The sequence below is a fragment of the Candidatus Neomarinimicrobiota bacterium genome (assembly GCA_017656425.1).
Taxonomy (GTDB): Bacteria; Fidelibacterota; UBA2242; order UBA2242; family B5-G15; genus JACDNV01.
This window is the reverse complement of sequence record JACDNV010000007.1, coordinates 57,672-115,342: the sequence shown is the minus strand read 5'-3', so window position 1 is coordinate 115,342 and position 57,671 is coordinate 57,672. Positions and strand designations below refer to the sequence as shown.

Here is a 57,671-nt window from a genome sequence, read left to right as displayed (position 1 = left end):
AAAACTTCAAAAAACAATCTCTTCCGATCACTGGAGATTTTATTTACAATATTTCCTATATTATCTACTGAATATACTGCTATCCTTGGAACAATGAATTTATTAACTCCGTTGAAATAGTATTTAAAAGGGAAAAATCCGCAAATTTTCTCATAACCAAACTCCAGAGCAAGTTCTATAACCCTCTGGTTTAATCTACCAAAAGGTACAGATAAAGACCTTACTTTAACACCAAATCGATTCTCCAATTCCTCCTTAGACAATTTTATTTCTTTAATCAGTTCATCTCGTGCGAGTAATGTCAAACAACGATGGCTTCTTGTATGTGAACCTAATTCCCATCCGTATCTTATTAATTCCTTTATTTGCAAATCGTCTAAATGTTTTGCTCTGTCTTTTGATAATTTTACATCCCACATATTTTTTCTACCTATATAATCAGTAATAACAAAAAAAGTAGCTGGGATATTCATTTCCTGTAATATAGGGAAAGCATTTCTATAAATACACTGGTATGAATCGTCAAAGTTAATAGATATTTCACCGTCATCATTCAGTTGAGAGATATTTTTAAATATATATCCCCTCTCTTTTAACATTTTTATCTGGAAACGAAATTGCTCTGGCTTTATGTTGTTAAAACCGATTTCTCTTATATAATCTATTTTATGATAAACTAATACTCGATTTACTATTGTTATCCTCCAAAATTGCTTTCTCGGGTTCAATATAATCAAGATAAAAAGATTTTGCAACATTAGGATGGGTTATTTTACTTCTATAAATATTTAAAGCCGTACGTAGCTCACGCGATTCTTTAAGAGCATTGATAATGCCTTTATTTGCCAGCAATTTAATGTAGGGAAATGTTGCATTAGTTAAAGCAATCGTCGAAGTATAGGGAACAGCACCTGGCATATTAGCAACACAATAGTGTAGTATACCGTCAACAACATATACTGGATCATCATGAGTAGTTGGTCTGGTTGTTTCTATGCATCCTCCCTGGTCTACTGCAACGTCTACAATTACAGACCCCTTTCTCATTAATTTTAACATATCCCTAGTTACAAGTTTCGGTGCTTTACCCCCAACTATTAAAACAGCACCTATTAAAAGATCTGTATCCGACAAAAGGCTCCTTATATTATATGGATTAGAATAAAGTGTGGTTACATTTTTGGGCATGACATCATCAAGATATCTTAACCTATCAAGATTAATGTCGAGTATAAAAACATTTGCTCCAAGCCCCGCAGCCATCTTTGCTGCATTTGTACCAACTACACCTCCCCCAATAATAGTAACGACCGCTGGCTTCACACCAGGTACACCGCCAAGAAGAATACCTTTACCACCCTGAGCCTTTTCAAGATATTTCGCACCCTCCTGTACCGCCATCCTTCCTGCCACCTCGCTCATCGGAACTAAAAGAGGCAGAGTACCATCTTCTAGCTCCAGTGTCTCATAAGCTACTGCAATTGAGCCCGTTTTTAAAAAACCCACAGTCAACTCTTCAGAGGCTGCAAAATGAAAATATGTAAAGACAATCTGCCCTGGTTTTATCATCTCTAGTTCTTCTTTCTGCGGTTCTTTTACCTTTACTATCATCTCCGCTTTTTCAAATATTTCTCTTGCAGTCTCTACAATTATGGCACCGTTTTTCTCATATTCTCTATCCGCAAACCCACTTCCTAATCCAGCATTTTTTTCAACCAATACCTTATGACCTTCCTGGACTAAAACCTCCACACCCATTGGTGTTAAAGAAACACGATTTTCACTCTTTTTAATCTCCTTTGGTACACCTATTAACATTTCTTCACCCTCACACTATCATAATTACAATTTATAATATTTTTATATTTCACCAATACAAAAATTAATTTAATTAAGTTTGAGAGAAATGAATTAGAAATGGATGGTTAAATAGAGAGAAATTTAGTATTATTTCACCTTTTTAAAATTACTTCAATCATTTCGTTTTTATTATACAGGAATCGGGAAAGTTCTACTATATCATCGATATCTATTATCTCTACTTTAGAAATTATATCATCAATAGAGTATATTTTATTCTCGTATATTAACATTTTTGCCAAACGATTCATCCTCGATGACATACTCTCAAAGGAGAAAATTATCGAACTCTTTAATTGCTCCTTTGCTTTCTTTATTTCATCGTGTTTCAAATCACCCTTTATGAATTTCTCCATCTCATTATACATAAGGTCTATAACTCTCTCTATTTTTTTACTATTAACTCCAGCATAAAGGCCAAAAACACCCTGATTATCAAAAAAATCAATAAAAGAGTTGATTGAATAGACATAACCGTATTTTTCTCTTATATTTTGAAATAATCTTGAACTCATCCCACCACTTAACATGATATTAAATAGGTTCAACACGTACCTTCGATCATCCCAGATCGGAAATGTCCTGCGTCCTAGGATTACGTGTGCCTGCTTTATGTCTTTGTTAAAAATATAAGTCTTTTCCTTTGGATAAGTTAATGATGGTATTTTAAACTCATCTTTTATATTTTTAGTAGTAAATATTAATTTTTCAGACAATTTTAATACTTCATCATGATCCAAGTTTCCAGCTGCAGAAACAACTATGTTTTCGGGTCTATAAAATCTACTTATGAAATCCTGCACATCTTCCAGACTGATTCTTTTAACACTTTCAATTGTACCCTGTATTGGGAAACCGTAAGGATGATCAGGATACAAACAAAGTCCAAAACAATCATTAAGATACTCAAATGGATCATCCTCTGATTCTTTTATCTCCTCATATACAACTTTTTTCTCAAAATTAAGCTTTCCATCATTTAAGTCATAATTTCTAACAATGTCAGTTATAACATCAAATATGTTTGATAAATGTTCATCAATTGTTCTTACATAATAACAGGTTATATCCTTTGTTGTAAATGCATTAATAGCACCACCAAGTGATTCTACATCGTAGGCAATTTGAAATGAAGAACGCTTTTTTGTACCTTTAAATAATAAATGTTCTATAAGGTGGGAAATTCCATTATTTTCCTTATTCTCATATATCGATCCAGCTTTTACCCATATTCCAAGGGATACTGACTTTACATAATCTACTTTTTCTGTTACAATCCTTAGACCATTATCAAGGGTCGTTAGCTTAATATTTTCCGGGAAAACCATCTATTTTACTATTCTCTATGAAATCTTTTTTTGTCGGAATTAAATTTTCTTCTATTCTCTGAATGAGGAAATCTCTTTCCCATAGGATGGTGGTTATCCGGCGCTGGTATAAGTTCCTTCCTTGTCAATTCATATCTACCCAGACCATTTATCTTCTTTAACTTAACCTCAATTACGTCACCTACTTTTAAAATTTTACTTATATCAGGTATCCTCTTATGGTCAATTTCAGAAATGTGTAATAACCCTTCTTTGCCTGGCAAAAACTCTACAAAAGCGCCATATTTTTCTATTCTTTTCACCACTCCCTTATATTTTTCTCCTTCTACAGGTTTTACTACAGATTCGGATAACATTTTCTTTGCTTGTTCAATAGCTTCCATTGTCGGTCCACTTATAAACGCAGTCCCATCATCGGCAATTTCAATTGTTGCTCCCGTAGTCGAAAAAATATGTTTAACGTTTTTACCACCAGGTCCAATTGCCTCTCCAATTAATGTTGTATCTATTTTTAGAGTAGTAATTTTCGGTGCATAAGGAGAAATTGAACTTCTTGGAGCACTTATTGTCTGCTCCATTATATCAATTATACTCAATCTTCCTATCTTGGCCTGATGAAGAATTTTTTTCATAATATCATGAGATATTCCTTCAATTTTTAAGTCCATCTGTATAGCAGTAATTCCTTCCCTTGTGCCAGCAACCTTAAAATCCATATCACCATAATGATCCTCAGCACCTATTATATCAGAAAGAATGAAATATTCATCATTTTCTTTCACAAGCCCCATTGCGATACCAGCCACTGTCTTCTTAATGGGTACACCCGCATCCATTAATGCCATAGAACCAGCACACACCGTAGCCATAGATGAGCTTCCATTGGATTCCAGTATGTCAGATACAACTCTGATTGTGTATGGAAACTCTTCCTCAGAAGGTATCTGGAATTTCAATGCCCTTTCAGCAAGATTCCCATGTCCTATTTCCCTTCTTGCAGGACCTCTTAAGGGTCTGACTTCACCAACACAGAAAGGAGGAAAATTGTAATGTAGCATATACCTTTTTGTAGCAATTTCTTTATCTATATCATCAATTATTTGCTCATCAAATTTCGTCCCAAGAGTCACACTACATAGACTTTGAGTCTCTCCTCTGGTAAAAAGGCTTGATCCGTGAGCTCTTGGTAAAACACCTACCTCACATGTAATCGGTCGAATGTCACTTAGTCCCCTTCCGTCAAGTCTAATCGTCTTCTCAGAAATCAGTTTTCGCATATCTTTTTTCACAATATCTTCAACAATAGTTTGAACAAATACTACATCCTCAGGGAACTGATCAGCGAGTTCATCTGTAAGTTTAGCTATAAATTGATTTATACTATCCGATCTTAATTTTTTAGATATTTTTGCTTTCTCTCTCCATTCATTTAAATGAGGTAACACCTTCTCAGTTACCAGATTTACAAACTCTTCTGATGGTACTCTGGGTTCAAAAGAATATTTATCAACGTTAAAGGAATTACTAAATTCATTTTGAAATCTAATTAATTCCCTTATTCCTTCTTGGGCAAATTCAATAGCAGATATGAATATATCCTCAGGAATTTCCTTTGCTTCGCCTTCTACCATTATGACTGAATTTTCACTCCCTGCTACAACAATATCCATCTGACTCTGCTCCAGCTCCTGAAGTGTAGGATTCAAAACAAATCGATTGTCTATGCGTCCAACTCTTACACCGGCTATTGGACCATTAAAAGGAATGTTAGATATTGATAATGCAGCAGAGGCTCCAAGAATCCCAAGTATATCTCCAGGGTTTTTTTGATCACTTGATATTACATTAACAATTATTTGAGTTTCAGATAAAAAACCATCGGGGAATAACGGTCTAATTGATCTATCTATCAACCTGGCACTTAATATCTCCTTTTCTGAAGGTTTACCTTCCCTTTTAAAAAAACCACCGGGTATGCGACCAGCAGCATAGGCTTTATCAATATAATCAACTTGTAATGGGAAAAAATCCTGATTCGGACTGCTAAAAAAATTTGATGTGGCGGTAATAAGAACCATCGTGTCTCCATATCTTACAACAACAGACCCGTTTGCCTGTTTTGCCATTCTGCCAGACTCTAAAATCAACTCCCTCCCAGAAAATATTGTTTTCTTTTGAATCAACAAGATTCCTCCTTATTTCCTAAGATTTAATTCATTTACTATATTTTCATATCTTTTAATATCCTTCCTCTTAAGATATTCCAATAGCCTTTTTCTTCTACCAACCAGCTTATACAACCCCCTAATAGAACCAAAATCTTTCTTATTCTTTTTAAAATGCTCCGTTAGTCTCTGTATTCGCTTCGTTAGAATTGCAATCTGTACTTCCGTTCTTCCTGTATCCGAGGGATTACTACCAAATTTCTCAACTAATTCTCTTTTCACTTCCTTAGTTAATGACATCTAACTCCACCTCCCTTTCTTCCTTTATGGATTCAATTAATTTTAGACCCTCCATCCTATCTTTTTCTATTTGTTTTTTCAATTCCTCAACAGAGCTGAATTTTTTCTCATCCCTCATTCTTTCAATGAAAAATACCTCCATCTCTGTTCCGTACAATTCACCTTCTATGGGCTCGAAAATATACACCTCTATAGAAAGCTCTGTCCCTTCAAAAGTAGGTCTATAACCTATATTGCATAAACCATACCTATAAAATCCCTTAAAGTGAGATAAAGTCAGGTACGTACCTGATTTAGGAACAAGTTTATGTTTATATGTTAGCCGCAGATTGGCAGTTGGATATCCTAACTCTCTTCCCCTACCTTCACCTCTTACCACAAAACCAGTTATCCCGTAATACCTTCCGAGTAATCTGTTCGCCTCTTTTATATTTCCTTTAAGTAAATGTTCTCTTATTCTGGAAGACTTAATCATAAAATTGCTATCCTTTATAGGATTAATTATATTAACATTAAACCCAAATTTTTTCCCGAATTTCTTTAAATCATAGATATCGCCGCTTCTATCTTTCCCAAACCTGTAATCAAAACCAACTATTAATTCCTTAACTCTTATGTGCCCCACTAGTATGGTTTTTACAAAGTCCTCAGGGGCAATGTCGAGTAATTCTCTGTCGGTATTTAAAAACAGTATAGCCTCCAATCCAGAATTTTTCAGAATTTTCATTTTTTCCTTAGGTGAAGTCAATATTCCGCCTATAGATTCCATTTCCCCTTTTATAACTTTGGGATGAGGCTCAAAGTTAATCAATATCGGATGAGTATTTAACTCTTTCGCTCTTTGAACTACATTTCTTATAATTTCCATATGTGCTCTATGCAGACCATCAAACACACCAATTGTAGCAACAGAGCTTGCATAATGTTTTGGAAATGTGTTCAGTCCAAAGAATACCTGCATTTTAAACTCTCTTTTTAGTATCAACCTCTATTAATTTTAAAAATCTATCTATTTTTATTGAATCTTCTATTTTATAAGGTCCCACTCGTAACCTTTTTAGATTGACGAGATAACCACATGTACCAAGCTCCCTAGCAATATCCTCACCAAGTTTTCTTATATAGGTTCCAGATCCACATTCAACGTATATACTAATTTTATCATGACTAATCTTCCGTAGGGATAAATCTAAAATGTTTACTTCCTTAGTTTCGAGCTTTATCTTTTCTCCCCTTCTAGCATATTTATAGGCTGGAATACCATTAATTTTTTTTGCAGAATAAATTGGGGGTTCTTGCAAAATCTTACCAGTAAATTTTTTCTGTACTTCCTCCAACAAATTAACCTCAATTTCTGGAATATCACATCTACCAATTATTCTTCCCGTTGGATCACCTGTTTCGGTGGATTGACCTAATTTTAAAATAGCTTCATAAACTTTATTATACATTAGAATTTCCTGCATTTTCTTTGTCTTATTTCCGGTCATTATCAAGAGAACACCCTCGGCAAAGGGATCCAGCGTACCACCATGTCCTACCTTCTTTATGCCAGTAGCTCTGCGTATAATTCTAACAACATCGAAAGATGTGATACCAACTGGTTTATATATATTCAATATTGTGTTATTCATTTCCATCTTCATTGTCCGAATATTTTAGCTCCTTAATTATATTCTCAATCCGCTCAACATATTGCAATGTTTCATCTTCATAAAATATTAACCTAGGTATATATTTTAATCTCACTTTTCTACCGAGTTCATACCTTATCTTACCTGCTTTTTCACGTAACTTGTTAATAACTTCGTCCCTTTTAGCAGAATTCTCGTCATATATGCTGATATACACCTTTGCCTGTTTAAAATCTTTGGATAGTTCAACCTTTGATATTGTTACCATCGTACCCAAATCAAATGGATCATCAACAACAATAATCTCACTTAATATCTTCTGTAATTCGTCAGAAACTCTTTTTACCCTCGAAAATGACATATTATAAAAACTCTATGTTTCTGTTAATAATAGAAACTTCAAAATTTGCTTCTATATAACGTTCAACATCATTTAATATATTATTGACAATATTATAACTATCACTTAGCGTGGTGATTCCAAGGCTTACTCTACTCCAGTGACTGTTTGCATTCATTTCTGCTATGGCAATATTATATTTGTTCCTCAACCTATTTTTTATACTACTCACTACAGATCTCTTATGCTTTATAGAATTTACTCCCGGTAAATATAGATCAAGCTGCAAATATCCAATCGTCATATCCTATTCTAAAGTTCTTTTCACCGATTTAACATCATAAACTTCAATTTCATCACCTTCTTTATAGTCGTCAAATCCAGCGAGAGATATACCGCATTCAAACCCTTCATGAACTTCTCTTACATCATCTTTGAATCGTTTCAAAGATTCAATAAAACCGTCAAATATTACTTCCCCGTTTCTCTTAATTCTGGCATGAGCATTTCTAACGACTTTCCCACTGGTTACATAGCATCCAGCCACCAAACCTACTTTTGGTACTTTAAATATCTGTCTCACTTCCACTACGCCAAGGGACTCTTCCACTTTCTCTGGCTTCAGCATTCCTCCAAGGGCAGCTTTTACATCATCTATCATTTCATATATAACATTATAAGAGCGGATTTCAACATTTTCACGTTTCGCGAGGTCCCTTATTCTTGCTGTTGGACTTAAATTAAATGTGATTATAATAGCCTGGGATGCCTTTGCCAGAAGGATATCATTATCTGAAACTTGACCTACAGCTCTATGAATAATATTCACACTAACCTCCTCATTGCCAAGATCCTGTAGAGACTGACATACAGCTTCAAGAGATCCATCCACATCTGCCTTTACTATAACTGGCAATTGCTTTACTTCTCCTTCAGCTATCTTCTGCGAAAGTTTATCAAGGGTTAATTCAGTTGCCTTACGCAGCTGCTGCTCTCTGAGAACTCTCTGTCTTTCAAAAGCTATTCTTCTTGCTTCTTTTTCATCATTTACAACAGCGAAAATGTCCGCAGCCTGAGGCAGGCTATCAAATCCGACTACCTGAACGGGATCTGATGGTTTTGCATCTGTTTTTCTATTTCCCCTCTCATCGAGTAAGAGTCTCACCTTACCTGAAGTTGCACCACATACAAAAGGCTCACCTATTCGCAAAGTACCTTTACGAATAAGTATAGTTGCTACTGGACCATGTCTTCTATCAAGTTTTGCTTCAATTACTGTCCCTCTTGCTAAAGTATTCGCATTTGCTTTCAAATCCAATAATTCAGCTTCAAGTAGTATTTTTTCAAGTAGTTCATCTATTCCCTTACCCGTTTTTGCCGAAATTTCAGCACACTGCACATTACCACCCCAATCCTCAACAAGTACCCCGTGCTCTGACAATTCCCTCTTTACTCTCTCTGGATCGGCATTAGGCTTATCAATCTTATTTATAGCAACAACTATCGGTACATTTGCTGCCTTAGCATGGTTTATAGCTTCAATTGTCTGAGGCATTACTCCATCATCGGCGGCAACCACAAGGACAACTATATCAGTTACCTGGGCCCCTCTTGCCCTCATTTCTGTAAATGCCTCATGACCCGGCGTATCTATGAAAGTTATTTTTTTGTTATTATCAATTTCTACCTCGTATGCACCTATGTGTTGTGTAATACCACCCGCTTCTCCAGCTACAACATTTGAACGCCTAATGTAATCAAGTAATGAGGTTTTACCATGATCAACATGACCCATTACAACAACTACAGGTGGTCTTGGAGTTGCTTTCTTCTTATCTTCTTCAGTATCCTCAATTTTAAAAATTTCCTCGTCGTATTCTGTAGCCTGTTCAACTTCATATCCAAATTCATCCGCTATTAGGGATATAGTTTCAAAATCAAGTCGTTGATTAATAGTTACAAATAATCCCATTTCTATACATTTCTGAATGACATCACTGGGCTCAACATCCATAAGATTCGCAAGATTCTCCACAGTAGTAAACTCCATTACTTTAATTTTCTCTTTCTCTTCTACTATTTCACCCTCTTCTGTCTGCTTCCTGTATTTCTTCTTTGTACTCTTTGAAACCATTTTAGCTTTTGTACGTCGGATCAGATCCTCAACCTTCTTTTCATCTATCTCTTCACGTTTTCTTTTTCGACCACCCTTTATTCGTGTTTCCTCTTCAAAATCCTTCCCGTGAAGCCCCAGCTTTTCTTCTAACTCTTCGCGCGTAATTATCCTTCTGATTGTCTTTTTTTCTTTCTTCTTTTGTTTTTCTTTCCTTAATCTGATCTTTTCTTTATCTAAATCTATATTTATAATTTCACTTCCTTCTTGTTCAAGTTCCTCTCTTTCTTTCACCCTCTTAAATTTTGATTTCAAAATCTCCTTAAATTCTTCCTCAATTTCTCCCTTCTCTTTCTCTGGGATAACTTCAAAACGTTCCTGTTCCTCTATTACCTCGGATACAAGAGCTTTTGTTACGTTTTCTCCTACTGCATAAACATCAATTATAGCATTGTTAAATATTGGTAATGCCATCTCAAAAACTTCTTTTTCAATCTGTTCTCTCTCCCTCTCAGCCTGTTTCCTGAGCTCCTCCTCAATTTTTCGTTTTATTTCTGCCTCTTTACGTTCCCGTTCTTTTTCTAACTCCTCAACCAGTGACTTCTCCTTAGCAAACCTCTTCAAAATTTTAAAATACGTATCATCATCTATGGGAGACATATGAGACTGGCATTCTACCCCTATAGACTCAAGATAATCCATTATCTCTTTATGAGATATGTTTAATTCCTTTGCTACCTCGTATACTCTTCTCTTTTTTGCCATTATCCTTAACTTTCCTTATTTAATCACTTATTATCACTATCTTTCTGATAGTCATCAAGATATTTCTTAATCTCTTCTTCACTGAATTCGAATTCTTTTTCTTTTTCTGCCTCTTCCTCCATGGCGGTGGCTTCTTCTGATGAAACAACACCCTCTTCAGCTTTCTTTCTTGCTTCCTCTAATTCTTTCTTTCTTTTCTCAACTGCTTCCTGAATAATAGCAGTTATTTTTTCAAGCGTTTTTTCGCCTATACCATTTATTTTCAATAATTCTTCCCGTGGTGTATCTAAAAACTCATCCGCAGTTTCAATACCCACACTATAAAGAAGCTTCCATGCATGTTCACTCAGATTTTCAATATCTTCAAGATATATTATCTCACTTGTTGTTAGCTCATATTCACTCCTTTTAATCGCATCAATATTATATCCAGTAACTTCCGATGCCAGTTTTATATTCTGACCATTCTTACCGATTGCAACAGGTATCTCTTCGTCCTCAAAAACTGCCAGGGCTGTTTTCTTTTCCTCATCAATCTCCAATACATAAGGTCTCGCAGGGGATAAAGCTCTTGTTATCAGAACCTCCGGCTCGGTACTATAATTTATTATATCAATTTTTTCGTTGTTTAATTCTCGCACTATAGCCTGAATTCGACTACCCTTTATACCTACGCAGGCTCCGACAGCATCAACTCTTTTATTATTTGACTTTACTACAACTTTACTTCTATCACCTGGATGCCTTGCTACAGCAACAATCTCCACTGTCCCATCGGCTATTTCAGGAACTTCATTTTCAAACAATTTTATTAAAAACTGTGGATCGGATCTTGACGCTATTATTTCTGGTCCTGCTTTCCCCATTACTGCGTCTTTAATTAAAACCCTTATCTCACGACCTCGTCTATACCTCTCACCAGGTATTTGCTCCTCTCGTGGTAGCTTTAGCTCCGCTTTCCCAATATAGATATATACCGCATCTCTCTTTATCTGCCTTATATCACCGGAAACGATTTGACCTATCTTTTTCTTATACTCTTCAAAAATAGTATGTTTTTCTACTTTGACTATTTCCTGTATTAATCTCTGCTTTGCTAAATTTATAAGCCTCCTGCCAAAGCTTTCTGGATTAACTATTTCAATATATGTATCTCCTATATCCAGATCCGGCTCAACTTTTTTGGCCTCCTTTATATCAATCTCATTTACCTCATCAGTAACCTTATCCACAATAGATTTTTGATGATATATTTCAATCTCGCCTTTATCCATGTTAACAATAACATCAAAGTTTGAAGCATCACCATATTTCCGTTCTATCAAATTTATAAAAATCTTCTGGATTATCTCAGATAGTAAATTCTTATCTATATTTTTTTCCCTAATTAACTGTTCAATAACTTCTTTATCTATCAATTTTATCCCCCTTTTTTACCACCTTAATTTAACTCTACCATGATCTATTTCACTATATAAATATTTTTTGTTTTCACCACCCTTTGTCTCAACAATAATACCATCGATATCCACATCAACTAACTTACCCAATTCTGGAGATTTACAATCAGGCAAATTATGAAAAATTTCAATTTCCCTGCCAATATGCTTGTAAAAATCACGATACTCTCTTAATGGCCAATCCACACCCGGTGAGGTAACCTCAAGTTCATAATCCAGATGAACTACTTCATTAAATTCATGACTATCTCTCAATTCATTCGTTATTGAAGTTAATGTATTTAAATCAATACCTTTCATATTGTCTGCTACTACCTTAATAAATAATTTACTACCTCTCTGATTTATAATAACATCGAGTAAATAACAATTATTTTTCTCGACCACATTATTTACAATTCTCTTTACTTCCAATTCATCATATATCATCTAAAATCCACCTTGCTCAAACTAAAAAAGTGGGATTTACCCACTTCGGTCCGTAATTTATTTATATTATGTTTAATAATCAATCTCAATTTAAAGTTAGACGGCAGATTTGATTTTACCAAGTAAGACTTCTGCCCTATCTTTGTTATTCTTTTCAAGATTTTCTTCAAGTAATTTCGATAATATTTTTTCAGCTTCATCATATTGTTTCAATTTAATCAGAATATCTGCATAGTTTAGTAAATATTCGTGTCTCTGAAATTCATAAGGTGATATATCAGTTGCCTTCTTATAATAACTGGCTGCTAATTCATAGTTTCCTCTGCTCTCCTCGACAATTCCCATTCCATTGTACGCACAGGCAGTTAAAAATTTATCAAATTTATATTTATCTATAAATTTTTTGTAAAATAAATACGCATTATCAAAATCAGATTTATAAAAATAACATTGAGCAAGCAATAAAGTAGCAATCCCACCAGCTTTAGTACCATCGTAATTGTCAATTAACTTATTTAATTTCACAATAGCATCATCGTAATCCTCACGTACTATTGATAACTCTGCAAGCCCTAGCTCACCCTTTGCTTCGTAATTTGCCTGATGCTTTGATCTTATCACAAGGAATATAACCATAATCACAATGAAAATTCCAACCAAAGCATATGTAACACATTTACCCTTAGATCTGAGAAACACCTCAGCCTTTGCGATAACTTCAAGCACAGGGTCCTTCTTAATCTCTTTCTTTGTTAGCTTCTTTTTTGGTCTTAACATAGAGTCTCCACATAGAAAATTAACAATCTCGTACCCTCGCCGGGACTCGAACCCAGATCAGAGGATTAGGAATCCTCCGTTCTATCCTGTTGAACTACGAGGGCATTTTTAAAAAGCTAAGAATTTTATCCCAAAAATTACCACAAAATCAAGTTTTTTATGCACCGAATAATGATAAAAATTTTTAAGAAAATTTACTTTACAATAAAATTTTTTATGTTCAATTTTCTGCTGTTTATGTTAAAACAGAAAAAGCAAATCGACAAAATTAATCAGGGGTTAAAAAATGAAATCCAAAATTGTTTTGATAGTTATATACCTAATACTACTTTTTGATATTCTCTTTCCTCAAAATATTGACAGATTATTTAGATTTCCCGCAATTCACGAGGACAAGGTAGTATTTTCTTATGGGGGTGATTTGTATCTTGTATCATCCGAGGGCGGCATCGCTAGAAAATTAACCTCCCATGAAGGATACGAAATGTTCCCAAGATTTTCGCCGGATGGCAAATGGGTAGCATTTACAGCACAATACGATGGCAATACCGAAGTTTATTTAATGCCCTCCGAAGGGGGTTATCCTATAAGACTCACCTATACTGCTACCCTTTCCAGAGATGATGTCTCCGATAGAATGGGACCAAATAATATCGTGATGGGATGGACAAACACAGATAATAAAATTGTATTTAGATCAAGGATGCATTCATGGAATCCATTTCTCGGAAAACTATATCTTGTGAATATTAACGGTGACATGCCAGAGGAATTACCTCTACCACGTGGAGGGTTCTGTTCTTTTTCGCCTGATGACAAAAAACTAGCCTATAATAGGGTATTCAGAGAATTCAGAACATGGAAAAGATATCGTGGAGGTATGGCTGATGATATATGGGTTTATGATTTTGAAACCAAAAAAACAATCAATATAACAAATAACGAAGCACAGGACATCATCCCTATGTGGTATGAATCTAAAATATTCTTTTTATCCGATAGGGATGAAAATAAAAGGATGAATCTTTATGTATATGATTTAAATACTAAAGAGACAAAACAACTAACCTTTTTTAAAGATTACGATATCAAATTTCCATCGATAGGTAAAAAAGCAATAGTCTTTGAATATGGTGGATATATATATAAATATGACATAAACAATAATACTTATAAAAAAATAAACATAGTGGTAAAAGACGATATGTTTATCGGTCGTGATAAAATAATTAACGTAAAAGACTATATTACAGGTGGTGATATTTCGCCTGATGGGAAAAGGGCTGTGCTGTGTGCAAGGGGTGATATATTTACCCTACCGGCAAATGAGGGGATTATAAGAAATGTTACAAGAACACCTGGAGTTCACGATAGAAACCCTGTTTGGTCCCCAGATGGGAAATGGATAGCATTTATTTCAGATAGAACTGGTGAAGATGAAATATATATAATAGCTCAAGACGGCAGCTTACCACCAAAACAGATTACAAAAAAAGCAGAAACATACAGATATAAAATTCTATGGTCACCTGATTCAAAAAAACTCCTCTGGAGTGATAGAATGCAAAGACTCAGATATGTAAATATAACAACAGGAAAAATTATCGATGTGGATCAATCGGAATATTGGGAAATAAGGGATTACTCATGGTCACCGGATAGTAAATGGATTGTTTATTCAAAATTAGAAGAAAATGATATGAATAAAATATATCTATTCTCCATTGAAAATGGTAAAAAATATGAATTGACTGACAACTGGTATAATTCTTATTCCCCGGTTTTCAGTGATGATGGAAAATACATAGCTTTTATTTCTGATAGAGATTTCCATCCCGTATATAGTTGGACAGAATGGAATCATGCTTATTTCGATATGGCCAAAATATACCTCGTGCTTTTAGCCAATGATACTGAAAATCCATTCAAGCCTGAAAATGATGAAGTTACTATTGATGAAAGCGGTAAGAAAAAGGAAAAGAAAGAAAAAAGAAAAAAAGACGAAATATCTGTAACAATAGATACAGATGGGATAAAGGACCGAATTGTTTCCCTTCCCATAAAAGCATCACGCTATAGAAATCTATCTTTTGCCAACAATAAAATCTACTATATCCGCAAAGGAACAACTGACGATAAAAACAAACTATTTATGTTTGACCTTGAGAAAAAAGAAGAAAAGGAGCTTGGTGAAATAAATAATTACATAATTTCTTTTGACAATAAAAAAATGCTAATAAGAAAAAATAATACTTATGCTATTATCGACTTACCTAAATCCTCTATATCCATAGATAAACCATTAAATCTTAACGATATGACAGTAAAACTCGAGCGGAGAAAAGAATGGTTACAGATATACAATGAATGTTGGCGCCAGATGAGAGAATTTTTCTACGCCCCAAATATGCACGGTGTAGATTGGAATTCAATAAGAAAAAGATACTTACCCCTTGTTGACTATGTCATTCATAGAGCCGAACTCACATACATCATTGGAGAGATGATAGGCGAATTAAACGTAGGCCATACTTATGTTGGTGGAGGCGATTATCCAAAACCAGAAAGAATCAAAACGGGACTCCTTGGAGCAAAAATAGTAAAGGATAAAAAAAGTGGATATTTCAGGATAGTAAAAATACTCAAAGGAGCCAACTGGAATAAGGAGTTAAAATCTCCGCTTATGGAACCAGGTGTCAAGGCAAAAGAAGGCGACTTTATAATCCAAATCGATGGGATACGAACAGATACTGTAAACAATATTTATAAATTGCTTGTAGGTAAAGCTGGCAAACAGATAAAAATTAAACTCAATGATATACCTTCGACTTCAAATGCACGAGAGACAATAGTAATACCGATACATGACGAATCTAAATTATACTACTACAATTGGGTTCAAAATAATATAGAAAAAGTCAATAAAGCAACCGGTGGTAAAGTGGGATACATACATATCCCTGACATGGGATCAGAAGGACTTAATGAGTTTGTAAAATACTATTATCCGCAAATAACTAAAAAAGGATTGATTATTGATGTAAGAGGGAATGGAGGTGGTAATGTATCTCCAATGATAATTGAAAGACTAAGAAGGGAAGTGGCAATGATTACTATCGCACGAAATACAAAACCCTCTGTCAATCCCGACGGTACTGTTTGGGGACCCATGGTATGTCTTTGCGACGAATTCTCCGCATCAGATGGAGATATATTTACATACAGGTTTAAAAAATATAAACTTGGGAAAGTTGTGGGTAAAAGAACCTGGGGAGGCGTTGTAGGTATAAGATCGAGCTTGCCTCTACTCGATGGTGGTTACCTCTACAAACCAGAATTTTCAAGGTATGATATAGAGGGTAAAAGATGGATTATCGAAGGTTATGGTGTAGAACCAGATATATACGTTGACAATGATCCAGCCCTCGAATACGAAGGAATAGACCAACAGTTGAATAAAGCTATTGAAGTAATTATGGAAGAATTAAAGACAAAAGAGAAAACCATACCACCTCCGCCACCTTATCCAGAAAGATAAAATCAACTCCCTCTGGTTCTTTCGGGGACTATTTATCTAAAAAATTTTCCTTCTTATATGGCAGTAAGGTTTTTCATTTCTTATGTCATAATAATCCTGATGATAATCTTCTGCTTTCCAGAATCTTGTCGCTTTTTCAAGTCTTGTAGCCACTTTATATCCCATTTCCCTGAGAATTTTTATATAAAGTTCCGCTGTTTTCCTTTGTATTTGATCAATGTAAAAAATATATGATAGATATTGACTGCCTATATCGGTTCCCTGCCCATCCATTTGGGTAAAATCGTGGATTTCAAAAAAGACCTTTATAAGTTCTTCATAGGTAATAATCTCTGGATCAAACAAGATATGAACAGCTTCCTTATGACCTGTATTCCCCTTTTTTACTTCTTCATAGGTGGGATATGACTTTTCACCCCCGGTATATCCTACGGTAGTATAAATCACTCCTTTTAATCTTTTATAATGATATTCCACACCCCAGAAGCATCCAGCAGCGAAAATCGCCTCCTGAAAATATTCACTGAATATTTTATTATCTACTTCTGTAATTTTGTTAACATACAGCTCAATACCACCAGATTTTACTCCTACTTCTGTACCACATTTATCACATTGTATCAAATCTCCATCTGAAAAAATATTAATTTCCCTATCATAAAATTCTAATTTGCTCGATTTTATCTCTTCCAGATCTTGAAACCTGAATAAAAAACTTTGACAATTTTTACAAATATACACTGGATCGTAATCTGAATTGCAAACTAAATTACTATTCATTTTTATTACCTTTCAAAACTTCGATTTCAATCTCCGACAAAAATTTCCATAAATTTTTTCAAACAGAATTTAAATAATTACCATAAAAGATGCGAAATTGTTGACCAAAAACATTATATTTTAATGATATTATAGGGTTTTAAAATGACTAAACTAAAATTTGCAATAATTTTTATTCTTTCAGTTTCCTCTATTATTAAATCCTGCTCTGAGGAAAACCCACTGTATGAACTAAGAGGGATATGGGTAAGCCGGTTTGAATATACAGCTTCAGGGAAAGTACATGATCCAGACAGTATAAAAAGATTTATCTCCAGCATATTCCAAAATGCTAAAATTTCGAATTTCAACACTATATTTTTTCAGGTCAGAGGTAATGCCGATGCTTTTTATAAGTCAAAATATGAACCATGGAGTGAACTTTTAACAGGCAAACTTGGGAAGGAACCCGGGTGGGACCCCCTTCAATACGCAATAGATGAAACTAAAAAGCTTGGGTTAGAGTTGCATGCATGGATTAATGTATTTCCTGCATGGAGAGGACGAGGAAAAATTCAGAAAACCAATCCACCTCATCCATTGCAGAAACATCCTCAATGGTTAGTTTGCGATAGATCAGGTAAGCCAATGAGAAAAAATAATGGGTATATTTCTTTCAGCCCAGGTATTCCGTATGTCCATGATCATATATTAAAAGTTATTGACGACATTATAACAAATTATGATGTAGATGGAATTCATTTTGATTATATCAGGTATCCAGACGGAGCAGATAAAACTGGGTATTCACATGATCCTATTAGCGTAAAAAGGTATCAATCGGAACAGAACAATCCTCTGGGGCTTAAATGGGATGACTGGCAACGAGAACAGATTACAATTTTTATTTCTCGCGCCTATAATCTGATAAAAAGCAAAAAACCATGGATAAAAGTTTCGGCTGCTGTAATTGGAAATTATAAGAATACAAACTGGAATGCATATCATAGTGTTTACCAGGATCCTGCTAGATGGGCAAGAATTGGTAAAATAGACTTCATCATTCCTATGATGTATTTTAATACTTCTAGATTTAAAGAAGCTATTATGGAATATAAAGAAATTGTACCTGTAACCACTCCAATAATTGCAGGTATTGGACTGTATAGAATAAACCCTATAGATGGGATAAAACAAATCAAGATAGCTAGAAAAAATAGACTACATGGTATTTCAATCTTTGCCTCTTCCTATATGAAGGGATTATGGCAGATATATAAAAAGAATTGTTTCCAATATCCGGCGCTAACACCTAAAATTCCAAACGAAGATACTTTTTCACAGCCACCGGAAAACTTTCAAATAATTCAAAAAGGGGATACAATTCTTTTTACCTGGAATCATACAAAGAGTAACAAAAACCATATGATTAAAAATTATATTATTATATACTCTAAAAAGAAAAAAATAGAAAAAATAAAACCTGAACTTATCTTTGCCATAGTTTCAGGAAAAACAGACTCATTTTTAACAAATTACAAAAGCACATATAATCGAAAATTTTTCTCAATAGCTACGATTGACAGATTTGGTAATATCTCACAAATGTCTGATCCAATTAAATTCAAGTATGAAAATAAATAACGCAATTATACTAATTCTATCAATAATCAATTTTTTAACAGCACAGCCAATAAAAATTGTTGGCGTCCCAATAATAGTCTCGCCAAAAGATAAATATTTTATATCACCGAAATGGTCACCAAATTTAAAATATATAAGCGTAACCGAACCAAAATACAATGGTATTTATGTTATATCTTTGAAAGATAAAAAAATCCATCAAATTACTGATGAGCTAAGCGCTGGATACAAATACCAATGGAGCCCCGATGGTAAATTCATAGCGGCTAAAGTAAATAAAAAACAATTTGATAAGATTTATTCTGCAATAAAAATTTTTGAAATACCTTCCGGGAAATTTATAATAATAAAGGAATACAATAAAGACGACAGCGGATTCCCATTATGGACGAAAGATGGGAAAAGCATATATTTAAATTTTTATGATCAACTCAAGATGTTCCCTGTTTTTAATAAGCAAGAACAAAATGGATATGAGAATCTTATCTATGTAAAAGACAATAAGTTATACCTCTATAATCCACAAAAAGACACTGAAATCAACATCTTAGATCAATTAAAAATTGAGCTTTCAAATTTTAGAATAATCGACACAGCAATATCTCCAGATCATAATAAAATCGCTATTGAAACAACTGCATCACTGGTTTATATACTATCACTTCGGGAGAACATTACATATAAACTTCCTGATGCTAACAGCGTATCCTGGTCGCCAGACAGCAAACATCTGGTTTTTTGTAAGTCAACCGATGACGGACATAACTTTATATCATCGGATATATATATTTCTACATGGGATGGTAAAAACCTCTTTCAGATTACAAATACTCCTGACAAAATTGAGCTATCTCCCTCATGGTCTCCTGATGGTAAATGGATTGTATATAGTTTATTTAATTCAGGGAAAATATTAATACAAAAGATAACGTATCTGGAAAATTAATCTTCTTTTTTTTGATCATGAAATTAATAAATCCCTGGAACATCATAAATGGGTGAAACTAGTCTATAATCGCCAAACCCAGTCTCATCAACAAATACGAATGTTCTGTTTATCTCATAATAGTACCAGATCTCATATGGCCTTGTATTCATTTCAAAAGGATGTCTTTCAACTTCACTTGGCGGACCAAAAAGTATAAAAATCATACCTCTATCTGTTTTCCAGCCGGGAAGAAAGTTAGAAAAATGTTCATTAGCATAGGCTACTCTTCTATAATACTCTTCCATTAATTCATTTTTCTCTGTACCAGGACTTGGATCAAGGTCAGCCCAAAACTTTTTAAACTTCTCCTTTTTCTCCTCTTCTGAACTTTTGAGCATATCCCTTATCGTCTTGGCTGAGGCAATATACCTCAATTGTTGAATAGCTTCATCAAGATTATTTATATAATTCGACATTCCATACCATCTTACATTGAAGACAAGGTTCTGTTCTACCGTTTCATTATTGATATTTATTCTAAGATGGAATTTGTACCTATTATAGCCTAATTTTTGCCTTTTTATTTTAACAAGTTCCTGTGTTCGCCCTTTTTTCAAATACTTATTGTATTCACCTTGAAGAATTATATTATTATCCATATCCGAAATGGTATAATTAAAATTTGCATACCCACTATCTGATAACAATACAAATCCTATATAAAAGTAATCATTTTCATTTTTTACACTATTATTAATAGACGGTATTAACTCTATAGTACCGTCCTCATGAGTTATGACCTGGTCTACAATAAAGATTTTACTGATTGTAAGGGTTCTACTATAAAAATCTTTTAAATTTAATTTCTTCTTTCTAAAGCTACTTTTTTTTGTTTCCAAATCCATAATGCCAATCGTCAGAAAATAATTTGATGGTCCTTCACGGAAAACAATTTTACTAACATCATAATGCTCGGTTGAATTTGTCTCATCATAATTCTTCGTCCTTATTTCCTGTGTCCATATTTTTGAAGCCACTTGAGCTTCCTGCTCATCCAAAAGTAGTATATTTATCTCATACTTTCCCACAAAATAATCTCCATCTTTAACAAATACCACAGCATCGAAAGGCACCTTAATTATAATCTCAATATCTACAGAATCACGCGTCACAAGTGGATAATATATAACATCATAATAGAAAAATGGAGATTCAGTCTCCTGACTATATTGAAAATTTTCCCTCAATCCACTCTGTCCATTACAAAGAACAAAAATAAAAATTATAGTAATGACAATCTTTATTGTTTTTTTAATCATAATATTTCCTCCAATTAAATTTAGTCAAACCATTATTAGTCGCAAGCCACAAATAATCATTATAAAAACATACCTCATAAACCAGCTCTCCGCCGATTCCGTCATCAATTGTTAGATGCTCATAATAATTATCTTCAAGATTAATCATAAATATTCCATCATTAGTTGCAACACATAAATAGTTATCATACACCTTCATATCCAAGATTATAAGATTTTTATTACTTGAAATAGTCGGCAAATCAACAACCTTATTATTTTCGATATTATACAGATATAAATCCTGTCTTCGATTATAAAATACTCTTCCATTGGAATATTCAATAGCATCAACACTAAAAGCCACTATGTCATCATTATCAATTCTTTTAAAATACATATCATAATGAGACATCTCACCCGTCGAGGTGTTAATCAAATATATTCCATTGGATGTTGCAATCCATAAATCATTTTGATTAATAACCATATCTAAGACATTCGTATATACAGGAATTGTCGATATTCTTTCTTCCAGCTTCAAGTATGGTAAACTAAAAGCTAATAACCCATACTCAGTCCCGGCAAATACCAAAGAATCATTAAAAGCAAGCGATATCACCTTTTGATCGGGCAAATACTTATCTAAAAATTCAATATCCCACAATCCCCTGGAAATTTCATACACAACTACTCCCTGCGAAGTACCTATTACAAGACTTTCACCATTAAAACAAATCTTATTAACAATTTTATCTGCTAATTCAAATATATAACCACTCTCAAAATATTCCCATACATATCCATTTAAATCAAAAGAAGAAACTCCAGTTCTCTGAGAAAAAAGATATCCCGTTGACTCACTGCTACCAAGAAATATTCTGTCTCTACCTACAGCGACGGTCGTTACATTATTGTTTAATGGACCAAGCTGTTTAATCGATAAAAACTTCGTATTTTCATCACCAATTATGATTCCACCTCCAGTGAGTCCTCCATATATTTTCCCATCACTTGCTACATAAAAAACTGATATTGAATATTTCCTGAATAATGGATCTACAACCATACCATCTGAATAACATTGATAATTACCATCAACGGTATATGCACTATAATCACGGAAATAATCAGCTGATGATATACTCCAGTGGACAGAATCATGTGGAATTTCTTTACCCAACCTGTAACCCACAAATTTGTCAAGTTTTATGTATTCATTACCATTTATCTGGACCCATATATAGGCACCATCAGAACCAATCCTTAGAAGATTACTCGGTTGAGTTATACCAATTGATGTAAATGGAAGATTATTCCACCTCCTATCTGATGGATTCCTGTAACTTATCCCATTTTCGTGTACAACCCATAAATATCCTGTAGTCCAATCATAGCAAATACTCTTAATGATATCACCGCTTAGACCATTGCTCCTCGTAATAGGGTCTTCAAAGCATCTTTTAAATTTATGATAAGGGATTATACCTCCACTCGTACCAAAATAGACATATTCTGGAGTTTCACATAAACTTGTTACATAATTACAGTTTTTATATGTAATCCAATCATCAATATCATATATTCTATTAGGATTTTGTCCTAATACTAAAATATTCATAAAAATTAACGACAAACTTATTGTTAAAAATTTTCTTTTTGTCATTTTATTAACTTATCTTTACAAAATATTTACCGGGCAATTGCTTAACCAAACCTTTCAGCTCAAGCGATAAAAGTGTTGGTAATATCTCATACGGCTGCATTTCAACCAATTCAGCTAGATTCTCTATATGCACAGGTTCATGGTTAATTATATCATAAATCTTTCTTTCTTCTCCTTCCAGTTTAAAAGTTAATTCCATCTGATGGGATCTCCGTGGATATTTTCTAATCCTATCTATTTCTTCAAGTACATCTTCTGCACTTGAAATTAACTTCGCTCCCTGCTTTATTAAATTATTTGTTCCCACGCTTTTCTTATCAGTAATACGTCCAGGCAATGCAAATACTTCTCTATTCTGGTCAGTAGCATAGTAAGCAGTAATCAATGCTCCGCTCTTTTCACCAGCCTCGATAACCAAAACTCCTAGACTCAACCCGGAAATAATTCTATTTCTCCTTGGAAAATTCACCGCATCTGGCTTTGTCCCCGGTAAAAACTCTGAACAATAAACACCACACTCAATAATCATATTCATTAATTTTTTATTTTCAGGTGGATATATTATATCCAGTCCATTACCCAGCACTGCTATAGTCCTTCCTCCTGCCCTAAGAGTGGTTTTATGGACTATCGTGTCCACTCCACGAGCAAAACCACTCACAGTGGTAATCCCGGCTTTTACCAATTCTCTGGCTACTACCTCAGTTACATTTTTGCCATATTGCGAGGGAGATCTTGTACCAACAACTGCTATTGAATCATAGTCACTATCTCTAAACTCACCCCAATAAAATACTATCGGAGGAGGGTCATAAATTGTTTTTAAATTTTCGGGATAATTGTTATCGAATATCGTTACAAATTTTATCTTCTTTTTTTCAATCATCTCAATAGTTCGACTAATCTCATCTGACTCACCTAAACTTTCTATCTTTTTTATCTTTATAGCTACTTTTTGGTTTATTCCATCAATTGAACACAATTCTTTCATGCTGGCATTTAACACATCGCTGGCTCTTTTAAATCGGTTTTTTAGTGCAAGAATCTTTCTGGGTCCCAATCCCGGGATTGAAATTAATTTTAATATAGCGTAAAGCTCATCCATAACTATTAAGTAATATAACTAATTTTTCTATTAATTTGGACAAATGCATTCCAGTCACAGCAGATATATAGATAACTTCCAATTCTCCTATTTCTTTTACTTTCCCAATATTTTTAGAATCCAATAAATCAGATTTTGTAAGGGCTACAATTGCTGGCTTGTTTTTAAAAACATCTGAGTAACTTAATAATTCATCCTGCAAAATTTTAAAGGTTCGTTCCTGCTCAGGATCAATAGCCTCTATCATATATAGTAAAACTTTTGTTCTTTCGAGGTGTTTTAAAAATCTTATTCCCAAACCTTTTCCCTCATGGGCTCCCTCTATTATGCCAGGTATATCAGCAAGAACAAAACTTCTAAAATTACCATACTTCACAATGCCCAGATTTGGTATCAGTGTAGTAAATGGATAATCAGCAATTTTAGGCATTGCGGTAGTAAGCTTTGCCAGAAGTGTGGATTTTCCACTATTTGGTAATCCAACCATCCCAACATCCGAAACAACCTTTAGTTCAAAAACAAGATTTTTTTCCTCTCCCCTCTGACCAGGCTCTGCAATCCTAGGTGCCCTTAGAACTGGATTAGCAAAGGATGCATTTCCCCTGCCACCAGCACCTCCCTTAGCTACAACTACCCTTTCACCTGGCTGTGTCAAATCAGCTATAATTTTTCCTGTACTATCATCTTTGATTAGGGTGCCAGGAGGAACATGAATAATAACATCTTTTCCATCAGCACCTTTTTTCAATGCTCCTTCGCCTGGTTTACCGTTACCAGCTTTGTAACTCTTTCTATATTTTAAATCGTGCAATGAGTAAAGATTTGGATCAACCTCTACTATAACATCTCCACCCTTACCCCCATCCCCACCACTCGGGCCACCCTTAGGAACGTACTTCTCCCTTCGAAAAGCAATACAGCCTTTTCCTCCATCACCCGCCTTTACATAAACTTTTGTTAAATCCACAAACATGATGTTCTAAATTAAAAATAAAATCAATTATTTCTAATGTTTATCCAGGTTATTTTATTTTCATCTGATAACAGAATACTTCAACGATGGTTCAGTAACCTTTTCTTTTTGTTTCCTCAATTACTCTATCGATTTCTAGTTTCAATACACTGGGAAAATTTTCAAGACCCTCGTATAAAAATCCTCTTATAATAAGACCAACTGCATCGTCTTCTTCAATTCCTCTCGCCATTAGATACTCCACTTCTTCACGTGCTATCTTGCCTACAGCTGCTTCATGGGAGAGCATTATATCTGGGGATAATCCATTTAGCTGTGGAATCGTGTAAATTTCTCCCCCTTCATTTAAAATTAGTCCCTGGCATTCGAGATGACCCCTGACACCTGGCACATTACCGGAAATTAATCCCCTAGCTATTACTTTTCCTCCCCTATTGACAACACGGGATATAATCTCTGTAGATGTTTCTGGTGCATCAAGTACAACTCTTGCACCTATATCGAGATATGAGTCCTCATAGGATACTATTATACTGTTAAATCTTACTTTGGCACCCCTCCCGGCGAGATAAGCTATCGGATTCATCTGTACATCTTTCACCTTTTTTAAGAGTACATAATTTGAAACGAAAGTTCCGCCTTCCTCAACGTATATAGAGGTCCTGGGTCTAACTCGTACAATCTCATGCCAGTTATGAATCATCGAATAAGTAAGCTGTGCTCCCTTACCAACATATATCTCTGTAATACCAAGGTGAGCTCCACCTTCTGAAAGTAAATCTTTCGACGTGCATCCAGTTATAATTTCCAGAGATGAGTTTTCCTCAAGTACAATCAGGTTGTGAACATTTTGCACAATCCCTGGATGTTCAAGAAATAAACATGACTGTATGGGGAAAAATCCTTTTACACCTTTTTTTATATAAATAAAATATCCTGACTCAATATTATCATGAACAAATTTAGTATACTTATCAGTATCAGGAGCTATTAATTTCCAATAATATTTCTGGAAAAATTCCGGATACTTTTCTTTTGCATCATGAATAGATAGTAATTCAATACCAGGTTGTTTAACCCTCGTATGTATCACAGACTGATCTTTCATTAAAAAAGTACCACCCTTTTCATCACCGGTGTCTATACCAGCATGAATCATTATTTCCTTGTCCTGTTCTGAGATCTGTTCCAGATTGTCTATTGCAGGGTGTTCATTTAAATTTTCTATCTTATATTCTTTAAGGTTAACCTCATGTGGAAACTTTATATCTAATCCTTTATCGCGCACCTTAGACATTCATCAAACCCTTTATTTTTTATAAGATCAAATATTTCATAAGGGTTCCCCTTACATACAATTCTTCCATTGACCAATACCAGTCCCTCATCAGCTGGAACATAATCCAGAATAATTCCAGTATGAGTAATTATTAAACCAGAACTCTTTCTACCCTTTTTGTGATTTTTCATGGTTTCACTGTCTTTCAAATCCAAAAATTCTTTATCCAATAATTTTTTTATTGCCTTACCTACAATTTCGATATTTTCAACATCAACCCCAGACTCTGGCTCATCAATCAGAGATAGTCCAGGTTTCTGAATTAAAAGTTGTAATAATTCCGATCTTTTTATTTCACCCCCTGAAAATCCATCATTTATTGAACGATCAATTAAATGCTCTGCCTTCAATTCTTTAATATATTTTTCAAATTCTTCTTCAGTAAAATTTTTAAAAAGTTTAATAATATCCCTGATCGTAATGCCTCTGACAGTTGGAGGTCTTTGAAACATTACACCTATTCCCATTCTTACTCTTTCATAAGGTGGCAGATTTGTAATATCTACACCTTTAAAATAAATTTTCCCTGATTCTATTTTGTAATCGCCGATTCCTATTATAGTCATCAATAGGGTGGTCTTCCCGGAACCATTAGGACCAAAAAGGACAACTGCTCTTCCATCTTCTATCTGAAGGTTAATATTACTTAAAATTTTCTTTCCATCAATAGAAACGGTTAGATTCTCAATAGATAACATTTTTAACCCAATTTTCTAAAATTCCTTTTCCCATTACCACATAAGGGGCAAGTCCAGAAATCTGGCAAATTTTCGAAAAGAGTCCCTGGCTCAACATTATTATCAGGATCACCTTTTTCAGAATTATATATGTATCGGCACTTTGCACATTCATAAAGAATGGACGTCTTTTTGCTCAATTCTTTCTCACTGAATCTATACGTTGGAGCATTCTTCGGCGCTTTCCCTCCTTTTATTTTTTTGAAATAGTCATATGTAAGAGGAACTCCTTCATCCAATTTTTCACCATAAATCACCTCACCCAAAAATAATGTATGACTATTAACATCCATCTCCCCAATAACATTTGCTTCAATCACTCCTATACAATATTCAGTAAGAATAGGGTTACCATTCGGACTTAACTTGTATTTTAACTTGCTGAACTTATCTGAATCTCGACCAGACCGATATCCAAGTATCCCTATATATTTCATTGGAGCATCTTCAGATAGTATATTTATTGTGAATGTACCGGACTCTTTTATATATTCCCAGGTTAACTCAACCTTATTAATACAAACTACTACTCTGGGAGGTAATGCAGTGACCTGCATTACAGCATTTGATATTTGCCCATTCAATTTTCCATTTTTATTGGAACAAACTGCGTATAATCCATAACTAAAGTAGTCCAAAATTTTTTGAAATTCTATATAATCCACAATTTTCTCCACATTCCTAATATGAAGCGATCAGGTCAGATAAAATTATGATATGTTTCATTTCCTCTTTTATAATTCTATCAACCTTATCTTTATTATCTTCCCCAACAACAAACTCCTTTACAGCAAGATAATATGATATGGAATCTTTCTCCTTACCTATTGCATATTTTAGAATATCATCAGGGCTTCCAGCCTCAACTATTTTATCATCTGAAGTGAAAATATAACCACCGGCAAAGGCTTTTATATAGGCATTCAATAATCCCTCTGTATCTGCTTCAATTCTATCATAATCTGTAACAAGTCTATTTTTCATCTCAATAAAAGCTCTTTCATGATCACTTTCCATATCAGCAAGATTATTAAAAACTTCTTTTATTTTTTCATCATCATTTTTTTCCGCATAATTACGATAAAATCTCTGACCATTTCTTTCTATTTCAATCGCAATTTTAAATACCTCTTCAAGACTTATTCTTTCCATTTTTTATTCCTTTCTATAACTTCAATCAATCTTCTCTTTTTACAAGTTGAGTATCCAGCATAATCGATATTTGCTGTGAACCCCCTATTCTTCCTAATAACCCAACAATCTTTGAAGTCTGATCTTCTTCTTCAACTTGCTCAGTTACAAACCAGTATAGTAATACCCTGGCAGGATAATCCTCAACTTGTATTGCAAGCTTCATCAGGTCATTTATCGTCTTGTATTCACGAAGTCGCCGAAGGCGATTTCCCGAAGGGCAAGATAGCCTTACGGCAATTGCAAAATGAAGATTGCAATATGCAAATTGCAAAGTCATTCTCCCCTTCCTTTCGCAGTGATTACCGATTTTGCAACAATTTTGATCAATTCGTTTGATTCAGCCAATAATGGTTGTAGCTCATTGCCAGAAATTAAGTCGCTTCTCTCCACCAGTTTCAGCCAATATAAAGACTCTCGTAATTCCTTCAAGACGAGTTGCATCTTATCTATAAAATCGGCTCTACTTTCTGCTCCACATGCCTCTTCATAATTTGCCCCAGAAGACGAAGCAGCTCGCATTAGCTGATTTGCTATGTACTGTACTACAGCAGTTCTTTTAAGTCTAACTGTCAATTTAGTGCTACTTGCTGCGAACTCTAATAGCCTTTCTGATAAATCGCTTCTATTTTGACATTTTTCAATTTGCATTCTGCATTCTGCATTTGGACATTGCGATTAACTTCCCTGTAACAAACCTCTCATGTTCATAGGCATCCTTAAATGCTTCAAGAGGGCTTGCCCAGTTTACTTTTTCGATATTTACCCGCATTAAATCTACTTTTTCATCCCTATCAATTAAATGATCAAAAAATTTCATGGCATGCTCTACTTCTTCCTTAGCCTGCATACGCAGCCATTTTGCCATACCATCCAATCCAACATTATGGAAATATGTCGCCATCGACAAATAAATATACGCAGATTCAAATTCAAGCTTTATCTGCTCATTAAATACTTTCTTTAAATTTTGATCAATGGCTTTTTCTCTCTTTCTTTTAAGATTTTGATCCAAATTCAAACTATAATTAATTTAAAAATATAAAGGAATTTTTTTAATCAAAATATCATTCACTTTGATTAAAAAATAATGATATAGTTACATTTAAAAACTTATAAAAATACATCAAATTGTGTTTGAAATCACAAATTATTTAAATATATTAACTTATAATATAAATGAGTTTTATATGGAGGGAAAAATGGAAGGAAAAGAAGCATTCTCAAAAACGTTCAAAATGCTTTCTGTAGCATTTCTTCTTGTAGCCTTACTGTTCTCCTTGCCAGATGTTTTTGCAAAAGATACTGACAATCAGGAACTAATCAATCAATTAAAGGCTGCCAGACAGAAGCTACAGGTAAGAAATCAAATGTTGAAAGTAAATCAGTTTCAGTTAAAGGAAAAATCTCAGCAGAATCTCAGCCAGTTAAAACATCAATCACAATTTCATGTTAAAATGAATTCCGCTATTCAAAGTATCTCAGAAGAAGGACACTTCATGAATGTCCAGAAATCCAGAAGGGAAAGATCTAAACTCTCCCCGTTATTTAAAGTCACACAAGAGACACTAAATTTACTTGCTGATGGAGTGACTGCAGATACTGTTGAGGTAGGAGCCGCGCCAATTTTAACATGGACATTCCCCACAGGAGAGACACAGGCAACTTTGGAAGTAATAGTTGATTTTAACAAAAATGGAATTTTCGATAGTGGTATTGATACTACTATTTTTTCTGTGGACCTAGAAGATAACGATATTTATGACTCCGATCCAACTGCTGGTTTCTATCAACTGGATATGAGTGCTATTGGTGAGAAAGATGCATCATTTATTAATATTATATGGGATTTCATTGTAGCCGTTTCATCAGGTACTGAGGAAGAAATGGTATCCATCTCATTCCAGAATCTTTCAACAATCTACTCAGTTTCGGGCACAGTCACCGATGAGTCCAGTAATCCCTTACCCTATATCGTCATAATAGTAGAAGATGCGGAAGCAACTGGTGGAACTGAAGGTCCTCCAGCCCCTGGTGTCTCTTGGATTACTTTAACAGAAAGTGATGGAACATATCGTGTAAACGTTCCAGATGAAGGGTATTACAATATAATGGCTTTTGATCATCTCGGGATATATCCAGGGTTATATCCCGATCCGTTTCTATATGAAAATCAGTCAGTCATGGGGGACGAGGTAGGTTTTGACTTCACAATGGTCCAAGGAAATTGTACTCTCTCCGGAGTAGTACAAGATGACAATGGGAATCCAATACCAGGTGCGGAAATATATGTATCCAGCAAAGACGGACCAATACACATCGACCTAATTACCGATGATCAGGGTAACTTTTCAATAAATCTTATGGAAGGTGCATACTGGATAGGAGTTGATCCATTATCACTTGAAGGGTATCTAGTCCCACCGGGTCAAGAGATCTACATTAGTGAAGGTGAAACTGTAGACTTAGAATTAATTTTATATCCGACGGATGAAACAATTTCTGGAACAGTATATTTAGATGATAATCCTATAGAGGGTGCGAGAGTCTTCTGCTGGCATGATACCTATGGAATAACTGCAGATGAAACAGATGAAAACGGAAATTATACCTTAAATGTTAAATCAGGACCTGAAGGATATCATTTACATCTTGAACTTGATTTTGAAAACTTCTATGTAGAAGAACAATATGATAATATTCCAGCTGGTTCTGAAGGTATTGATTTCCATGCCTACACTGTAAATGGAGGATTATTTGGATATGTAATTGACTCTGAAACCTCTGATACACTAATGGATGTATGGATATCAGCTGAGAGAATGGATGATGGAAAATGGTTTTATTCAGGTATAGATTGGGAAACAAGACAATATATGATGTATTTACCTGATGGTAACTATATCCTCCATGCTGGAGCTCCCGGCTATGATGATTATACAGATTCATCGATTACGATATCAGGGGAAATGATACAACACGACATTTTTCTCGAGCCAAAAACACTGCCATTAGTCCAGGGCGTAATTACCGATACAGCAGGTAATCCCATACCAGATGCACTGGTAGTTTTCGACGGTCCATGGCATCAAGAAACAATGACAGATGAAAATGGTGAATATAACCTGTGGACTGAACCTGGCAGTTACGTTTTCAAAGTTTTTGCCGAAAAACACTATCCATATATTGAATATGACGTCTGGGTTCCTGAAATGGGTCTCATAAAAGATGCTTCTCTAACACCTTTAACACAATTCAGTATTATAGCGGGACAGGTAAAAGATGAATCAGATAATCCAGTATCCAGTATTATGGTTAATATATTTAGAACATCTCCTGCTGAATTCTATTACCATAAGGAAACAGATGATAATGGAGAATTTAACTTTCATGTACCAAACGGCACATATGTTTTAGATATATGGTCTGACTTTCAATATCTACCAGTACATATAGATACGATCGATGTTCAAGGTGATTCAATCTGGCTTGATATATTATTAAGAGAACCCGCCGGAGCTGTGCAGGGAATAGTTTTTGACAGCTACACAAACAGACCTATAAAATGGGCATGGGTTGATGTCTATAATGTAGATACTGATGAATGGTTTTATGGAGGAACCGATGACTCAGGTAGATACTATATACCCTTACCGAATGGTAACTTTGAAATCACAGCTGGTGCTTATGGATTTATACCAAGTGAGCCTATCGATTTTACAATATCGGATAACACTGTAGAAATTAATATCGGATTGGAAGCAGCGTTAAGACTACCTAAAATTTTAGCCGTTCGTGACATACCACACGATCAGGGCAGATGGGTAAGAATAGTATTTTGGGGTGGTTTGGATTGGGATGAAATGCCATTTGAAGGATGGAGCGTATGGAGAATTCAAACCTTTAAACCCATTGATCAACTTGGTGATCCATATGCCTATAAATGGGATTTTGTTACCTATATACCATTCCATGGTGATACTGTATATCGTCTTGATGCACATACATTAATAGATTCAAATGCTTACACCGATGACACTGGCGAATACTGGTCAACTTTTGTTGTATCAGGTCATACACAATATGGAATGTGGGATTTCTATGATTCACGACCGGAAGCTGGTTATTCTGTTGATAATATTGTTCCTTCTGTTCCTGGGAATGTTACTGCTTCAACTTCCGTTGAAGGTATTTCAGTAAGCTGGGAAGCTATTCCAGATGAAGATTTTGGATATTATGAAGTTTATAAGAGTACAACCCAGGGTAGCTATACATCAGAACCGGCTTTTAAAACTATTGAGACGAATGTGATTGATAGTGACATTGAGGTTGGAAATACCTATTATTATACTGTAGTTGCCGTAGACGCCAATGGTAATAAGAGTGCTCCAAGCGCCGAAGTAAGCCTAACATACACAGCAATTGCTGAAGAAGGGAAAATACCAGAGAAATTCGCACTCTATCAGAACTTTCCGAATCCATTCAACCCAACGACTAATATTAAATTTGACCTTCCTGAGGCAGGATTTGTACAACTGTCCATATACGATATCAACGGTAGACTAATCAAGAATATCGCATCATCCAATTATAATCCAGGAACCTATAAAGTTATCTGGGATGCTACCGATTCGAATGGACTAAAAGTACCATCTGGTATTTATATTTACAGAACAAATGTACGCGGTAAGTTTACCAGCAGCGGAAAAATGCTGTTGATGAAATAATATTACTATCCTGCGAAATTTCCATGAAAAGCTCCACCTAACGGTGGGGCTTTTCATTTTATATTGCGATTTATTAAATTTCACGACTAAAAATTGAGGGAGGTTGATATGGAGTGTAAGGTCAACAGAAATATGAATTTCTGCAATTGTTCTTATGAACCGTGTTCAAGAAAAGGTACCTGTTGTGATTGTCTTCAATATCATTTGAAAATGAGACAACTACCAGCTTGTTGCTTTCCCGATGATGTTGAAAAAACCTATAATAGATCATTTGAAAAATTCGCAGAACTTGTTATGTTAGGTAGAATATAGTTATCTATTTTTATAAAAACCCATTAAAACAGTATCCATAACTGCACATAGTTTATCAGGAAGATAATATCCGATTATATGCCTTATTTTATTTTTATCCGGATCAAGAAATAAGATATTGGGGATTCCCACACCACCGTATTTTCTTGCATTAGCATTCATTTGATTTGCAACTTCAGGTTTCTTATCCACATCAATTCTTACGTTTACAAATTTTTTAAAATATTCCTTTACCATATTATCAGTAAAAGTAGAATCCTCAAGTGCCTTACAATATGGACACCATGTGGCATAAAATTCAACAAGGATAGGTTTGCCCGTGGCTTTCGCAATTGCAACTACTGAGTCAATGTCTGAATACCACCGCACTTCTTGTTTCCTATCCACACAACTAAATGCAATTAGTGCAATGATTGATAATAATATTAAAGTTCTAACCTTAACTTTCATAATTTTTCTCCTGTAACTCATTATTAACAATTACAACCATTAATTAAATATAGCAAAAATTGGTAAAAAATATGCTTAATAGTAAATTATGAATGACGAAGTATTAGTTTTTATTAGGAGGTATATTTCTATGAACATATTGGTCACTGGATCCGCAGGATTTATTGGTTTTCATGTTTCGAAATCACTCCTAGAAAGGGGACACAATGTAATCGGCATTGACAACCTGAATAATTATTATGATCCGACCCTTAAAGAAGCAAGAAATAATATATTAAAAAATCACAATAATTATACATTCTATAAAATTGATTTGTGTGAATACGAAGAGATGGATAAAGTTTTCCGAAACCACAAAATAGAGTGCATATGCCACTTGGCTGCTCAAGCAGGTGTAAGATATTCTCTTACAAATCCCTTCAGTTATCAGAAATCCAATTTGGAAGGTTTTTTAAACATCATCGAACTGGCTAAAAACAATAGGGTAAAAAATTTTGTATATGCCTCAAGTTCCAGTGTATATGGGAACAATAAAAAATTACCCTTTTCTGAAAAAGATCGTGTAGATAATCCCATCTCTCTGTATGCTGCTACGAAAAAATCAAATGAGCTCATTGCCTACACATATTCACATCTATTTAATTTACCATGTACAGGAATAAGATTCTTCACAGTATACGGTCCTTATGGAAGACCCGATATGGCATTATTTAAATTCACAAAGAACATTATTGAAGATAAACCAATAGACGTATACAATTTCGGTAAGATGAAAAGGGATTTCACATACATTGATGACATAGTTTCAGGGGTAATTTCATGTTTATTCAAACCATTTAAATATGAAATTTTTAATCTCGGTAGGAGTAAAAGTGAAAAACTAATGGACTTTATATATTTCATAGAGAAATATCTCGGCAAGAAGGCAGAAATTAACTTCTTACCAATCCAGCCGGGCGATGTTCCAGAGACCTATGCAGATATTCAGCATGCCAGAGATCTTCTCGGATACGAACCAGAAGTGGATATAGCCATAGGTGTTAAAAAATTCATTGATTGGTATATAGATTATTATAAAATAAATTTATAGTAATCTAAAGCTATCACTTATTAGAAGTTTCTTTACTCGCGTACCTGATGGGGTATCCTCAAGAATTATACCATTTTCCATTAAAAAATCTCTTATTCTATCCGCTTCCTGCCAGTTTTTCTTTGATCTCGCCAGTGACCTTTTTTCCACTAAATTTTTAATCTCATCAGTTACATTAACACTACCCAGACTAAATATATTTAATATATTGTCAAATCTATCCAGCAAATTTCTTATATTTTCAGCATCTTTTCTGGTTAATAAATTCCTCATTCTGAATTTATTGACCTCCTTTATTAATTCAAATACACTAGCAAGAGCTTCAGATATATTCAAATCATCATCAAAAGCTTCTTCAAAAGATTTATCTGTGTCTCTGACCAGACTATCAAGATTACTGATTTGAGAATCAGAAAATTCCGATAATGAATTATAAAAATCGAGTAATCTATCAACTGCTGAAGCGGACGAATAAATCTTTTCCACATTAAAATTTAACTTTTGCCTATAGTGAGTCGATATCAGAGCATATCTAATGACGACTGGGTCAACACCTTTTTTTATTAAATCCCTCGGAAAAATGACATTCCCAAGAGATTTGCTCATTTTTTCGTCATTTATCAATAGATGCTCACAGTGCAACCAGTAGTTTACAAATTTTTCTCCTGTTGCACATTCACTCTGAGCTATTTCATTCTCATGATGTGGGAATATATTATCAACGCCACCAGTGTGTATATCAAAATGATTGCCAAGATATTTCATACTCATTGCAGAACATTCAATATGCCAACCAGGTCTTCCTTTCCCAATCTCTGTTTCCCAGTATACATCTCCATCTTCCATTTTCCATGCCTTCCATAAAGCAAAATCCCTTATTTCCTCCTTTTCATATTCATCACTTATAACCCTCTCCCCTACTCTCATCTCTTTTACATTTAAATTAGCAAGCATACCATATTTTTCAAACTTCGAGACCTTGAAATAATACGAGCCATCAGGAGCTTGATAGGCATAGCCATTCTCAATCAATTTTTTTATCAATCCAACCATATCATCTATATGCTTTGTTGCTTCAGGATAATATTCTGCTCGTTCAATACCGAGGATATCGAGGTCCTCAAAAAATGCTTTTTTATACGGCTCTGTGAATTCTTCAATGGAAAGCCCCTTCTGACTTGCATTACGGATTATCTTATCGTCAACATCAGTAATATTCATCACTTGAACAACCTTATAGCCTTTGAACTTTAGATATCGACGTAATAGGTCCTCAAAAATATATGCTCTGAAATTTCCAATATGAGCATAATTATAGACAGTGGGACCACAGGTATACATTTTTACAATACCAGGGGTTATTGGTTTAAATATCTCTTTCTTTCTAGTTAGTGTATTATAAAATATTGTCGGCATCTCCAATCCCCAATGGCAATGTAAAGATTTTCTCCTTCCTTTCCTCGCTAATAGGCTTTAACAATATGGGATTTATATCTACAAGAAATGAGTACTGAATTGCATCAAGGGAAATTACGAATCTATCCTGACTTTTTATTCTCTGTATTCGACCAATTATACCTTTTAATGGACCGTCTATAACTTCCACAAGCTGACCAATTTTCAAGTAACATACTGGTTCAAGAACAACCCCATTCTGAAGAGTTCTTTTTAGAGCTTCTATTTGGAAATCTGGTATTGGAGCGTAATTGCCTTTGAACATGACAAACTTTACAGCCCCCTGAGTTTCCAAAACATCAAGAGATCTCTGAAGTGGTATATGAACAAAAACATAGCTTCTAATTAAAGGCTCTTCAACCATCTTTTTTCTATCAGACCATTGATGATACTCTCTTTTTAACGGAAGAAATGCTTCAATATTTTTCTTAACAAGCATTTCATAAACTTTTTTCTCATGCCTTGATTTTGTGTAAACGGCATACCATCGTACCTCAGCAGCATTATTTCTCTCTTTCATCTGTTCTTCGCCCCTCTTTTATCTTTCCAGTCCTAATCTAATTATTTCTTCCAACAACTCAATGAAGCTCATTCCCATAGCTTCAGCTGCCTTTGGTACGAGGCTATGGCTTGTCATTCCTGGAAGAGCATTAAATTCAAGAAAATATGGTATATTATCTTTCGAAAGTCGAATATCAAATCTACCATAGCCATAACATCTCAAAGCCTTAAAGGCCATAAGTGACATCTCTTGCATCTGTCTAGCTACATTTTCACGAACTTTAGCCGGTACAATATACTCGCTCATACCATCGGTATATTTACATTCATAATCATAAATACCATGCTTGGGAATAATCTCCAATACCGGCATTGCTCTATCACCTATTATCCCTACAGTCATCTCTCTTCCTTCAATAAACTCTTCAATTATAATGTCAGTATCATACCTGAATGCCTTCTCAATTCCTCTATTAAATTCTTCCTTATTATAAACAACAGATACTCCAACAGTAGAACCCTGATTTGCCGGTTTAATTACTAGAGGTAAGGAAAATCCATTAATAATTTTATCAATAGGTATATTTTTGTATTCTTTATAGTTATAATAAAAGCTACGTGGAGTTGGTATACCAAGATTATTCAATATGTGCTTAGTAGCAATCTTATCCATTGTTATAGCACAACCCTCTACTCCTGAACCATTATATTTATATCCTAACGCATCCAATATAGCCTGCACAACACCATTCTCTCCTGATCCACCATGTAAAGCGTTAAATATGAAATCAGCACTTTTCACTTCATCTGTTATCAATAACTTAATTAAATTTTCTTCATCCTTACCAGTTATATCACAATCGATTTCAATTTTTTTATATATTTGTTCTATCGGTAATACCGTATCAAGAGTTAGTACCTCATGCCCAGCACTCTTTAAACTCTCAGCAACATTTCTCCCTGACTCAATTGATACGTCTCTTTCCGGGGATGACCCTCCCATCAGAACAACAATCTTCATCCTGAGCTCTCCAATCTTCTTATAAGCATGGCTGCAGTTAATAGATTTTCTTCAATATAATCTGGCTTTATGTTCCAACTCTTTATTTCTTCAGGCTCTTTAATCCTCTCTCCGCTTAAAAGCATTATAGTCTTGCATCCCGCTCTCTTACCTGCTTCGATATCCCTTTTTGAATCCCCAACAAAATACGATTTTAAGGGATCAATATTAAAATCTTTTATCGCTCTGTCTATATTTCCTATATTTGGTTTCCTACAATCGCAATTTTCTTCAGGGTGATGAGGACAGTAATATATCCCATCTATCTTTATTCCTTCTTTATACAAATATTTTTTAAGATAATCATGAATCTCTTCTACTTCTTCGGTAGATGCCATCCCCCTTGCAATAACAGATTGATTCGTTATTATAATAAGTTTAAATCCGAGTTCCTTTAAAATTTTCAAAGCTTCCGGTGTATAGTCAAAGAGTTCGAACTCAGCTAAATTTTTAATATAATCTAAACTGTCCCTATTTAAAGTACCATCCCGATCAAGGAAAACTGCCTTCTCTTTCACTTTTATAAATTGCTCCTCATTTCAACTGATTAAACTAATTATTTTTTAAAAATTTTAAAAACCACAATTTTGCATAATTATCATCTCAAATGTATATTTATATTTGATTTTTTAAGTCATTTTAAGATTTAAATGAATGAAAAAGTATCCGAATTAAAAGAGCTTTTAAAAACATCTTTTAAAAATCCACTATGGCTGGCTTATTATACCTGGTATTCAAGCTATAATCCATCTAATAGCCTTAAAAAGCATTCAAAATACCTGGATTATTATATTAAAAATGAAGCCGATATAAACAAGATATTGTTTGAGGTATCAATAAATCCAATTGACGAATTAAAACTAATTAAAGAGTTTGAGGAATTACCCTACCCTGATACAAAAGTAACATCATCAATCCCAAACTATTCGGATGCCAGCTGGGAATTTGCCCTTTTAATTTATCTCATAGTTCGAGTTAAAAAACCTGAAAAGATTCTGGAAACAGGGGTTGGAAGAGGATTAAGTACATATTATATACTTAATGCACTAAGGTTAAATGGCTTGGGTAAACTTTACAGCATAGATTTACCAGCTCTGATCAAAAACTACGAAGAAGAGGTAGGTTTATATATTCCTGAATGCTTAAAAAAGAGCTGGATATTCCTTAGAGGTCCAAGCCTAAGAATAATTAAAAACCAAATGGAAAAATTTAAAGGTATAGATATTTTCATACACGATTCAAATCACAATTACCTTTACATGAAAAGGGAATGCGAAATAGGATTTAAACTTTTGAAAAATAATGGCATACTAATAGCAGACGATGTAAATAATGACTCATTATATGAAATACATAAAAACTACAAGTCTAAACTATTTTCTATAATTCAGGAGAAACAGGATCCAATAGTTCTCCTAATAAAAATTTAATAGATATAGCTTGCATATAAATATCCACTTTAATATAATAATGGAGAGGTTTTATTTAAAAATTGAGGATAATTATGGACAGGAGAAAATTTTTAAAAAGTTCTATTTTGCTAATAGCAACCTCTCTTGTTAGAATTAATAAATTATTATCTGGTTCAGCCCTTACAGAAGAACTTGTAATGGTAAAAAATGGGGCACCAGAGCAAATGGTAAAAAAAGCATTAGAAATGCTCGGTAGTATGAGAAAATTCATAAATAGAGGAGATGTGGTATTTATAAAACCGAATATAAGCTGGGATAGGTCACCAGAATATGCTGCAAATACTCACCCTGAAGTAGTCAGAACTGTCGTTGAAGAATGCTTAAATGCTGGCGCAAAAAAGGTAATTGTTGCAGATAGAACCTGCCAGGAAACAAAAAGATGCTACATAAATAGTGGCATTCAGGAAGCTGCCAGTAAAGCTGGTGCAGATGTGATGTATGTAAGAGACTATCACTTTACAACTGTAAGGATACCTGATGGTATAGATTTAAAAGAGTGGGAATTTTTCAAGCCAGCTCTGGAAGCAGATAAATACATAAACCTACCGATTTTAAAACATCATGGGTTACCAGGAATCACAGTAGGGCTTAAAAATACAATGGGTATAATAGGTGGTAATAGAGGAATAATCCATAGAAATTTTGATCAGAAAATCGTTGATATAAATAAAGTGATCAAGCCAACTTTAACTATCGTTGATGCCACCCGAATATTAAAGGCTCATGGACCCCAGGGAGGTAGATTAGAAGATGTAGAAAATGCAAATATAATCCTTGCTGGAACAGATAGGGTACTCATCGAAGCCTGGTCAGCTCAAATATTTGGAATAAATCCAGCCAATTTAGGTTTCATAAAAAATGCTTATGAGCAGGGTCTTGGTAGAATGGATATAAATAAATACAAACCTGCTGTCTATAGTTTTTCGTAAACAGAGAAATAGAATGAACTATAAAAAACTAATACTTATTCGAAAACTCGTACAATTAGCCTTTTTAGGGCTTTTAATAATATCCATCGCAGTTTCAGTCTATCCATTTAAATTATTTTTTTTATCGAAAATATTTGTAATCTTCGACCCGCTCAATCTTGTCGGTCCCCTCTTTGCATCGAGATATTTCAATCCTATATTACTTCTTTCAATTATAATTCTATTATCCCCTATAATCTTTGGAAGAGCTTTTTGTGGATGGATTTGCCCACTTGGAACTACCATTGACATTGTTGATAATATAATAAAAAGAGAAAGAACTACCAGTTCAATAAAAACAAGGAAGGTAAAATACCTCGCTTTAATATTTTTTATCTCCATTGCCTTATTTGGATATCAACTATCATGGTACTTTGATCCAATACCAATAGTATGGCGATCTTATGCCATTCTTATTCTCCCAGTATTTTATTCAATAATAGGAAGTATTCCGGAATTTTTCATCTCGATTAACTTACTCCCCGAATTTTTCTATAGTATATTTGACAAAATATCAACATTATTTTTCCCAATAAATGCACCTTCCTTTACAAACTTAATGGTTCCATTTTTAATATTTATCACAATATTATTATTAAATTTTATCTCAAAAAGGTTCTGGTGTCGAAATCTATGTCCGCTCGGTGCGCTGCTGGGTTTCATCTCACGATTTAGTATATTAAAAAGGAAAGTTGATGAAACATGTACTAATTGCAGTTTATGCAAGAAAAATTGTAAAATGGATGCCATAAATGCTGACTATATATCAACTGATAAATCAGAATGTATTTTATGTTTGAATTGTACAGAGGACTGTCCAAAGGATAGCATATCATTTAAGTTTACTTCTCCGTTCATCTATGCGAAAGGTCCAAGTACAACTAGGCGTGCCGTTTTAAAATTTGGTATTTTCTCAGTAATCGGAGCAGGAATTTTAAAAGTAAGCTCGGATAGAACTAGCAATGATAGATTAATAAGACCTCCCGGAGCAGTGAAAGAAGATCAGTTCCGTGATTTATGCATCAGATGTGGTGGATGTATAAGAGCATGCTCAACCTCTGGAGGATGTCTCCAATTTAGCATATTAACAACTGGGGTTACGGGATTTATGACACCGAGAAATAATTATAATGTTGGTTACTGTGAATATGAATGTAACTTATGCGGGAATGTGTGTCCAACTGGAGCAATAAGACCTCTTAGTATCGATGAAAAAAAAGAAGTAAAAATGGGAACCGCCGTTATTCAGAAAGATAGATGCATACCCTATAGACTTGATGATAATTGTATAGTTTGTGAAGAACACTGCCCTGTACCAGAAAAAGCTATAAAATTAGAAAGGAAAACAGTCTTTAATAAGCAATACAACCGATACATGGAAGTATACTACCCATACGTTATCCCGGAATTATGCATAGGTTGTGGTATTTGCGAATATAAATGTCCCATCGATGGAGAGCCAGGGATCATAGTGATTAGAGAAGGTGAAAGACGCTACTCCACATAATTGTAAAAATTTTTTCATTTTAATAGGAACTTTTTCATCATAATTGACAAAAACACTATGTTTATATAAATTGATCTTAGTTTATTATGGCAAACAAAGTATTGGATAGAAGAAAATTTTTGAAATACACAGGAGCCGGGATAGCACTGACTGTTAGTTACACCAAGCTGCTCCCGGAAAAATTACTGGCAGACCTAAAAGAACCTTATAAAAAAGAAGCAAGATATTACAAGAAGATTGAAGAAAATATAGTTCAATGTCAGCTCTGCCCAAGAGAATGTTTTGTATCCGATGGAAACCGAGGTTATTGCGATGTAAGGGAAAATCAAAACGGTACATATTATACACTAGTGTACGGTAGGCTTGTAGCAATTCATATCGATCCTATAGAAAAAAAACCTCTATTTCACTTTCTACCCGGTACAAATGCTCTATCGGTTGCCACAGCAGGCTGTAATGTGGATTGCAAATTTTGTCAGAACTGGAATATTGCTCAGGCGCTACCTGAAGAGGTACCATCAAAATTTGTCCCACCTGATCAATTAGTATCACTTGCGGTAAAATACAAATCACCAACAATGGCTTTTACTTATACAGAACCTGTAGTTTTCACTGAATATGTCTATGACTGTGCTTCTTTTGGGAAAAACCACAATGTACGCAGCGTAATGATTAGCAATGGATATATAAATAAAAAGCCGATGCAGGATTTATGTGGTGTACTGGATGCTGTGAAAATAGATTTAAAATCATTTAATGATAATTTTTATAAAAAAATAGTTAGGGGGACACTCAAACCGGTACTTGATACTCTCGTCACACTTAAAGAAAGCAATAAATGGTTTGAAATGGTATACCTGGTTATACCAACTCTTAACGATAAAAAAGAAGAAATAGCAAATATGTCCAAATGGATATTGAGTAATCTAGGTCCTGATGTTCCGATTCACTTCACAAGATTTCATCCAGAGTATTTACTTACCAATCTGCCTCCAACTCCTGTTAAAACACTTGAAATAGCTTATAATACTGCAAAAGATGCTGGACTAAATTTCGTCTATATAGGCAATGTTCCAGGTCATCAAGCAGAAAATACATACTGCCCTAATTGCAATAAGCTACTTATTCAAAGACTTGGTTTTTCAATAAAAGAAAATAACATAGTTGATGGAAAGTGCAAATTTTGTGGCAAAGATATTCCCGGAGTCTGGAAATGATTGACAATTTATGTAAAAAGGTAGCTTTAATCATTATCGCTATTTTCTGTATTTTTATTGTAAATACCTATCCACAGGTGCGTAAACCGGTAGCTGCGGGTGCTTTCTATCCTTCTAATAAATATGAACTTAAAGCAATGATTAATAACTTCTTAGAAAAAGCTGGAGAACCAATACTAAAATCCAAACCTAATATTCTAATCTGTCCCCACGCAGGCTACATTTATAGTGGACAGGTTGCTGCCTATTCATTTAAGGAAATAAGACCTTTCGACTACGGGACAATAATTCTTATCGGTCCTTCTCATATTGATTACTTCGAATTTGCATCAGTATACAATGGAGATTATTACGAAACACCTCTTGGCAAAATACCTATTAATAAAGATCTTTCGAAAGAAATAACTAATAACGAAAAATACATCAAACTTTCAAATAGGGGACATTTAGGTCCTGCATTTAACAGAGGGGAACACTGTCTTGAGGTTGAATTGCCGTTTATTCAGGTGATAAAATCAGATATCAAAATTGTACCAATTATAATCGGCACAATGAATTATAAGGTCATACAGGCACTTGGAAATAAGCTGGGAGAAACTTTGAAAAATGATAATATCCTAATTGTCGTATCAAGCGATCTGTCTCATTATCACTCATATGAAGAATGCAATAAAATAGATGGAAGATTGATCAGACAATTGAAAAATATGGACCCAGAAAAATTTTATTATGGACTAATATCCAAGGATTATGAAGCTTGTGGTGGTGCCGCAATCACCGCTGCGTTAATAGCAGCAAAAAAGGCTGGGATAAATTCTATTAAAATTTTAAAACATGCCAATAGCGGTGATGTTCCTGCGACTTCAAAAGATAGAGTGGTTGGATATTTGGCCGCTGCTATTTTTAAATCAAAAGGTGGAGGCAAAATGAGTCGGGAGAAAAATAAAAAAGAAACTCTTTTACAAGGGGAATTAAATAAACAGGATCAGATCTATCTAATAGAACTGGCAGAAGAAACAATTAATAGAGTTGTAAATGGTAAACCAAAACCAAACCCTGATGATGTACCCGATAAGTTAAAAGAAGAAAGAGGCGCCTTTGTAACAATAAATAAACATGGAGAATTAAGAGGTTGCATCGGTTATGTACTACCGGTCTACCCGCTATATAAAACGGTAATAGAAGCAGCTACAGGTGCTGCATTACATGACCCCAGATTCAAACCAGTATCACCTGATGAATTAGATGATATTGAAGTCGAAATATCGGTACTGACAGTTCCTGAAAAAATTGATGACCCCGAAAAAATAGAGGTTGGTAAACATGGACTGATTATAAAACGTGGATTTTATCAGGGACTATTACTTCCACAGGTTGCTGTGGAATATGGTTGGGATAGAGAAACTTTTCTTGAACACACATGTCTAAAGGCTGGTTTACCTCGTAATGCATGGAAAGACCCAGATACTGAAATTAGTATATTCTCTGCACAGGTATTTTCAAGAGAAACTTTAAATAGAGACTAACCTTACTTACAAAAGAAACATAAAATTGATAAAATAATCGTATATACCGATAAAATATTCAGCGACACATATAAACCGTAAACTGGCAAAATAATTACGGATATTAGATACAAACCTGCACATGCACCAAATATATCAAGGGAATAACCCACTGCTGAACTGGATGAGACATCACTTCCTGAAATTGAACGTATTTTTAGCGTAAGCACTGGAAACAATATGCCACAGGAAATTCCAGTAATTAAAATTAAAGCAGGAATAACAACTGTGTAAATTAAATCTGGTAATTCCACACCAACAAAAATATAACCTGCAAGGATCAACATTAACAGTAACAAAAAAAACCATCGATAAATTCTATTAAAGAAAGAATTATATATTTTTGCAAACCAGGAACCTATTGATGCTCCTACCATAAACGATAAATTCAAAAATAAAATTTTAATATAAATATCTCCAATCATACTCTGATATATGATTATGTATAATCCAATCATTGACATGGAAATAAATCCAATGGAAAAGATAAATTCTTTCAACAACGCTTCCCGTCTTTTCCTAAATAAAATCGGTAACAATAAAAAAATTAAGGGGGTGTAAATAATTTTTTCATCGATATTATTTAAAAACTTATAAAAATCCTTTAAAATACCACCAGTCCTTTTATCCCATAGTATGGTAGTAAAATAATAACCAATCGGTTTGTGGAGTGAATTAGTAATTCTTACATCGCATCTCATTAAATTTGAATTCAGAAAATCAAACCTCAGGGGATTTAATCTATCAAAAAGGTAATATTCACGTATATATCTCAGGTTTAATTTTCTATTTTTAATTTCTTCTATAATTTTATCATAGGAGATATTAACAATGCTATCGGAAGCTAAAAGATGAATGGTTGACCCCGGAATCCATACCAACTTTTTAAAACTTTTCTTCACTGTATTTTCTATTATTTTCAAAAATTCAATGTTTTCCTCACTTAAATAATTTTCACCACCTGGAAAATGGAGTGCCAAAATACCATCTTGCGTGATAATATCTTTTATCTTATCAAAAAACCAACTTGTATAAAAACTATTTAAATAAGCACTCGATGGTAAAGGAAGGTTTAATATCACAACGTCGAAACGGTAACTATCGTTCTTTAAAATATCATCAACACGAAGACTCGAAAATTGAATTTTCACATCTCTTCTGATACTATCTCTGTACATAAAGCTGTATTCATTAAGTCTATCCTGCAGAATTTTATCCTTTTGCAGAATCAAAATATACTTGATAGTTGGATGTTTTGCAATCTCAAATGCCATTTCATAATTTCCAACACCTATCACAAGAATATTTTCTGGTCTATCACAAAGTAACAACGGAAAATGAACAATCTCTTCTCTACTCTGTGAATTATTAAAAATCCAGGCAGGTGATGATGAAGTATAAAGAGTTTTCATATTATAGTAATCTGTAATCGCAATTGATGAATACTCCGATTCCTTATATTCCACTAATCTTTGAGGCTTCCATATCAAAGAATTAATCTTATTTGAAGCTACAAGAAGTAAACTGATTATAATTAGCAAAAACAGGAATGTTATTCTTTCCCCACATGAGACCAGGTAAAGAATAATTGAAAAAAATAAGAGAGTAAAAAATATTATCATAATAGAATTCATGCCCGATATCAAAAAAATCCATAAAAGTAAACTTCCTATAGCAGAGCCCAATGTCTCCATCGAGTAGACTCTATTTATAGGGAAATCTATCTGGTCTTCTTCGTAAACACCCACTAATAGAGGGAAAAACATGCCATTAGCAAGACATGGTAGCAATAACCCTGAAAAACTGATAACGAAAATAGGTATTATTCCAAGAATTTCTTGTTGAGGAAGTCCAATTAATCTTTTTGAAAACATGTAGAATAAAATTGATGCGGCTGTGGAAAAAATAAATATCATAGAAATTTTTATAAATAGTTTTTCACTTTTCAAACTCCTTTTAAAATACAGACGTAATCTACTACCAAGACCTGTCAACAAAAGCCAGTGTCCAATTATAATACATAGAGCTATTTCATTACCCTGAAAGGTACTTAAACCGACACGGATAAAAACATTCTGAGTTATTATTGAAATTACTCCGATAAAAATAGGGAACAGTAACCAGTAAATATTTTTATTATTTTTTGTTGTCATTAAATATTTTGCCAGAGTCAGTTATCTAATCGATAGTTAGTCTTTTCACAAACTTTAAAGATTCTTTCCTTTTCCTATCAAAATTCTCAGACTCCTCGTCAAGACTATTTACTCTGACCATACCAGATGCATGAATATACTCGAGATTACCGATATATAAAGCAACATGATTGATTTCACCTGATTGATTACCAAAAAAGAGTAAATCGCCAGGCTTCAAATTAGAGAATCCTCCTGAGGTATCTACTGGTTCTCCTAACTTCGATTGCATATCAGCATCTCTTGGCAAAAGCATACCAAGATTGCGAAAAATGAATTGTATTAATCCGCTACAATCAACGAATTTAGTGGAAGTCCCACCCCATAGATATGGACGTCCAAGCATCCTCCTAGCAAGACGAACTACTCGACTTGAGGAAGGTGTCAAAGACTTATATTTATTATAACTGATCAATTGGTATCGTGGAATAAAACCTCTTCTCCTGTCAGGCAACTCAATAAATATCCAATCCTCCTTTTTGCCTATAAACTTGACTATACCTCCCATCACAATATCAGAAATAGGATTCGAGGAATAATCAGCAGATTCATATATCCTACCTTCAAGGTCATAAAAAACATAAAGTTTGTTGCGAAACCATCTATCAATAAATTTTTTGTCTCCTCTTACAATACAATCTTTTAATATCCATCCAATATAATTATCATCTCCCTTTACTAAATAGAAATCCCCGGATTCCTTTAATATTAATACTCTGTGCCCAAGAATAATCTGAGTCTTAAGCTCTGCCGGATGTTTAGGATCACTAACAATAGATGCTACCGACACATTAACAAGTCCATAATAGTTTTTACCGATTGAACTGTCAGGCAAAACATTTACTTTATTGACAATTTGAAGATTAGGATACTTCTTGCCTATCGTTTTCACGAGAGTATCCAATATACCTTTGTGATCAGTTTCACCTGTTAACATTAAACTATTCGATATGAATTTTAAATCAATACACCAGATAGCAATACGACTATCGAGATTGTATTTCTTTTCATATTCTTTAATTAATTCATTTATTTCATTAACCATCTGTGGAACATTTGCGCATTTGGTAAAAATTAAAACCGATAAAATAATTAAGAGAAAGCTTAAAACATGTTTAACCTTACTCATTTTTAAAACCAAGAACGGTAGCATATTCCCCCGAATTCTTAAGAACTTCAATTGCTTTCTGAACTACCTTATCATCCTGCAAAGTAGCTGCTACTCTTCCAGATAATCCACCAATCAGCATGCCAAGCTCTGCTTTTAGACTCAATCTTATTTGCTCCTCACTCTTTTCCCACTCTTCCTTCTCGAGCTCTTCAAACCTCTTATATAGCTGGCTAAAATCTACAGAGACACCAAGATTTTTATTCTCTTTTAGCTTTTTCTCCAATTTTCTCATTTCCTTCTCTTCATCAAAGGTATAATCAAATCCCCTTTCTTTTACATATTTTCTAAATTCAATCAATATATTATCATCCAGTTGTAAATCTTGTAAATCTACAGGTATCTGATTCAGTTTAGACTTATAATGTAGAGCAAATTCATAGAATAGATTTTCTCTCCACAATCCCTGTACTATAGGAAGTGTCCTTTCATTCGACACCTCTATATCAGGATGAATCCCCCCATGGCTTGGGAGCTTTCTTCCATGTCTTGAATAAAAAACAGTATCAGACTCTTCAGAAAAATCAACAATAGTCGGATCTTTTATGAAATTTGGCTTTTGGATCAGTCTACCACTTGGAGTATAATATTTTGCAGTCGTAATCTTCAATATATGTTTTCTATCAATTGAAACTACCGATTGCACCAATCCTTTCCCAAAAGAACTATTACCAAGTATTACTCCTCTGTCTAAATCCTGAACAACACCAGCAACAATCTCACTTGCAGAAGCACTACCCCTATCTATTAATACTGCTAACTTAACATTATTATCGATCAAAGGTTCTCTCTTTGATACATAATATCCATTAGACTCTGGATTTCTACCTCGGGTAATCAATAGAGTGTCACCAGGATTTGTAAATATTTCAGCAACCCTTATTGCCTCTTTCAGCAATCCGCCTGGATTTCCTCTCAAATCCAGAACAAGTCCTTTTATTTTTTCTAATCCAGCGTTCTTAATAATGTCTTCTCTTATCTGCCTTGCTGCACCACTGGAAAAATCAATTAATTTTATGTAATAGATACCATCATCGATGTATCCAGAATAGCTAATATTCTCAATTTTAATCTTTTCTCTTCTTAAAACATATTCCATCTTATCAAAAACGCCCGGTCTTCTTATTAAAAGTTTTACCTGCGTGCCAACTTTTCCTCTGATTTTCCTTGCTGCTTCACTGAGACCTAAACCAACAGCATTTATAGTATCTATCATTAAAATCTGATCACCTGGTTGTATTCCTGCTCTAAAAGAGGGGCTACCTACTATTGGTGATATTACAGTAATCGTATCGTTGTAAACGCTTATTCTCATCCCAACTCCACCATATTCACCCTCTGTCATCAGCTTAATCGATTCCTGTTGTTCCTTGTTCAAAAGCTCAGTGTAGGGATCAAGCTGTTCAAGAGTTAGCTCAAGGCTTTTCTCAACAAATTTTTCTGGTTTTACTGGCTCTACATACTTGCTAAATATATTTTTAAATACCTCGTTGTACAAATTGATAGAATCCTGTGTCTCCCTATATATATCCCTATTACTGAAGGCAAATACTATAGCAATAACAATCAATGCTATCAATAATATTCTAAATGAAAAATTATTTTGCTTATCCATCATAAACCTCTTTTTTTTATAGTATTTATTAATTTCTTTTCTATCGAAGCGAACACCTCTTCTGCAGGTCTATTACCATCTATAACCACAACCCTATGCTTATTTTTTTGAGCAAGCTGTAAAAATCCTTCTCTAACTTTTTCGTGAAAGTCCCTATCCTCAATTTCCAATCTATCTAGCATCTTTCGCTTTAACCTTTTATATCTTTCTTCAATTGATACATCAATAAGAAACGTAATATCAGGCTCAATATTACAACTGGCAAATTTGTTCAATTCTTCAATAAATTCCAAATTCAATCCTCTGCCATACCCCTGATAAGCTGTCGTAGAATCATAAAAACGATCACAAATAACAATGTAACCCTCTATTAGAGACGGAATAATTTTTTCTTTTGTTAACTGATATCTACTTGCAGAATAAAGGAGTAGCTCAGTTACAGGAAACAATTCGCTATTATTTCTATCAAGTAAAATGTCCCTTATCTTTTCTCCAATGTATGTACCACCAGGCTCACGAAATAATCTATATTTTTTAGATAGCTCATTAAGCCTGTTAACTAAAAAATTCACTTGAGTAGTTTTGCCCGATCCGTCAATACCCTCAAACGTGATAAATAACCCTGGATACTTCATTCTATTACTCCGATAACTAAACTATCGGTTCTGCTTTTTTCTTCACTATATAGCTAAGGTAAATGAAAGGGGTATCAATGGCTGCTATAATTAATTTTAAAATGTATGTGGACAAAATTATTTGCAATACAATCTTAAATGGATAAGTACCTAAAAAAGCAACTACATTGAATGTTATAGAATCGATTAATTGACTTACCCATGTGGAGCCATTATTCCTGAGCCATAGAAATCTGCCCGATGTTTTTTCTTTTATAAAATGAAACAACCATATATCATTCAACTGACTTACCATATATGCTATCAGTGATGCAAAAATTATTCTTGGTGCAAAGGAAAATATCCTTATCAGTGAAGAATGTGCTAAGTCATATTCATTAGGTGTAAACAATAATATCAGCTGACTTGTCCCAAGATAAAAGAGGGCTGCAAAAAAGCCAATATATACTGCCTTTCTACCTTCTCTTTTAGAATAATGCTCACATAATAAATCCGTAGACAAAAATATTGATCCATAAGTTATATTTCCCCCAGTTGCCGCTATTCCGAAAATGTTAAATTGCTTAGTCACAAATATATTCGCTAGAATTATGTTTATCGCTATAAAAGAATATAGCCATACCTTTCCAAGACGGAAAGCCAATAAAGAGGAAGAAAGCACAAAAATTGTCATAATCAAAAATACAAGCTCATTCGACATATTATCCATCCTTTTTTATTCACACATACAGCTACTGTACTATACAAAATCAATTATTTTTTACAATCAACTTCAGGATTGATATAGTATTTTTATCGGGTCTCTTAATTTTCCCGTTATTATCAATGAAAACATGCACTGTATGTCCACTACCAATTAAATCTTTATCTCTGACAACTTCATAGTTTATTCTAATTTTTACGATAGAAAATTCCGCTACAAAACATTCAACGGTCAATAAATCATCGTAGTAGGCTGACCGTTTATAGTTACAATATGCTTCAACTACCGGCAAATAATATCCTTTCTCTTCCAACTCCTTATAAGTTAATCCAATTTCCCTAAGAAGTTCCGTCCTGGCTTCTTCAAATATTTCAAAATATCTTGAATAATACATTACTCCCATTTTATCAATATCTTTATATCTTACTCTATAGTTATAAATGAATCTATTCATCCCATGAACCCATTCTACTGTATTTTTCTATTCTATCACTAATAAGCTTATCAACTGGAATTTTTATAAGTTCTCTCAAATGTTTCAATATTGCTTTTTTGACATTTTGAGCTGACAGGTCATAATCCCTGTGTGCTCCCCCGATTGGTTCGGGTATAATTTCATCGACTATTCCAAGTTCGTTAAGATCCTGAGCTGTTACTTTCATAGCTTCGGCTGCTATAGGCGATTTTGAAGCATCTCTAAATAGAATCGATGCACACCCCTCAGGTGATATAACAGAATACCATGTGTTCTCCATAACCAATATCCTATCTCCTACTCCAATGCCCAATGCTCCACCACTTGCTCCTTCGCCAATAACCACGATTACAATTGGAACTCTCAACCTTGACATCTCAAAAAGATTCTTCGCTATAGCTTCTGCTTGTCCCCGCTCCTCTGCTCCTATACCAGGATATGCTCCGGGTGTATCAATAAATGAAACCACAGGTTTATTAAATTTTTCTGCAAGTTTCATTGCCCGAAGGGCTTTTCTATAACCCTCTGGATGTGGCATTCCAAAATTTCTAAAAAGATTTTCCTTTGTGCTTCTACCCTTTTGATGTCCAATAATAACAACTTTATAGGTATCTATAATTCCAAATCCTGTAACAATCGCCTTATCGTCAGAAAAGTATCTGTCTCCATGTACCTCTATAAAATCAGAACATATCCTCGAAATATAATCCAGTGTATATGGCCTATTTGGATGACGGGCAAGCTGAACTCTCTGCCATCTATTAAGATTTGCATAAGTTTTTCTAATAAGTTTTTGCAGTTTATCTTCCAGTCTCCTTATTTCAACTGATAGATCGAGACCATTCGCTTCAGCAAGATTTTTCATATCTTGAATTCTTTTTTCTAATTCTAATATTGGTCTTTCAAAATCCAAAATAATATCAGACATATTCCCTCAGACTTTTAATAAAGCTTTTATAATAATCTCAATATCTAAAAATAGCGAGTGATTTAACATATAATAATATTCATAATTATTCAAACTTTTGCTATTATAAAAATTTTTCTGTAACTGAGCCAGCCCAGTTAATCCCGGCTTACATCTCAGATAAACATTATTATTATCAGCTATTAATAATTCATTACCAACAACACTCATATCACCTTTTAATATAGAGAAAAATAGAGGCAGTCTTTCCAGCTTTGTGGCTTTATTACTGTTTTTGCTACCAATAATATAGCCAGTAAAATAATGCCCATCCATCCCGATAAACTTTTTCTTCGAAAGCCTCTTTCCTGATAGGTAGAAAAATGGTAACATTAAACTAACAATAATACTCATTGGAAGAGATATAATTATATCAAACAATCTTTTTGAAATCTTATTTATCGGTCTATAAATGTTGTAATCTACATCAATTAGAGGGATATCCTCAATTTTCTCTACGCTTGACTTACCAATAATATAATCAAGTTTTCTGGGGGCTATCCTCGCGTTTATTTTAACATCTTTAATAGAATCAATTATATCAAGTATTTCATTATTATTAAATTTATCGAGAGTAAAAATCAATTCCGTAGCTTTATATATTTTTATTATTTCCTTTAAATCATTTATTGTACCAAGGAAAGGGAAATTACCTATTCTTTCAGGATAAAATTCCTTATCAACAAATCCAATAATCTCAAAACCAAGTTCCAAATGCTTATGCAATCTATCTGCTATTCTTCTTCCCTCCTCACCAGCACCTACAATTATAACACGACGGGAAAGCAACGCTTTAGATAAAACAGATTTAAGAGAAATCAATCTTCTTCGCTGTAATACTATTACAGCAAGTCTCCACCCTGGTAACAAAATACTAACCAGTATAAAACTCCAGATGAGAAACCTTGGCGAATATAAACTATTCTTAAGAATCAGGTTAATAAAGATAGAGATTAAAAAACTTGTAAACGAAGCAACAAAAGCACGTGAATATGATAATTCCTTTTTGTTGTATAACCCAATCACATACCCTGTCCCAAGCCATACCATTATGTAGATAACTATTAAGGAAAAAAGAACTCCATAAGGAGGTAATGGTCTTGTCTGGAATCTATGTGCTAGTAGAATACCTGCAATAATAAAAATTGAATCGATAAAAACTGTAAAATATTTCTTTATTATCTTGCTTATAAAAGAAATAATACCCCTTAATAATATCCCAAATCTTAAGATGACATCAGTAACCAGTGAATAACTCCTACTATAATATTTTCTAACAAATATATCCATTGCTTTATAAAATGTAATTATATTATCAAAATTGGCAAGCTTTGCACTTTCACCCTTGTAATGAATTACTTTTGTATATGGCACATAATAGATTTTCCATCCAGCTTCTTTAATTCTGTAGCAATAATCCAGATCCTCACCATACATAAAGAAGCTTTCATCGAAACCACCAACTTTGTCATATACCTCTCTTTTTATCATCATGAAAGAACCGCTAATAGCATCTACGGGATACACCTTATCAGGATCAAGGTAAGTCAAATTATACTTCCCGAATACATTACTTTTTGGGAAAAGACGGCTCAGTCCAACAAGCTTTGAAAAAGCAACAAATGGCGTAGGGAAACTACGTCTGCAGGAAAGCTGCAATGTCCCATCAGAATTTAATATTTTACATCCAGCTGCACCTGCGTCAGGATGCTCTCTAAAAAAGTTTAGCATTACCTTTATCGTATCTTCCTGGATTATAGTATCTGGATTAATGAATAATATATACTCACCTTTAGCCAGCTTTAATGCCTGATTACAGGCTTTACCAAAGCCGAGATTCTCTTTGTTTTTTATCAGTAATATATCTGGAAAATACTTCTCAATAATTATAGCAGTACCATCAATCGAATTATTATCAACTACAATTATTTCTGATTCAAGCCCTTCAATCGCCTTTTTAAGAGATAATATACACTGGTACAGAAATTCTTTAACATTATAACTAACTATTATTACGGAGATATCCATATTAATTTATTATTTTAACAGCCCCAAAATACTTAGTATTTTCAATTTCCAGACCATTAATGCCGCTTCGTATATGATATGTTTTGTCATCTTCGACTTGCCTTCTGTGCGCTCTTCAAATATAATAGGTATCTCTACCAGACTAAAGCCCTTTTTCCATGCCCTATACTTCATTTCTATTTGAAATGCGTAGCCAGTAGACTTTATTTTCTCAAAATTTATATTTTCCAGTACTACCCTTTTATAACAAACAAACCCAGCAGTGCAATCTTTAACGGGTAAGCCAGTTACAATTCTTGTATATTTATTTGCACCGTAGCTTAATATCAACCTTTTTATTGGCCAATGTACAACATTTACCCCGTCACAATATCTCGACCCAATTACTACATCATAACTTTTTTTACTTTTATTCAATAGCCTTGGTATATCGAAAGGATTATGAGATAGATCGGCGTCCATTTCTATAATATATTCATAGTCACGACTCAATGCCCATTTAAAACCTTCAACGTAAGCAGAACCCAATCCAAGCTTACCCTTCCTTCCAATTAAATGTATGCGAGAATTCTCTTTTGCCAAGTCACTTACAATTTTCCCCGTACCATCCGGGCTATTATCATCAACAACAAGAATATCAATATCAATACCGAGTGCATTGACCTTATCAATAACTACTTTTATGTTTTCCTTTTCATTATACGTAGGAATTATTACAAGAGACTTCAACCTTATAGTCCTCTTTTCATCGCTTCTAATGCTTCTCTGATTGAATAAATTCTTACTCCTAATTCACTCTTGATTTTTTCTACCGCTAATCCGCCCCTATATGGTCTTCTTGCCACTTGATTCAAGGCTTTGGTTGTAGTAGGTTTTACAAATTTAGGGTCGAGATCAAATACAGCAACAATTTCTAGAGCAAAAGAAAATCTATTTATATAATCCTTCCCACCATAATGATATAAACCCAAAGCTTTTTTCTCAAGAATAGCAGATATAGCCTCGGCAAGAGCATTTGCCCATGTAGGATTGCCATATTGATCATTAACAACATATATCACTTCTCTATTACTCACTTTTCTAATTACCCAGCTAACGAAGCTCGCCTGCTGATATTTACTATTACCAAAAAGAACATTCGTTCTTACAATAGTCCATGGAATGTTCGATACCTGCACAATCTTTTCACCTTCATATTTCGTTAAACCGTAATAGTTTATTGGTGAAGGAGGATCATTTTCAGAATAAGGACCATTTACACCATCAAATATATAATCAGTTGAAATATGTATCAAATGAGCTCCAATAGGTTCTATAGCCTTTACCAGATTTTCAACCCCTTTAACATTTACGTTCCAAGCTATTTCACGACTTTTTTCTGCTCCATCTACATCGGTATATGCGGCACAGTTTACAACTGCATCAGGTTTCAATTCCCTGATAAACTCAATAACACTCTTCTCTTCGGTAATGTCAAGCCTCGTATATGCTGCATCATCTGAATAAAGGCATTTTTCACCCAAATCAGTTGTAATTACAGAAAATTTGTCAGATAGTATATGAAAACATTTTTCACCTAACATTCCATTGGCGCCAGTTATCAGTATATTCATCCCCTTCCCTGAGCTAATCTTATAATTTAAAATCAGGTTTCGTTGTAAAAGTCCTTATCATCAAATCAGCCTGTCTTAAAATAAGGGTTACCTTTTCTCCCGGTGCAAAAACTAATAAATCTATAATAAATGTTCTATCAGTTTCTTCATCGTAAAAAGAGTAGGTTACAAACGGTCCTCCTTTTGCTTCTTTTTTATGATACCAGAGTCCATACATTTTTAATGCATTATATCCTGCAAATTCAGTCCAGTAAAAACCAAGGAATCTCTTATCAGTACCTATCCCACCATAAATTTCACCGATTTTATTCCTCCTTTCAAATAAACCTGGTTCTGTCAACCATTTAGGTTCAAAACCATTTGCCCAGCTAACCGATATCCATCGATAAGGGAAACCTCTTCCAAGCCAGACAAAATTCTTATCCTCATACTCATGCACTATCATATAATCATGCTGTATTCTCATTGTCCAATGATATTTACCCCATAAATAACGAGACAAATTTCTTTGTTCACCATATTTAAAGATATATTTATTTGATATATTTACAAAATTTTCATCAATCTTTCGATAAATCCACCCAACATTTGATGATATAGCTCTTCTTAATTTTTGAAAATCTTTACCGGCAATGAAAATAACCGCTTGATCTTTCACCCATAAATCTTTTATGAAAAAGATATTCAAACTATCTCGCTCTGCATCCTTAAATTGTTTAGGATTCAATAACTTCCTTGCAATTTCTTCGCCTACTTCATTATTCAAGTTAGCAACTATAACAACATGATGATATTCTTTAACAAAGGGAATATCCCTGAAAGTAAACCATTTTACATCATAGAAAGCTTGAAACTTTGGAGTTCTTATACCATACGTCCCTAAAGTATCAATTACTGTTTTTAATTCCTTCTTAGATTCATCATCCGCTAGGACATAAATCACGTCCAGAGGTCCTTTCGCATATTTTTGTCTATCACAGGAGTAAGAAAGAACAAGTACAATCATCCCAACAATAATCAGTATTTTACTTTTCATATCATTCAACCTTTTTTAATACATAAATTAAAGTTGATGCAAACCTCTTAGATTCAAAATAAGCCATTAATAATTCAGCTATTAAATTACCCAAAAGATAATATAAGTCAAACAATTTTGTATTCAATAATAGAAAGCTCTTAATATGATTATAAAAGGTATCAAAAAGCAATATGTGTGTATTGAAAATATCCATATTATATTTTTTAAATAAAAACTTAATTGTCCTGTAGGTAAAATGGTAAAGATGTCTAGGAGAATCAAGGGCAATCCAATGTTCTTTATATACGTTAAAACCATAGGATTCAATATTGGGAACTGCAATTATAAGGAAACCATTCTCATTTAATCTCTCTATTATATTTTTAATTGTCTCATTAAGCTCATGAATGTGTTCCAGGCTATGCCACATGGTAATTACATCAAATTTTTTAGAGACCTCTATTTCATTTATATTTTTATAAACATTTAATCCCTTCTTATTTGCAAATTCACAACTTTTATCATCCAATTCAACACCATATGTTTCCCAGCCTTTTTGTCTCATAGTCTCTAAAAACTCTCCA

Annotated in this window: 53 protein-coding genes and 1 tRNA gene (2 of these 54 cut by a window edge); 11 read left to right on the top strand and 43 right to left on the bottom strand. The window is 34.0% G+C overall.

From position 1 onward, the window contains the following. The 14 genes from H0Z29_06520 to H0Z29_06455 all read right to left on the bottom strand — a co-directional run. Positions 1 to 599, bottom strand: partial view of a polysaccharide deacetylase family protein gene (locus H0Z29_06520; GenBank protein MBO8131157.1) — the 5' portion only. It extends 61 nt beyond the left edge of the window; 599 of the gene's 660 nt are visible here — the first part of the coding sequence; the start codon lies at positions 597 to 599; its stop codon lies beyond the left edge, outside the window. Between the two features lie 67 nt (positions 600 to 666). Beyond that, positions 667 to 1,818: an alanine dehydrogenase gene (ald, locus tag H0Z29_06515; protein ID MBO8131156.1), complete on the bottom strand. Its 1,152-nt coding sequence runs from the start codon at positions 1,816 to 1,818 to the stop codon at positions 667 to 669. A 134-nt stretch (positions 1,819 to 1,952) separates the two neighbouring features. Continuing rightward, positions 1,953 to 3,188 (bottom strand): insulinase family protein, encoded by a 1,236-nt coding sequence (locus H0Z29_06510; protein MBO8131155.1) that lies wholly within the window; start codon positions 3,186 to 3,188, stop codon positions 1,953 to 1,955. A gap of 8 nt (positions 3,189 to 3,196) precedes the next feature. Further along, entirely contained in the window at positions 3,197 to 5,377 is a 2,181-nt protein-coding gene (gene pnp / locus H0Z29_06505; protein ID MBO8131154.1) for a polyribonucleotide nucleotidyltransferase, read from the bottom strand. 6 nt (positions 5,378 to 5,383) lie between these two features. Continuing rightward, positions 5,384 to 5,653 carry a 30S ribosomal protein S15 gene (gene rpsO, locus H0Z29_06500; GenBank protein ID MBO8131153.1) on the bottom strand — a complete coding sequence of 90 codons (270 nt, stop codon included), beginning with the start codon at positions 5,651 to 5,653 and terminating at the stop codon, positions 5,384 to 5,386. Beyond that, entirely contained in the window at positions 5,640 to 6,614 is a 975-nt protein-coding gene (locus tag H0Z29_06495) for a bifunctional riboflavin kinase/FAD synthetase (GenBank protein ID MBO8131152.1), read from the bottom strand. The genes rpsO and H0Z29_06495 overlap by 14 nt, the downstream gene beginning before the upstream one ends. Before the next feature lies 1 nt (position 6,615). Further along, the gene (gene truB / locus H0Z29_06490; GenBank protein ID MBO8131151.1) at positions 6,616 to 7,287 is read right to left on the bottom strand and encodes a tRNA pseudouridine(55) synthase TruB; all 672 of its coding nucleotides are present in this window, start codon (positions 7,285 to 7,287) and stop codon (positions 6,616 to 6,618) included. Continuing rightward, positions 7,280 to 7,648 (bottom strand): 30S ribosome-binding factor RbfA, encoded by a 369-nt coding sequence (gene rbfA / locus H0Z29_06485; GenBank protein ID MBO8131150.1) that lies wholly within the window; start codon positions 7,646 to 7,648, stop codon positions 7,280 to 7,282. The genes truB and rbfA overlap by 8 nt, the downstream gene beginning before the upstream one ends. 1 nt (position 7,649) lies before the next feature. Next, on the bottom strand, positions 7,650 to 7,931 hold the full coding sequence (locus H0Z29_06480) for a DUF503 domain-containing protein (protein ID MBO8131149.1): 282 nt from the start codon (positions 7,929 to 7,931) through the stop codon (positions 7,650 to 7,652). Positions 7,932 to 7,934: 3 nt separating this feature from the next. Further along, positions 7,935 to 10,505, bottom strand: a complete 2,571-nt coding sequence (infB, locus tag H0Z29_06475) for a translation initiation factor IF-2 (protein MBO8131148.1) — start codon at positions 10,503 to 10,505, stop codon at positions 7,935 to 7,937. A gap of 23 nt (positions 10,506 to 10,528) precedes the next feature. Further along, positions 10,529 to 11,923 carry a transcription termination factor NusA gene (nusA, locus tag H0Z29_06470; protein ID MBO8131147.1) on the bottom strand — a complete coding sequence of 465 codons (1,395 nt, stop codon included), beginning with the start codon at positions 11,921 to 11,923 and terminating at the stop codon, positions 10,529 to 10,531. Between the two features lie 15 nt (positions 11,924 to 11,938). Further along, complete coding sequence (locus H0Z29_06465; GenBank protein MBO8131146.1) at positions 11,939 to 12,394, bottom strand: hypothetical protein; 456 nt, start codon at positions 12,392 to 12,394, stop codon at positions 11,939 to 11,941. 96 nt (positions 12,395 to 12,490) lie between these two features. After that, complete coding sequence (locus H0Z29_06460; protein ID MBO8131145.1) at positions 12,491 to 13,171, bottom strand: tetratricopeptide repeat protein; 681 nt, start codon at positions 13,169 to 13,171, stop codon at positions 12,491 to 12,493. Between the two features lie 31 nt (positions 13,172 to 13,202). Further along, positions 13,203 to 13,275, bottom strand: a tRNA-Arg gene (locus tag H0Z29_06455). Positions 13,276 to 13,457: 182 nt separating this feature from the next. Here H0Z29_06455 and H0Z29_06450 point away from each other — a divergent pair. Beyond that, positions 13,458 to 16,709: a PD40 domain-containing protein gene (locus tag H0Z29_06450; GenBank protein ID MBO8131144.1), complete on the top strand. Its 3,252-nt coding sequence runs from the start codon at positions 13,458 to 13,460 to the stop codon at positions 16,707 to 16,709. Between the two features lie 36 nt (positions 16,710 to 16,745). On the opposite strand, the gene msrA is transcribed toward H0Z29_06450, so the two are convergent. After that, on the bottom strand, positions 16,746 to 17,489 hold the full coding sequence (msrA, locus tag H0Z29_06445; GenBank protein ID MBO8131143.1) for a peptide-methionine (S)-S-oxide reductase MsrA: 744 nt from the start codon (positions 17,487 to 17,489) through the stop codon (positions 16,746 to 16,748). A gap of 144 nt (positions 17,490 to 17,633) precedes the next feature. On the opposite strand from msrA, the gene H0Z29_06440 reads away from it, so the two are divergent. Both H0Z29_06440 and H0Z29_06435 read left to right on the top strand, forming a co-directional pair. Beyond that, positions 17,634 to 19,112, top strand: a complete 1,479-nt coding sequence (locus tag H0Z29_06440; GenBank protein ID MBO8131142.1) for a family 10 glycosylhydrolase — start codon at positions 17,634 to 17,636, stop codon at positions 19,110 to 19,112. Beyond that, positions 19,099 to 20,058: a PD40 domain-containing protein gene (locus H0Z29_06435; protein ID MBO8131141.1), complete on the top strand. Its 960-nt coding sequence runs from the start codon at positions 19,099 to 19,101 to the stop codon at positions 20,056 to 20,058. Before H0Z29_06440 ends, H0Z29_06435 begins: the two co-directional genes overlap by 14 nt. A 23-nt stretch (positions 20,059 to 20,081) precedes the next feature. Here the strand turns inward: H0Z29_06435 and H0Z29_06430 are convergent, their stop codons facing one another. From H0Z29_06430 to H0Z29_06380, 11 genes are all read right to left on the bottom strand, one after another. Further along, a complete protein-coding gene (locus tag H0Z29_06430; protein ID MBO8131140.1) occupies positions 20,082 to 21,359 on the bottom strand; it encodes a GWxTD domain-containing protein in 1,278 nt (425 codons plus the stop codon). Next, the gene (locus tag H0Z29_06425; protein MBO8131139.1) at positions 21,352 to 23,004 is read right to left on the bottom strand and encodes a hypothetical protein; all 1,653 of its coding nucleotides are present in this window, start codon (positions 23,002 to 23,004) and stop codon (positions 21,352 to 21,354) included. Before H0Z29_06425 ends, H0Z29_06430 begins: the two co-directional genes overlap by 8 nt. A 4-nt stretch (positions 23,005 to 23,008) precedes the next feature. Beyond that, entirely contained in the window at positions 23,009 to 24,109 is a 1,101-nt protein-coding gene (dprA, locus tag H0Z29_06420) for a DNA-protecting protein DprA (GenBank protein ID MBO8131138.1), read from the bottom strand. Further along, positions 24,102 to 25,082, bottom strand: coding sequence for a GTPase ObgE (obgE, locus tag H0Z29_06415; GenBank protein ID MBO8131137.1), 981 nt, complete (start codon positions 25,080 to 25,082; stop codon positions 24,102 to 24,104). Before obgE ends, dprA begins: the two co-directional genes overlap by 8 nt. A gap of 91 nt (positions 25,083 to 25,173) precedes the next feature. After that, positions 25,174 to 26,379, bottom strand: coding sequence for a SufD family Fe-S cluster assembly protein (locus H0Z29_06410; GenBank protein ID MBO8131136.1), 1,206 nt, complete (start codon positions 26,377 to 26,379; stop codon positions 25,174 to 25,176). Next, positions 26,352 to 27,119 (bottom strand): ABC transporter ATP-binding protein, encoded by a 768-nt coding sequence (locus H0Z29_06405; protein ID MBO8131135.1) that lies wholly within the window; start codon positions 27,117 to 27,119, stop codon positions 26,352 to 26,354. The genes H0Z29_06410 and H0Z29_06405 overlap by 28 nt, the downstream gene beginning before the upstream one ends. A gap of 2 nt (positions 27,120 to 27,121) precedes the next feature. Next, positions 27,122 to 27,823, bottom strand: coding sequence for a flavin reductase (locus tag H0Z29_06400; GenBank protein ID MBO8131134.1), 702 nt, complete (start codon positions 27,821 to 27,823; stop codon positions 27,122 to 27,124). Positions 27,824 to 27,839: 16 nt separating this feature from the next. Next, the gene (locus tag H0Z29_06395) at positions 27,840 to 28,310 is read right to left on the bottom strand and encodes a ferritin family protein (protein ID MBO8131133.1); all 471 of its coding nucleotides are present in this window, start codon (positions 28,308 to 28,310) and stop codon (positions 27,840 to 27,842) included. A 25-nt stretch (positions 28,311 to 28,335) separates the two neighbouring features. Then, complete coding sequence (locus H0Z29_06390) at positions 28,336 to 28,629, bottom strand: hypothetical protein (GenBank protein ID MBO8131132.1); 294 nt, start codon at positions 28,627 to 28,629, stop codon at positions 28,336 to 28,338. Then, on the bottom strand, positions 28,626 to 29,000 hold the full coding sequence (locus tag H0Z29_06385) for a four helix bundle protein (GenBank protein ID MBO8131131.1): 375 nt from the start codon (positions 28,998 to 29,000) through the stop codon (positions 28,626 to 28,628). The genes H0Z29_06390 and H0Z29_06385 overlap by 4 nt, the downstream gene beginning before the upstream one ends. After that, positions 28,990 to 29,364 (bottom strand): ferritin, encoded by a 375-nt coding sequence (locus H0Z29_06380; GenBank protein ID MBO8131130.1) that lies wholly within the window; start codon positions 29,362 to 29,364, stop codon positions 28,990 to 28,992. The genes H0Z29_06385 and H0Z29_06380 overlap by 11 nt, the downstream gene beginning before the upstream one ends. Before the next feature lie 187 nt (positions 29,365 to 29,551). Between H0Z29_06380 and H0Z29_06375 the strand changes: the two genes are divergently transcribed. Both H0Z29_06375 and H0Z29_06370 read left to right on the top strand, forming a co-directional pair. Further along, entirely contained in the window at positions 29,552 to 33,076 is a 3,525-nt protein-coding gene (locus H0Z29_06375; GenBank protein ID MBO8131129.1) for a carboxypeptidase regulatory-like domain-containing protein, read from the top strand. Between the two features lie 108 nt (positions 33,077 to 33,184). After that, a complete protein-coding gene (locus H0Z29_06370; GenBank protein ID MBO8131128.1) occupies positions 33,185 to 33,388 on the top strand; it encodes a cytosolic protein in 204 nt (67 codons plus the stop codon). Here H0Z29_06370 and H0Z29_06365 read toward each other — a convergent pair whose 3' ends face one another. Next, positions 33,389 to 33,838 (bottom strand): thioredoxin family protein, encoded by a 450-nt coding sequence (locus tag H0Z29_06365; protein MBO8131127.1) that lies wholly within the window; start codon positions 33,836 to 33,838, stop codon positions 33,389 to 33,391. It abuts the gene before it with no gap. 130 nt (positions 33,839 to 33,968) lie between these two features. Between H0Z29_06365 and H0Z29_06360 the strand changes: the two genes are divergently transcribed. Next, entirely contained in the window at positions 33,969 to 34,928 is a 960-nt protein-coding gene (locus H0Z29_06360; GenBank protein MBO8131126.1) for a GDP-mannose 4,6-dehydratase, read from the top strand. Here the strand turns inward: H0Z29_06360 and H0Z29_06355 are convergent. From H0Z29_06355 to gmhB, 4 genes are read right to left on the bottom strand one after another with little or no spacing between them, the layout of a single operon-like run. After that, positions 34,923 to 36,344, bottom strand: a complete 1,422-nt coding sequence (locus tag H0Z29_06355; GenBank protein MBO8131125.1) for a cysteine--tRNA ligase — start codon at positions 36,342 to 36,344, stop codon at positions 34,923 to 34,925. The genes H0Z29_06360 and H0Z29_06355 overlap by 6 nt on opposite strands. Next, complete coding sequence (locus H0Z29_06350; protein MBO8131124.1) at positions 36,325 to 36,903, bottom strand: UpxY family transcription antiterminator; 579 nt, start codon at positions 36,901 to 36,903, stop codon at positions 36,325 to 36,327. The genes H0Z29_06355 and H0Z29_06350 overlap by 20 nt, the downstream gene beginning before the upstream one ends. A gap of 18 nt (positions 36,904 to 36,921) precedes the next feature. Continuing rightward, positions 36,922 to 37,905 carry a D-alanine--D-alanine ligase gene (locus H0Z29_06345; GenBank protein MBO8131123.1) on the bottom strand — a complete coding sequence of 328 codons (984 nt, stop codon included), beginning with the start codon at positions 37,903 to 37,905 and terminating at the stop codon, positions 36,922 to 36,924. Continuing rightward, on the bottom strand, positions 37,902 to 38,462 hold the full coding sequence (gene gmhB, locus H0Z29_06340) for a D-glycero-beta-D-manno-heptose 1,7-bisphosphate 7-phosphatase (GenBank protein ID MBO8131122.1): 561 nt from the start codon (positions 38,460 to 38,462) through the stop codon (positions 37,902 to 37,904). Before gmhB ends, H0Z29_06345 begins: the two co-directional genes overlap by 4 nt. A 132-nt stretch (positions 38,463 to 38,594) precedes the next feature. Between gmhB and H0Z29_06335 the strand changes: the two genes are divergently transcribed. The 5 genes from H0Z29_06335 to amrB all read left to right on the top strand — a co-directional run bounded on the left by H0Z29_06335 (position 38,595) and on the right by amrB (position 44,634). Further along, the gene (locus H0Z29_06335) at positions 38,595 to 39,374 is read left to right on the top strand and encodes a class I SAM-dependent methyltransferase (protein MBO8131121.1); all 780 of its coding nucleotides are present in this window, start codon (positions 38,595 to 38,597) and stop codon (positions 39,372 to 39,374) included. Between the two features lie 74 nt (positions 39,375 to 39,448). Then, a complete protein-coding gene (locus H0Z29_06330; GenBank protein ID MBO8131120.1) occupies positions 39,449 to 40,345 on the top strand; it encodes a DUF362 domain-containing protein in 897 nt (298 codons plus the stop codon). A gap of 13 nt (positions 40,346 to 40,358) precedes the next feature. After that, positions 40,359 to 41,891 (top strand): 4Fe-4S binding protein, encoded by a 1,533-nt coding sequence (locus H0Z29_06325; GenBank protein ID MBO8131119.1) that lies wholly within the window; start codon positions 40,359 to 40,361, stop codon positions 41,889 to 41,891. A gap of 86 nt (positions 41,892 to 41,977) precedes the next feature. After that, positions 41,978 to 43,108 (top strand): AmmeMemoRadiSam system radical SAM enzyme, encoded by a 1,131-nt coding sequence (amrS, locus tag H0Z29_06320; GenBank protein ID MBO8131118.1) that lies wholly within the window; start codon positions 41,978 to 41,980, stop codon positions 43,106 to 43,108. Beyond that, a complete protein-coding gene (gene amrB / locus H0Z29_06315) occupies positions 43,105 to 44,634 on the top strand; it encodes an AmmeMemoRadiSam system protein B (protein MBO8131117.1) in 1,530 nt (509 codons plus the stop codon). Before amrS ends, amrB begins: the two co-directional genes overlap by 4 nt. 2 nt (positions 44,635 to 44,636) lie before the next feature. On the opposite strand, the gene H0Z29_06310 is transcribed toward amrB, so the two are convergent. The 12 genes in view from H0Z29_06310 to H0Z29_06255 are tightly spaced (at most 49 nt apart) and all read right to left on the bottom strand, a layout consistent with a single transcriptional unit that may run on beyond the window. Beyond that, a complete protein-coding gene (locus tag H0Z29_06310) occupies positions 44,637 to 46,826 on the bottom strand; it encodes a hypothetical protein (GenBank protein ID MBO8131116.1) in 2,190 nt (729 codons plus the stop codon). A gap of 25 nt (positions 46,827 to 46,851) precedes the next feature. Further along, positions 46,852 to 47,994: a C40 family peptidase gene (locus H0Z29_06305; protein ID MBO8131115.1), complete on the bottom strand. Its 1,143-nt coding sequence runs from the start codon at positions 47,992 to 47,994 to the stop codon at positions 46,852 to 46,854. Further along, the gene (locus H0Z29_06300) at positions 47,987 to 49,648 is read right to left on the bottom strand and encodes a S41 family peptidase (GenBank protein MBO8131114.1); all 1,662 of its coding nucleotides are present in this window, start codon (positions 49,646 to 49,648) and stop codon (positions 47,987 to 47,989) included. Before H0Z29_06300 ends, H0Z29_06305 begins: the two co-directional genes overlap by 8 nt. Beyond that, positions 49,648 to 50,283: a dTMP kinase gene (locus H0Z29_06295; GenBank protein MBO8131113.1), complete on the bottom strand. Its 636-nt coding sequence runs from the start codon at positions 50,281 to 50,283 to the stop codon at positions 49,648 to 49,650. The genes H0Z29_06300 and H0Z29_06295 overlap by 1 nt, the downstream gene beginning before the upstream one ends. A gap of 16 nt (positions 50,284 to 50,299) precedes the next feature. Beyond that, positions 50,300 to 50,983, bottom strand: a complete 684-nt coding sequence (locus tag H0Z29_06290) for a queuosine precursor transporter (protein MBO8131112.1) — start codon at positions 50,981 to 50,983, stop codon at positions 50,300 to 50,302. Positions 50,984 to 51,032: 49 nt separating this feature from the next. Beyond that, positions 51,033 to 51,440: an acyl-CoA thioesterase gene (locus H0Z29_06285; protein ID MBO8131111.1), complete on the bottom strand. Its 408-nt coding sequence runs from the start codon at positions 51,438 to 51,440 to the stop codon at positions 51,033 to 51,035. After that, positions 51,433 to 52,389 (bottom strand): acetyl-CoA carboxylase carboxyltransferase subunit alpha, encoded by a 957-nt coding sequence (locus H0Z29_06280; protein ID MBO8131110.1) that lies wholly within the window; start codon positions 52,387 to 52,389, stop codon positions 51,433 to 51,435. The genes H0Z29_06285 and H0Z29_06280 overlap by 8 nt, the downstream gene beginning before the upstream one ends. Before the next feature lie 6 nt (positions 52,390 to 52,395). Then, the gene (locus H0Z29_06275; GenBank protein ID MBO8131109.1) at positions 52,396 to 54,456 is read right to left on the bottom strand and encodes a glycosyltransferase; all 2,061 of its coding nucleotides are present in this window, start codon (positions 54,454 to 54,456) and stop codon (positions 52,396 to 52,398) included. Between the two features lie 9 nt (positions 54,457 to 54,465). Then, positions 54,466 to 55,185: a polyprenol monophosphomannose synthase gene (locus H0Z29_06270; protein ID MBO8131108.1), complete on the bottom strand. Its 720-nt coding sequence runs from the start codon at positions 55,183 to 55,185 to the stop codon at positions 54,466 to 54,468. Positions 55,186 to 55,187: 2 nt separating this feature from the next. Continuing rightward, positions 55,188 to 56,069: a dTDP-4-dehydrorhamnose reductase gene (rfbD, locus tag H0Z29_06265; GenBank protein MBO8131107.1), complete on the bottom strand. Its 882-nt coding sequence runs from the start codon at positions 56,067 to 56,069 to the stop codon at positions 55,188 to 55,190. Positions 56,070 to 56,088: 19 nt separating this feature from the next. Beyond that, on the bottom strand, positions 56,089 to 57,105 hold the full coding sequence (locus H0Z29_06260) for a DUF4837 family protein (GenBank protein ID MBO8131106.1): 1,017 nt from the start codon (positions 57,103 to 57,105) through the stop codon (positions 56,089 to 56,091). 1 nt (position 57,106) lies between these two features. Beyond that, positions 57,107 to 57,671 carry the 3' portion of a class I SAM-dependent methyltransferase gene (locus tag H0Z29_06255; protein MBO8131105.1) on the bottom strand. The gene runs 341 nt beyond the window's last position, so 565 of the gene's 906 nt are visible here — the last part of the coding sequence; its start codon lies beyond the right edge, outside the window — the gene reads right to left on this strand; its stop codon occupies positions 57,107 to 57,109.

Excerpts from the sequence above, each read along its gene's own strand:
- ald (MBO8131156.1), bottom strand. The coding sequence starts at position 1,818 with ATGTTAATAGGTGTACCAAAGGAGATTAAAAAGAGTGAAAATCGTGTT.
- H0Z29_06510 (MBO8131155.1), bottom strand. The coding sequence starts at position 3,188 with ATGGTTTTCCCGGAAAATATTAAGCTAACGACCCTTGATAATGGTCTA.
- rpsO (MBO8131153.1), bottom strand. The coding sequence starts at position 5,653 with ATGTCATTAACTAAGGAAGTGAAAAGAGAATTAGTTGAGAAATTTGGT.
- H0Z29_06495 (MBO8131152.1), bottom strand. The coding sequence starts at position 6,614 with ATGCAGGTATTCTTTGGACTGAACACATTTCCAAAACATTATGCAAGC.
- truB (MBO8131151.1), bottom strand. The coding sequence starts at position 7,287 with ATGAATAACACAATATTGAATATATATAAACCAGTTGGTATCACATCT.
- rbfA (MBO8131150.1), bottom strand. The coding sequence starts at position 7,648 with ATGTCATTTTCGAGGGTAAAAAGAGTTTCTGACGAATTACAGAAGATA.
- H0Z29_06480 (MBO8131149.1), bottom strand. The coding sequence starts at position 7,931 with ATGACGATTGGATATTTGCAGCTTGATCTATATTTACCGGGAGTAAAT.
- infB (MBO8131148.1), bottom strand. The coding sequence starts at position 10,505 with ATGGCAAAAAAGAGAAGAGTATACGAGGTAGCAAAGGAATTAAACATA.
- H0Z29_06465 (MBO8131146.1), bottom strand. The coding sequence starts at position 12,394 with ATGATATATGATGAATTGGAAGTAAAGAGAATTGTAAATAATGTGGTC.
- H0Z29_06460 (MBO8131145.1), bottom strand. The coding sequence starts at position 13,171 with ATGTTAAGACCAAAAAAGAAGCTAACAAAGAAAGAGATTAAGAAGGAC.
- H0Z29_06450 (MBO8131144.1), top strand. The coding sequence starts at position 13,458 with ATGAAATCCAAAATTGTTTTGATAGTTATATACCTAATACTACTTTTT.
- msrA (MBO8131143.1), bottom strand. The coding sequence starts at position 17,489 with ATGAATAGTAATTTAGTTTGCAATTCAGATTACGATCCAGTGTATATT.
- H0Z29_06440 (MBO8131142.1), top strand. The coding sequence starts at position 17,634 with ATGACTAAACTAAAATTTGCAATAATTTTTATTCTTTCAGTTTCCTCT.
- H0Z29_06435 (MBO8131141.1), top strand. The coding sequence starts at position 19,099 with ATGAAAATAAATAACGCAATTATACTAATTCTATCAATAATCAATTTT.
- H0Z29_06430 (MBO8131140.1), bottom strand. The coding sequence starts at position 21,359 with ATGATTAAAAAAACAATAAAGATTGTCATTACTATAATTTTTATTTTT.
- H0Z29_06425 (MBO8131139.1), bottom strand. The coding sequence starts at position 23,004 with ATGACAAAAAGAAAATTTTTAACAATAAGTTTGTCGTTAATTTTTATG.
- dprA (MBO8131138.1), bottom strand. The coding sequence starts at position 24,109 with ATGGATGAGCTTTACGCTATATTAAAATTAATTTCAATCCCGGGATTG.
- obgE (MBO8131137.1), bottom strand. The coding sequence starts at position 25,082 with ATGTTTGTGGATTTAACAAAAGTTTATGTAAAGGCGGGTGATGGAGGA.
- H0Z29_06410 (MBO8131136.1), bottom strand. The coding sequence starts at position 26,379 with ATGTCTAAGGTGCGCGATAAAGGATTAGATATAAAGTTTCCACATGAG.
- H0Z29_06405 (MBO8131135.1), bottom strand. The coding sequence starts at position 27,119 with ATGTTATCTATTGAGAATCTAACCGTTTCTATTGATGGAAAGAAAATT.
- H0Z29_06395 (MBO8131133.1), bottom strand. The coding sequence starts at position 28,310 with ATGGAAAGAATAAGTCTTGAAGAGGTATTTAAAATTGCGATTGAAATA.
- H0Z29_06390 (MBO8131132.1), bottom strand. The coding sequence starts at position 28,629 with ATGACTTTGCAATTTGCATATTGCAATCTTCATTTTGCAATTGCCGTA.
- H0Z29_06385 (MBO8131131.1), bottom strand. The coding sequence starts at position 29,000 with ATGCAAATTGAAAAATGTCAAAATAGAAGCGATTTATCAGAAAGGCTA.
- H0Z29_06375 (MBO8131129.1), top strand. The coding sequence starts at position 29,552 with ATGGAAGGAAAAGAAGCATTCTCAAAAACGTTCAAAATGCTTTCTGTA.
- H0Z29_06370 (MBO8131128.1), top strand. The coding sequence starts at position 33,185 with ATGGAGTGTAAGGTCAACAGAAATATGAATTTCTGCAATTGTTCTTAT.
- H0Z29_06365 (MBO8131127.1), bottom strand. The coding sequence starts at position 33,838 with ATGAAAGTTAAGGTTAGAACTTTAATATTATTATCAATCATTGCACTA.
- H0Z29_06360 (MBO8131126.1), top strand. The coding sequence starts at position 33,969 with ATGAACATATTGGTCACTGGATCCGCAGGATTTATTGGTTTTCATGTT.
- H0Z29_06355 (MBO8131125.1), bottom strand. The coding sequence starts at position 36,344 with ATGCCGACAATATTTTATAATACACTAACTAGAAAGAAAGAGATATTT.
- H0Z29_06350 (MBO8131124.1), bottom strand. The coding sequence starts at position 36,903 with ATGAAAGAGAGAAATAATGCTGCTGAGGTACGATGGTATGCCGTTTAC.
- H0Z29_06345 (MBO8131123.1), bottom strand. The coding sequence starts at position 37,905 with ATGAAGATTGTTGTTCTGATGGGAGGGTCATCCCCGGAAAGAGACGTA.
- H0Z29_06335 (MBO8131121.1), top strand. The coding sequence starts at position 38,595 with ATGAATGAAAAAGTATCCGAATTAAAAGAGCTTTTAAAAACATCTTTT.
- H0Z29_06330 (MBO8131120.1), top strand. The coding sequence starts at position 39,449 with ATGGACAGGAGAAAATTTTTAAAAAGTTCTATTTTGCTAATAGCAACC.
- H0Z29_06325 (MBO8131119.1), top strand. The coding sequence starts at position 40,359 with ATGAACTATAAAAAACTAATACTTATTCGAAAACTCGTACAATTAGCC.
- amrS (MBO8131118.1), top strand. The coding sequence starts at position 41,978 with ATGGCAAACAAAGTATTGGATAGAAGAAAATTTTTGAAATACACAGGA.
- amrB (MBO8131117.1), top strand. The coding sequence starts at position 43,105 with ATGATTGACAATTTATGTAAAAAGGTAGCTTTAATCATTATCGCTATT.
- H0Z29_06310 (MBO8131116.1), bottom strand. The coding sequence starts at position 46,826 with ATGACAACAAAAAATAATAAAAATATTTACTGGTTACTGTTCCCTATT.
- H0Z29_06305 (MBO8131115.1), bottom strand. The coding sequence starts at position 47,994 with ATGAGTAAGGTTAAACATGTTTTAAGCTTTCTCTTAATTATTTTATCG.
- H0Z29_06300 (MBO8131114.1), bottom strand. The coding sequence starts at position 49,648 with ATGGATAAGCAAAATAATTTTTCATTTAGAATATTATTGATAGCATTG.
- H0Z29_06295 (MBO8131113.1), bottom strand. The coding sequence starts at position 50,283 with ATGAAGTATCCAGGGTTATTTATCACGTTTGAGGGTATTGACGGATCG.
- H0Z29_06290 (MBO8131112.1), bottom strand. The coding sequence starts at position 50,983 with ATGTCGAATGAGCTTGTATTTTTGATTATGACAATTTTTGTGCTTTCT.
- H0Z29_06285 (MBO8131111.1), bottom strand. The coding sequence starts at position 51,440 with ATGAATAGATTCATTTATAACTATAGAGTAAGATATAAAGATATTGAT.
- H0Z29_06280 (MBO8131110.1), bottom strand. The coding sequence starts at position 52,389 with ATGTCTGATATTATTTTGGATTTTGAAAGACCAATATTAGAATTAGAA.
- H0Z29_06275 (MBO8131109.1), bottom strand. The coding sequence starts at position 54,456 with ATGGATATCTCCGTAATAATAGTTAGTTATAATGTTAAAGAATTTCTG.
- rfbD (MBO8131107.1), bottom strand. The coding sequence starts at position 56,069 with ATGAATATACTGATAACTGGCGCCAATGGAATGTTAGGTGAAAAATGT.
- H0Z29_06260 (MBO8131106.1), bottom strand. The coding sequence starts at position 57,105 with ATGAAAAGTAAAATACTGATTATTGTTGGGATGATTGTACTTGTTCTT.